Raw genomic sequence first — 55939 nt, 5'->3', positions numbered from 1 at the left:
GTCACCGGCGAAGCCTTCAGGTCGGAACCGGACACGGCATAACCCAGGTTCAGCAGCACTTCGGCAATCCCGCACATGCCCACACCGCCGATACCGACGAAGTGGATGCGACGGATGCGGCGCATTTCCGGTTGCGGCATGGCTTTCTGACTCTCAACCATGGGCCACCTCCAGGCAGCTATCGACCACGTTACGGGTGGCATCGGGTTTGGCCAGGCGGCGTGCCGCGGTAGCCATTTCGTTGAGTCGTTGTGGTTGCATCAGGACCTCTGTCAGGCGAGCGGCAAGATCCGCTGCGCCAGTCGTTCTTTGTGGCATCAGGAAGGCTGCGCCTTCACGGGCCAAATATTCGGCGTTGCGGGTCTGGTGATCGTCGATGGCATGAGGCAAAGGCACCAGCATCGAGGGCAGACCGGCGGCGGCCAGTTCACTGATGGTCAGCGCGCCTGCGCGACATACCACCAGGTCGGCCCAGCTGTAGGCTTGGGCCATGTCTTTGATGAAGGGCTGCACCTGCGCCTCGACGCCAGCCGCGCGATAACGCTCTGCAGTCACTTCATCGTGGTTTTTGCCGGCCTGATGGAACACTTCCGGACGCAAATCGGCAGCGACTTGCGACAGGGCTTCAGGCAGCAACTTGTTCAACGGTTCTGCGCCCAGACTTCCGCCCAGGATCAGCAAACGCGCCTTGCGACCGGCCAGGGCAGGTCGCGATGTCTCGAGGAACAGCTCGGTGCGCACCGGATTACCGGTGGTCCGGCGGCTGTCCGACAGGGTAAAGGTGTCGGGGAACGCTTCACAGACTCGGGCGGCCAACGGCACCAGCAACCGATTGGCGGTACCGGCCACGGCGTTCTGTTCGTGAACGATCACCGGCACACCGGCCAGTTTGGCCGCGACGCCGCCAGGACCGGTCACAAACCCACCAAAGCCAACGACGCAGACCGGCTGCAGACGGCGAATGATCGCCCGCGCCTGCCAGACCGACTTGAACAACATGAACGGTGCCTTTAGCAGGGACAATTTGCCCTTGCCGCGCAAACCGCTGGCATTGATCCGATGCAGTTCGATACCGGCCGCCGGCACCAGATCGTTCTCGATCCCACGCGGGGTGCCGAGCCAGTGCACGGTGTAGCCGCGCGCCTGGAATTCGCGGGCACAGGCCAGCGCCGGGAACACGTGGCCACCGGTACCGCCAGCCATGATCATGACGTTAGCGCCCATGGTTCGGCTCCTCGGCGAAGTCGCTCTCATGGAACTCCATCTCTTCGCTGCCCAGGTGGGTTCGACTTTCCCATTCGATGCGCAGCAACAAGCCGAGACAGGCGCAGCAAATCACCAACGAACTACCGCCATAACTGAGGAACGGCAGGGTCAGCCCCTTGGTCGGCAGCAGGCCGACATTCACGCCGATGTTGATCAGGAACTGGCCGATCCACAGGAACGACAGTCCGTATGCCACATAGGCTGCGAAAAACTGCTTGGCCTTTTCAGCCCACAAACCGATGTACATGCCACGAATACACACGAAGACAAACAGTGCCACGGTGCACAACGAACCCACCGCACCCAGCTCTTCGGCCAGGACCGAGAACACGAAGTCAGTGTGGGCTTCCGGCAGGTAGAACTGTTTCTGCACGCTGTTGCCCAGACCCACGCCCAGCCATTCGCCGCGACCGAAGGCGATCAATGCCTGGGACAACTGATAGCCAGCGCCGAACTGGTCGGCCCACGGGTCGGCAAAGTTGGTCAGACGCGCCATTCGATACGGCTGCATTTGAATCAACAGCACCACTGCGCCGACGGCCAGGACCACCATCAGGGAAAAGCGGAACAACCCGACGCCACCAAGGAACAGCATCGCCGCCGCCGCCCCCATCATCACGACGGTGGCACCGAAGTCAGGCTCCATCAGCAGCAGGCCCGCCATCGGCAGCAGCACGATGAACGGTTTGAAGAAGCCCATCCAGCTTTCACGCACTTCTTTCTGGCGACGCACCAGATAACCGGCGAGGTAGATCACCACGAACACCTTGGCGATCTCGGAAGGCTGGACGTTGAAGAAACTGAATCCGATCCAGCGCATCGAGCCGTTAACCTCACGGCCGATCCCCGGGATGATCACCATCACCAGCAGGCCGAACGCCCCCAGCAGCATCAGCCAGCCCAGGCGTTGCCAGGTGGCAATCGGGATCATCATGGTGACGATGCAGGCACCCAGGCCCAGCACCACGTAAATAAGGTGGCGAATCATGTAATACAGGGCGCTGCCCGACTGCACGGCCGCCACTTCGGTCGATGCCGAGGCGATCATGATCAGCCCCAGGCCGAGCAGCGTCAGGCAGCCGGCGAGCATCGGGAAGTCGAGGTCGATACCGCGCCCGGTGATGAGCGGCGATGGATACGGCTTGATGATGCCTTTGAGGCTCATGCCAGATCCTCCACGGCTTGGACGAACTGGTGACCACGGTCTTCGTAGTTCTTGAACATGTCGAAACTGGCGCAGGCAGGCGACAGCAGCACCACGTCGCCCGGTTGGGCTGCAGCGCGGCATTGCTCGACGGCTTCGACCAGGGAGCCGGCGCGGATCAGCGGTACGGCATCGCCGATGGCTTCACCGATCTTGTCGGAGTCACGCCCCATCAGGACCACGGCGCGGCAGTTGGCCGCCACCGGATCGCGCAGGTCCTTGAACTCGGCACCCTTGCCGTCGCCACCGGCGATCAGCACGATCTTGCCGTCGATGTCCGCGCCGAGGCCTTCGATGGCCGCCAGTGCGGCACCGACGTTGGTGGCCTTGGAATCGTTGTAGTAACCCACGCCGTCGAGGTCGCGGACCCATTGGCAGCGATGCTCGAGACCGGCGAAGGTGCGCAGGCTCGACAGCATGGCATCGAACGGCAGGCCGACAGCATGGCCCAGGGCCAAGGCTGCCAGGGCGTTGGACTGGTTGTGGGCGCCGCGAATCTTCAGTTCGCGCACTGGCATCAGGTTCTGGAATTCGAAGCCCAGGTATTTCTCGCCGTCTTCTTCACGAATACCGAAAGCCTTGAAATCGGGTTTGCTCAGGCCGAAGGTCCAGCATGGCTGCCCTTCGCCCATCAGCGGACGACTCAAAGCGTCCTGACGATTGACCACAAACTGCCTGGCGCCACGGAAGATCCGGTGCTTGGCCAGGTGGTAGGCCGGCAGACCGCTGTAACGGTCCATGTGGTCTTCGCTGATGTTGAGCACGGTCGCGACTTCGGCGTTGAGTTGGTCGGTGGTTTCCAGCTGGAAACTCGACAGCTCCATCACGTACAACTCGATATCGTCGCTGAGCAGGTCCAGCGCCGGGGTGCCGAGGTTGCCGCCGACGGCAACTCGCTTGCCAGCCGCAGCCGCCATTTCGCCGACCAGCGTGGTGACGGTGCTTTTCGCGTTGGAGCCGCTGATGGCCACGATCGGCGCCTTCGCGTTAAGCGCGAACAGCTCGATGTCACCGGACAATTTCACGCCACGGGCGGCGGCGGCCTGTAGGGCCGGGGTCGCCAGCGCCAGGCCGGGGCTCACGTAGAGCTCGTCGGCACGGCACAGGAACTCGACATCCAACTCGCCACAACGCACTTCCACGTGCGGATAGTCACGCTTGAGCGCGGCCAGTTCCGGTGGATTTTCCCGCGTATCGGCCACGGCAAACGCCACGCCCCGGTTCGCCAGGAAGCGAACCAGGGACATGCCGCTCTTGCCGAGGCCGACAACGATGCGGAAGTGGTCAGAAGCGATCAGAGACACTTGTTTCTACCTCAGCTTCAGGGTGGCAAGGCCGATCAGCACGAGAATCACGGTGATGATCCAGAAACGGACGATCACGCGCGGCTCGGGCCAGCCCTTGAGTTCAAAGTGGTGGTGAATGGGCGCCATGCGGAATACACGGCGACCGGTCAGTTTAAAAGAGGCGACCTGAATGACGACTGACAGGGTTTCCATCACGAACACGCCGCCCATGATGAACAGGACGATTTCCTGACGGACGATCACCGCGATGGTGCCCAGGGCCGCGCCCAGCGCCAGTGCGCCGACGTCACCCATGAAGACTTGTGCCGGATAGGTGTTGAACCACAGGAAGCCCAGGCCGGCTCCGATCAACGCGCCACAGAACACAATCAACTCGCCTGCGCCCGGTACGTAAGGAATCAGCAGGTATTCGGCGAACTTCACGTTACCCGACAGGTAGCAGAAAATGCCCAGGCCACCACCAACCATCACGGTCGGCATGATCGCCAGGCCGTCGAGGCCGTCGGTCAGGTTGACCGCGTTGCTCGAACCGACAATCACGAAATAGGTCAGCACGATGAAGCCGGCGCCCAGCGGAATGCTGTAGTCCTTGAGCATCGGCAGGATCAGCGTGGTTTCCACCGGCGTGGCGGCAGTCATATAAAGGAAGATCGCCGCGCCCAGACCGAACACCGATTGCCAGAAATATTTCCAGCGGCTCGGCAAGCCACGGGAGTTCTTCTCGATGACCTTGCGGTAGTCGTCGACCCAGCCGATGGCGCCGAACAGCAAGGTCACCAGCAGTACGACCCAGACGTAACGGTTGCTCAGGTCAGCCCACAGCAGGGTGCTGACACCGATGGACGACAGAATCAGCGCGCCGCCCATGGTCGGTGTACCCGACTTGGACAGGTGCGACTGCGGGCCGTCGTTGCGAACGGATTGACCGATCTGACGGCTCTGCAACGTGCGGATCATCCATGGGCCATAGCACAGCGACAAGACCAGCGCGGTCAGTACACCGAGAATCCCGCGCAGGGTCAGGTACTGGAAGACCGCGAAGCCTTTGTAGAACTGTTGCAGATACTCCGCTAGCAGCAGCAGCATTAATGTTTCTCCAGACTGGACCCGCACAAGGCGGCGACGATGTTTTCCATCGCAGCGCTGCGCGACCCCTTGATCAAAATGGTGGTGTTTGTGTCTTGCTCGGCACCCAGGGCCTTGATCAGTTCAGCCTGCGTGCTGAAGTGAAAAGCCTGTGGACCGAATGCGTTCACGGCGTGAGCCATCATTGGCCCGACGGCGTACAGCGCAGAAACCTTGCCACGGGCGTACGCGCCCACGTCGCGGTGCCCCTGCTCCGCCCATTCGCCCAACTCGCCGATATCCCCGAGCACCAGGACGGTGCGACCGGAAAAGCCGGCCAGTATATCAACGGCAGCGCACATGGAGGTGGGGTTGGCGTTGTAAGTGTCATCGATCACGCGCATGCCATTGGTGGCCAGTTGCGCGACGGTGCGCCCCTTGACCGGTTGCATCGCGCCAAGGCCGGTGGCGATACCGAACAGCGACACACCCAGGGCATGGGCGGCCGCGGCGGCGGCCATGGCATTGGCGACGTTATGGGTGCCGAGCAGGTTCAATTGAACGCGCTCCACGCCTTCAGGGCTGTGCAGGTTGAACGCCGGGCAGCCGCGGGCATCGGTAGTCAGGTCACTGGCGTAGAAATCGGCGCTGGCGTTGCTCAACGCAAACGTCAGCACTTTGCGATCACCGGCGCGTGCCTTCCAGATACCGAATGCCTTGTCGTCAAGATTGAGAACGGCGACGCCATCGGCATCCAGCCCTTCGATGATCTCGCCCTTGGCTTCGACGATTTTGTCCGGGCCGCCGAACTCGCCGACGTGGGCGGTCCCGGCATTGTTGAGAATGGCCACGTGCGGCCGGGTCAGGCCGACGGTGTAGGCAATTTCACCCAGGCGCGAGGCGCCCAGTTCGATCACGGCAGCGGTGTGTTCCGGTGCCAGTTCGAGCAAGGTCAGCGGCACGCCGAGGTCGTTGTTCAGGTTGCCACGGGTCGCCAGCACCGGACCACGGGTGCGCAGGATGCTCGCAAGCATCTCCTTGACCGTGGTCTTGCCGCTGGAACCGGTGACGGCCGCGACCGGATGGGTGTAGGCGGCGCGATTGAGCGCGCCCAACTGGCCGAGGGCCTGGCGAGTGTCGCTGACCAGTAACTGCGGCAGCGTGCTGCCAGCGACTTCACGCTCGACCAGCGCAGCCACGGCGCCCTTGGCGGCGACTTCATTCAGATAGTCATGACCGTCAAAACGCGGACCGGTCAGGGCAATAAACAGCTGGCCCGGCTTGATTGCACGGCTGTCGATGCTGACGCCGTCGAAGCTGGCATCGGCGGACACCAGGCGAGCACTCAGCGCACCGGTCAGTTCACTCAGTTTCAAGGCCTTAAGCATGGGCCACCTCCCACGCGGTCAAGGCATGATCAGCCTCGACCAGATCGGAAAAGGCATGGCGTTCGCCGTTGATTTCCTGATAGTCCTCGTGACCTTTCCCGGCCAGGACAATCACGTCATCCGCCGAGGCACTGGCGATCAACCGGGCAATCGCCTGACCACGACCGGCAACGAACTCCACTTTATCCACAGCCGTGAAACCGGCGCGGATGTCATCGAAAATCACTGCAGGGTCTTCAGTGCGCGGATTGTCATCGGTCACCAGCACGCCATCGGCCAGGCGCTCAACCACTTCGGCCATCAACGGACGCTTGCCGCGATCGCGATCGCCGCCACAGCCGAACAGGCACAGCAGCTGACCCTTGGCGTGTGGACGCAGAGCCAGCAGTACTTTTTCCAGGGCATCCGGGGTGTGGGCGTAATCGACCACCACCAGCGGCTGCGAGCCACCGCCCAAGCGCTGCATGCGCCCGGCAGGGCCTTCAAGCTTCGGCAGCACCTTGAGAATTTCGTCCAGGGCGTAATCCAGACCGAGCAACGCACCGACCGCCGCCAGGACATTGCTCAGGTTGAAGCGACCGAGCAAGGTGCTGCGCAAGTGGTGCTCGCCCTGTGGCGTGACCAGAGTGGCTCGCACGCCTTCGTCGTCGAATTGCGCCTGACGGCAATACAGGTAGGCGCCGGAGTCTTCCAGGCTGTAGGTGATCAACCGCGACTCGCGCTTGTCGGCGGCCAGTTGCCGGCCGAACTCGTCGTCGAGGTTGACCACGCGGCATTTCAAGTCATTCCAGTCAAACAGCCTGGCCTTGGCTTCGCCGTAGGCCTGCATGGTGCCGTGATAATCCAGGTGATCGCGGGACAGGTTGGTCATCACTGCCACATCGAACGCCAGGGCAGTCACGCGCCCCTGATCCAGGCCATGGGAAGAAACTTCCATCGCCACGGCCTTGGCCCCGGCCTTTTTCAGGTCCGCCAGGGTCGCCTGCACGGCAATCGGGTTCGGCGTGGTGTGCAGGCCGCTTTCCAGCGCCCCATAGAAACCCGAACCGAGCGTGCCGACCAGGCCGCAGTGCTGGCCGAGCAGGTCCAGCGCCTGGGCGACCAATTGAGTCACGCTGGTCTTGCCGTTGGTACCGGTCACGCCCACCAGGTTCAGGTGATGGCTTGGCTCGCCATAAAAACGCCCGGCGATGTCCGACAGCTGAGCCGCCAGACCTTTGACCGGAATCAACGGCACTTCAGTGATCGGCAGGACCGTGGCGCCTTCTACTTCATAGGCCACCGCGGCAGCACCACGCTGCAGGGCGTCAACCATATGCGCGCGCCCATCGAATTTACCGCCCGGCACAGCGAGGAACAGATCACCCGCACGCACATTGCGGCTGTCCAGGGCGAGTTCGCGAATCAGCAGATCGTGGCCGGCGTGAGGGAAAATCTTGTTCAGGCTCAGGGACATCAGCCGCGCCCTCCATTGGCTTTCAGCGGAACGACCGGTGTTGCGTTCGCTTGTTGAGTAGGTGGCAGGTTGTCCGGGGTAATGTTCATCAGGCGCAGGGTGCCCGACATCACACGGCTGAACACCGGTGCGGAAACCAGGCCGCCGAAGTAACCGGCCTTGGTCGGCTCGTCGATGACCACCACGATGGCGTAACGCGGATCGCTCATCGGGCCGAAACCGGCGAACAGCGAACGGTAGGAGTTCACGGCGTAACCCTTGGTGCCGACCGAGGTTTTACGCGCAGTACCCGACTTGCCGCCCACGTGATACGCCGGCACCTGCGCACGGAACACACCGCGCGGGGCTTCGATCACTTGTTGCAGCATGCCTTGCATGGTTTTTGCGACGGCCTCCGGCAGTACCTGGGTGGTTTGCGGCGCCTTGTCGGTCTTGATCAGGGTCAGCGGTGCGAGGCGACCGTTGTTGGCCAGGGCCGAGAAGGCGTGGACCAACTGGATCGCGGTCACGGAAACACCGTAGCCGTAGGACAGCGTGGCGGTTTCTGCCTTGCGCCATTCGCGGTAGTTCGGCAGATTGCCGACGCGCTCGCCCGGGAAGCCCAGGCCAGTGTCCTGGCCGAGGCCGACTTTCTGCGCCAGACGGAAAATGGTTTCGCCGCCGATATCGAACGCGACCTTGCTCATGCCGACGTTACTGGAATTGATCAGGATGCCGGTCAGGTCGAGCACCGGGCCTTCGGTCTTGGATACGTCCTTGATGGTGTACTTGCCAATCTGCAGGGAGCCCGGATACACCTCGACGGTATCGCTCGGTTTCCAGCGGCCGGTTTCGATGGCGGCGCTCATCGAGATCGCTTTCATGGTCGAGCCTGGCTCGAACACGTCGATCATCGCGCGGTTACGCATCATCGCCGGCTGCAGGTTGCGGCGGTTGTTCGGGTTGTAGGTTGGCTGGTTGACCATCGCGAGAATCTCGCCGGTCTTCACGTCCATGATCACCAGGCTGCCGGCCTTGGCGCCGTTCTCGATGATCGCGTTACGCAGTTCGCGGTTGGCCAGGTATTGCAGGCGCAGGTCAATGGACAACGCCAAGGGCTTGCCGGCCTTGGCGTTTTTGGTGACCTGGACATCCTTGATCAACCGGCCGCGCCGGTCCTTGATGACTTGTCGTTTACCCGGCACCCCGGCCAGCCATTCGTCATAGGCCAGCTCGATACCTTCCTTGCCATGGTCATCGATGTCGGTAAAGCCGACCATATGCGCGGTCACTTCACCGGCCGGATAGAAACGGCGGAACTCTTCGATGCCATAGACGCCAGGCACTTTGAGATCGAGCACCGCCTGGCCCTGCTCAGGCGTCAGCCCGCGCACCAGATAAATGAATTCCTTGTTGGCCTGCGCTTCAAGGCGCTCGGCCAGGGCTTTCGGGTCCTGCCCCAGGGCAGCCGCCAGTGCCGGCCACTTTTCTTTGGCCGTTTGCATTTCCTTGGCATTGGCCCAGAGGGTGGTGACCGGAGTACTCACGGCCAAAGGCTCGCCGTTACGGTCGGTGATCAGACCACGGTGAGCCGGAATCGGAATATGACGAACACTGCGGGCATCGCCCTGACCTTTAAGGAAGGCACGGTCGACCACTTGCAAATCGATGATGCGCCAGGCAATCGCGGCCACCATGATGCCGAGCAAACCCAGCACCACGCGGAACCGCCAAGGAAAGAGTGCACCTTCGAGTTTCATCATGGCGCCACCATCTTCACGTCAGCGGCACCGGGGATGTGCATTTTCAATTGTTCGGTGGCCAGCACTTCGATACGGCTGTGGGCGGTCCAGGTGCTCTGCTCCAGAATCAACCGGCCCCACTCCGCCTGCGCCTTGTCGCGCACGCTCAGTTCGTTGTACAGCGAATTCAATAGCTGACGGTTCCAGTGCGCGCTGTAAGACACGCCGATGGCCGACACGAGCACGCCGACAAACAGCAGCAGCATGAAGAAGCTTCCGCCGGGCAATGGCTTGGCGAAGAGCTTGCTCACCGCAGCTTCTCCGCCACACGCATGACAGCGCTACGGGAACGTGGGTTGGCTTTGAGTTCGGCGTCGGAGGCCGTCTGCGCTTTGCCATGGACTTTGATTTTCGGTTCGAAGGCGACATGCCGAACCGGCAGGTTGCGCGGCAGGTTGTCGGCTTCGCCTTTCACCAGTTTGCGCATGAACAGTTTGACGATACGGTCTTCCAGCGAATGGAAGCTGATCACCACCAGGCGACCGCCCACTTCCAGGCACTCCAGCGCGGCTTCGAGGCCGGTTTCCAGATCACCCAGTTCGTTGTTGACGTGGATACGCAACCCCTGGAACGCGCGGGTTGCGGGGTTCTTGCCCTTTTCCCAGGCTGGGTTGGCGACTTTCAGGACTTCTGCCAGGTCACCGGTGCGCTCGAATGGCTTGATGTCGCGACGTTCGGCCACAGCACGGGCCATGCGGCCGGAGAAACGCTCTTCGCCGTATTCCTTGAACACCCGGGCGATTTCTTCCACGGGCGCGGTGTTGACGAATTCGGCGGCGCTGATGCCACGGGACGGATCCATGCGCATGTCCAGCGGACCGTCGTTGAGGAAGCTGAAGCCGCGCTCAGGGTCGTCGAGCTGTGGCGAGGACACGCCAAGATCCAGCAACACGCCGCTGACCTTGCCGGCCAGACCGCGTTCGGCGACTTCCGAACCGAGCTCGGCAAAGCTGCGCTGCACAACGACAAAGCGGCCGTCTTCGGCCGCTAGCGTCTGCCCGGTGGCAATCGCTTGTGGATCTTTATCGAATCCGAGCAACCGACCATCGGGACCGAGCTGACTGAGGATCAACCGGCTGTGTCCGCCGCGTCCGAACGTGCCGTCCAGATAGCAGCCATCAGGACGTACGGCGAGAGCCTCGACGGCTTCGTCAAGCAGTACGGTGATGTGGTTAAAGCCGCTATCAATAGTCACAGGATCAAATCACGCAGTTCATCAGGCATCGCGCCCGGTTGTTGAATGGCAGCCAGGTCGGCGGCAGAAACCGCGTTCCAGGCATCCTCGTCCCACAATTGGAACTTGTTCAGTTGGCCTACCAACATCGCGCGCTTATCCAACTTGGCATATTCACGAAGACGCGGCGGAACCAGAAAACGACCACTGCCATCGAGCTCGAGGTCGACGGCATTACCAATCAGTAAACGTTGCAGGCGGCGGTTCTCTTCGCGAAGCGAAGGCAGTGCGCGCAGTTTGGTTTCAATAATTTCCCACTCATCGAGGGGGTAAACACACAAACAAGGATCAACGGCATCAATTGTCACGATCAATTGACCGGAACTGCGCGAATCGAGCTCGTCACGGTACCGGCTCGGCATTGCGAGACGGCCCTTTGCATCGAGACTGATAGCGTTGGCTCCGCGAAACACGTCTGCGCTTCTCCAAATTCTAGCGTTTTGAGTTCAAAAAACCCACTTCATGCCACTTTCCGCCACTTGCGCACACTATAGGAATGCGCCCACCACACCGTCAAGGCGCGGAGTAAAGGAAAACCCTTACAGAACTGAGATTTAGGATCATTAACGGAGGGACAACGAGAATCCGGCAGATGAAACTGATCGATAACTTGAATCAGCACAGAAGGCTGCGTTCGAAAGTTAAAGTAATTTATTAAGAGTAAGATTTTTTTGGTATTACAAAAGAGGTTCTGCGGATGAATGTGTAAGGAGGGAAATTGCTATCACCCAACCCCCTACTCAATGATTCAAGCAGAGGAAAGAAAAAGGTGGAGAGTCGATCTGTAAGCCGGGTTCTGTCTTGAACAGTCATTCGTCTACGATGGCCATCACTGGACATCTTTAGCAACCTACCCGGTCCCAGCGCGGGCCACGCCTTGGGACCCTATTTGGTCTTGCTCCAAGTGGGGTTTACCTAGCCACGAACTGTTGCCAGACGTGCGGTGCGCTCTTACCGCACCTTTTCACCCTTACCGGCGCCGAAGCGCTTAGGCGGTTATTTTCTGTGGCACTTTCCGTAGGCTCACGCCTCCCAGGCATTACCTGGCACTTCGCCCTATGGAGCCCGGACTTTCCTCCCCCCCCTAATTTTCATAGAGGGCAGCGACTGTCCGATCGACTCTCCGCCGCGAAGGTTACCGGCAGAGCGCCCGAAGAACAAGCACCAAGCGCCATTGGGCACGCCTGCGCGTCGGGTTTTACTCGCCCTTCTGCTGATCCAGCGCGATTTGGTACAGCACATTCTTTCGCTCGCCGGTGATTTGCGCCGCCAATGCCGCCGCACGCTTGAGCGGCATTTCTTCAAGCAACAGGTTGAGGATACGCATCGCTTCGCTGCTGACGGCACCTTCCTCTTCGGGCGCGGACCAGCCTGCCACCAGTACCACGCACTCACCGCGCTGCTGGTTGCTATCCGACTCGACGAACTCGCGCAGCTCAGCCAGAGGCAGCCCCTTGAGGGTCTCGAACGTCTTGGTCAGCTCGCGGGCAAGCAGCGCCGGGCGCTCTGGACCGAACACCAGTTCCATGTCTTGCAGACATTCGAGGATGCGATGCGGGGCCTCATAGAAGATCAATGTGCGAGGCTCTTCCTTTACCTGCTCGAGACGCGCACGTCGCCCCACAGCCTTTGCAGGCAGAAAACCTTCGAATATGAAGCGGTCGGAAGGCAGCCCTGCTGCCGACAGTGCTGCAATCAACGCGCAGGCACCCGGAACCGGCACTACATTAATGCCCGCTGCCCGGGCCTGCCGCACCAGGTGATAACCCGGATCGGAAATCAGCGGCGTCCCGGCATCCGAGATCAACGCAACGTTGTCACCGGCAAGCAGACGAGTGATAAAGCGACTACCTTCATCCCGCTCGTTGTGTTCATGGCAGGCCGCCAATGGCGTCGCAATGCCGAAGTGCTGCATCAAGCGCTGGGAATGACGGGTGTCTTCCGCGGCGATGAGGGCCACTTCACGCAGAATCTTCAGCGCCCGCGCACTGATGTCATCCAGGTTGCCGATGGGCGTCGCCACCACATAAAGCGAGCCAGCAGCGGAATTCAAAGCACCTGGAGCAGTCAAAGCGCACACCTCATGATCGGTAAAAGTCGCCATTGTAGCGCGTAGCGAGACTCACGATACCCGCAAGCAAACGAGGTATCGGTGACCGTTTGTGCGCTGGCGCAACATTTACACCAGCTAAATTGATTGATTCACGCCAGTAACATCGCACCCCGGCCAGTGCTTGGGTACAATTCCACGCTAATTTGATCGAGTATCAGGAACGCTTACATGATCGCTTGCCTGCGGCTGTTATCTGCCCTCTGCCTCGCTGCCTTGCTGACGGCTTGCGCCAGCTCGCCCTCCTCCAGCCTTGGCGAGCTTCCACGGACACCGGACGCCAGTATCGAGCAACTGCTTGAGAAGGCCTCCCAAAGCAAATCACCGGAAGATGCCGCCCTGCTGCGCCTGAGCGCCGCCGACCTGGCTTATCGCCAGGGCAATGCCGGCCAATCCGCGCAAATCCTGCAACAGGTTCCTGTCGAACAGCTCAAGCCGGGGCCACAGGTTTTCGCCAACACCCTGGCGGCGGAACTGGCCATGACGCGCAATCAGCCCAAGGCCGCGCTGGCCGCCTTGAGCCATCCGAGCCTGCAATACTTGAGCGAACTGCCCGAGGAACAACAGGTCCGCACCGGCACCATCCACGCCCGCGCACTTGAAGCCGATGGCCAGACCCTTGCCGCCGCTCGCCAGCGCATTTTCATCGCCCCGATGCTCGAAGGCGAAGCCGCGAGCAAAAACCACGAAGCCATCTGGACCCTGATCGCTTCGCTGCCGACCAATCAGTTGCAGCCAAGTGCCACCGACGATCTCGGCGGCTGGATGGCCCTGGCACTGGCAGTGAAATCCGCCGGCACCCTGGAGCAGCAACAGGCCGCCATCGACAACTGGCGCGCGCAGAATCCGAAGCACCCGGCAGCCATTCAATTGCCGCAGCCACTGACCCAACTCAAGGAACTGGCCAGCCAGCCCCTGAACAAGATCGCCCTGCTGCTGCCTCAGGACGGCCAACTGGCGGCGGTTGGCAAAGCGCTGCGCGACGGCTTCATGGCCGCTCACTACCAGGCCCAACAGGCCGGGCAGAAACCACCCGCCATCGAGTTTTATGACAGCTCGCGCCTGACTTCCATGGACGAGTTCTACCGCAAGGCCCAGGCCGATGGCGTGCAACTGGTCGTCGGCCCGCTGGAGAAGCCACTGGTCAAACAGCTGAGCACTCGCCCGCAGTTGCCGATCACCACCCTGGCACTGAATTACAGCGAGGGCGATCAAGGCCCGGCGCAGCTGTTCCAGTTCGGCCTTGCCGCTGAAGACGAAGCCCGCGAAGTGTCGCGCCGCGCTCGCGCCGACGGCCTGCATCGCGCAGCCATCATGGTGCCGAAAGGTGAATGGGGCGACCGCGTGCTCAAGGCGTTCAGCCAGGATTGGCAAGCCAATGGCGGCACCATCGTCGCCACCGAACGCGTCGACCAACCGGTCCAGTTGGCCCAGCAAATTGCCGACATGTTCCAGCTGCGTCAGAGCGAAGGTCGCGCCAAGAGCTTGCAAAGCACCGTTGGCTCGCAAGTGGCTGCCCAGCCATCGCGCCGCCAGGACATCGAGTTCATTTTCCTCGCCTCTACACCGCAACAGGCCCAGCAGATCAAACCGACCCTGAACTTCCAGTACGCAGGCGATGTTCCGGTCTATGCCACCTCCCACGTGTTCAGCGCCAACGGTGACGTCAACCAGTACAACGACATGAATGGCATTCGCTTCTGCGAGACGCCATGGTTGCTGGACGCCAATGATCCACTACGCCGCCAGGTCACTGCCCAGTGGCCACAAGCCGCCGGCAGCCTGGGGCGCCTGTATGCCATGGGCGTGGACGCCTATCGTCTGGCGCCACGCCTGGGCCAGCTCAAGTCACTGCCGGACAGCCGCATCGACGGTGAATCGGGCAGCCTTGGAATGTCCCAGAGCCAGCGGGTCGTGCGCCAGTTACCATGGGCCGAGTTCGCCAATGGCCAGATTCAGCGCCTGCCGGACACCGCTCGCTGATGCCTGACAGGTCACGCCAGCAAAGCGGCAAGGATGCCGAGCGCCATGCGCTCGAGCATCTTCAACAACAGGGTCTGCGCCTGCTGGCGCAGAACTGGTTGTGTAAACGCGGCGAGCTTGATCTGGTCATGCTAGATGGCGATACAGTAGTATTCGTTGAAGTCCGTTACAGAAAAAACACTCAATGGGGTGGCGCGCCCGATAGCATCGATGAGCGCAAACGGCAAAAACTGATTTTCGCCGCGCAATATTATCTTCAGCACGAGCCGCGCTGGGCCAATTCCCCTTGCCGCTTCGACGTGATTGCCATCGACAGCCACCTCGATCAGTTGAACTGGCTACAGAATGCCTTCGACGGCTGATCGCCGGCATTGCGAACCGGACACTATCACCCAACATTTTGCTCTTTGCTTTGCGGGCTGCACATTCACGTGCCGAACAGCCGCGCTACTTAAGGTCACACAGATGGACATGCAATCCCGAATTCGCCAGCTTTTTCAGGCCAGTATCGACACCAAGCAACAGGCGATGGAAGTACTTGCACCGCACATCGAGCAAGCCAGCCAGGTCATGGTCAACGCCCTGCTCAACGAAGGCAAAATGCTTTCCTGCGGCAATGGCGGCTCTGCCGGCGATGCCCAGCACTTCTCCTCCGAGCTGCTCAATCGCTTTGAGCGCGAACGCCCAAGCCTGCCGGCCATCGCCCTTACGACCGACAGCTCGACGATCACCTCGATTGCCAACGACTACAGCTACAACGAAATCTTCTCCAAGCAGATCCGTGCGCTTGGCCAACCGGGCGATGTGTTGCTGGCTATCTCCACCAGCGGCAACTCGGCCAACATAATTCAAGCGATTCAGGCCGCACATGATCGCGAAATGATTGTCGTAGCATTGACGGGACGCGATGGCGGCGGCATGGCGTCGCTACTGTTGCCCGAGGACGTCGAGATTCGCGTACCGGCCAACGTCACCGCTCGTATTCAAGAAGTCCACCTGCTGGCGATCCATTGCCTTTGCGACTTGATCGACAGCCAATTGTTCGGGAGTGAAGAATGACCCCTAATCGCCTTGGCCTACTGGCCTTGACCCTGTGCCTCAGCATCAGCGGTTGCACCTCGGTGGTGACTGCCAGCCGTGAAGCACCGATTGAAGATGACCGCGGCACTCGCACACTGGGCAGCAAGATCGACGATTCCCTGATCGACACCAAGGTTGGCGTGAACGTCGCCAAGGCCGACCCAGCCCTGGATAAGGATTCGCATATCGTCGTCACCAGCTTCAACGGTGTCGTACTGCTCGCCGGGCAAACGCCACGCGCAGACCTCAAGGCCAAGGCCGAACAGGCTGCCGCCGCTGTCCAGCGCGTGAAAAAGGTGCACAACGAACTGCAAGTCCTGCCACCCTCCTCGTTGCTGGCACGCCAGAACGACACCTGGCTGACCACCAAGATCAAGACCCAGATGCTCGCCGATGCGAACATCCCTGGCTCGCGCATCAAGGTAGTCACTGAAAACGGCATCGTCTACTTGCTGGGCCTGCTGACCAAGCAGGAAGCGGCACAGGCGACCAACCTGGTGCAAGGGGTTTCCGGTGTGCAGAAGATCGTGAAATTGTTCGAGTACATCGACTGACCCTGCAGGAGCGAGCTTGCTCGCGAAAAACGTTTGGCGAATGCGTTCATTCAGACTGCACGCGTCATCGTTCACGCCCATCGCGAGCAGGCTCGCTCCTACATCGTTTGAAGGCGGTGGAATAAAAAAGGGTGACCCTTGCGGATCACCCTTATTTTATTTCACCACCTTCAAACTCGGGCGACCGCTTGGACGCGGCGGCTCACTGTCGGGTGGTGGAAGATCGTCATCCGGCTCGATCTCGTCGTCCTCGCCCATGGGCGATTCCAGATCGAACACCATGCCCTGACCATTCTCCCGGGCGTAGATACCCAGGATCGAAGCAATTGGCACGTACAAGGTGTGCGGTACGCCACCAAAGCGCCCCTCGAAACTGACCGCCTCGTTATCCATGTGCAAGTGACGCACGGCTTGTGGCGATACGTTCAGGACGATCTGTCCGTCACTGGCAAACCCCTGAGGCACCTGCACCGACGGGTACTCGGAATTGACCAGCATATGCGGGGTGCAATCATTGTCCACAATCCACTCATAGAGCGCGCGGACCAGATAAGGTCGACTGGAGTTCATAACGGCTCCTTAAGCCTTAGCGCATGTCGCGTTCGACACCAGACAGACTCGCCTGGAAAGCCTCACGCGCAAACTGGCGCTCCATATAATCAAGCAGCGGCTTCGCCGGCCGCGGCAGTTCTATACCCAGAATCGGCAATCGCCAGAGTATTGGCAATAGGCAGCAATCCACCAGACTTTGTTCCTCACTGAGGAAAAACGGTTTGTCGGCAAACAGTGGCGACACACCCGTCAGGCTTTCGCGCAACTCTTTTCGAGCCACGGCACGAGCCGCTTCCTTGGTCCGCGAATCCAGAATCAGGTCCACCAGACCACACCAGTCTCGCTGAATGCGGTGCATCAGCAGGCGACTGTTGGCACGCGCCACGGGATAAACCGGCAGTAGCGGCGGGTGCGGGTAACGCTCATCCAGATATTCCATCACCACAGTCGACTCCCACAACGCCAGGTCGCGATCGACCAGCGTGGGCAAGCTGCCGTAAGGGTTCACCTCAATCAGTTTAGGTGGCTGGCGACCAGCCTCCACGTAAATGATCTCGGCGCTGACACCCTTCTCTGCCAGTACGATGCGCACTCGGTGGGAATAGTGGTCGGCGGGGTCGGAGTAACAGGCCAACCGATTGGTCACGCCCATGGCGATCCTCCTCGCTTGTAGAAATTATCGAAAGCGGAAAAACGAGCGCGCCCAGAGGGCGCCTCCCGTAACGACTGGATCACCAGTTTCGCTACATCTTCAGAGGCGCCCTTGGGCGCGCGCGATTAACAGCAATAGCTTGAAGCTTTATCAGTGCACGTCTTTCCAGTATTCGCGCTTGAGCAGGTAAGCGAAGACGAAGAAGAACGCCAGGTACAACAATACGTATGTACCGATGCGCTGATGTTGCAGCTTAACCGGGTTAGCCGAGTAAGCCAGGAAGGTTACCAGATTCTTGACCTTCTCATCGAACTGCTCTGCAGTCAGGGCACCGCTTTTCGGCACGATGGTCAATTGATCGCACGCTTCATGAGTCAGCGCCGTACCGGTCAGAGGATCATATTGCTTCTTGCCGTCTTCGACGATCTGAACCTGTTTGCAACCCACCACCTGGCGACCCTGCAAGCCGACCAGGACGTTAGGCATGCCCACGTTCGGGAAGACCTTGTTGTTCACACCCCATGGGCGCGAAGGATCTTCGTAGAACGACTTCAGGTAACCGTAGAGCCAGTCAGTGCCGCGAACACGGGCAACCAGGGTCAGGTCCGGTGGCGCTGCGCCAAACCAGGCCTTGGCGTCCGCTGGCTGCATGCCGATGCTCATGTGATCGCCGATCTTGGCGCCAGTGAACACCAGCTTCTCGAGCATCAACTCATGGGGAATGCCCAGGTCGTCGGCAACACGCTCATAGCGCTGGAACTTGGCACTGTGGCAACCCATGCAGTAGTTGGCGAAGGTACGCGCGCCGTCCTGCATGGCCGCTTTATCGGAAACGTCGATGTCGACTTTTTCCAGCTCGGGGCCACCGTGTTCAGCTGCGAAAGCAAACACTGGCAGTGCAGCAAGCATCAATACAGCAAATAGTTTTTTCATCAGCCAGTCACCCTTTCCGGAACCGGTTTGGTCTTCTCGAGCCTGGTGTAGAACGGCATCAGAATGAAGTAGGCGAAGTACAGGAAGGTACACACCTGCGACAACAGCGTACGGCCTGGAGTCGGAGCCAGAACACCCAACACACCCAGGATCACGAACGAAATGCAGAACACCCAGAGCCAGATCTTGCTCAGCCAGCCTTTGTAGCGCATCGACTTGACCGGACTGCGGTCGAGCCACGGCAGGACGAACAGCACGGCGATGGCCGCGCCCATGGCGATCACGCCCAGGAGCTTGTCCGGAACCGCACGCAAGATGGCGTAGAACGGAGTGAAGTACCAGACCGGAGCAATGTGCTCTGGGGTCTTGAAGGCGTTCGCCACTTCAAAGTTCGGCTTTTCGAGGAAGTAGCCGCCCATTTCCGGGAAGAAGAACACGATCGAGCAGAAGATGAACAGGAACACCACCACGCCGACGATATCTTTCACGGTGTAGTACGGGTGGAAGGCAATGCCGTCCAGCGGTATGCCGTTTTCGTCCTTGTGCTTCTTGATGTCCACGCCGTCCGGGTTGTTCGAACCGACTTCGTGCAACGCCAGGATGTGCAGCACCACCAGACCCAGGATAACGATCGGCAGGGCAACCACGTGCAGGGCGAAGAAGCGGTTCAGGGTAATACCGGAAATCAGGTAGTCACCACGAATCCACTGGGTCAGGTCGTTGCCGATGACCGGGATCGCACCGAACAGCGAGATGATCACCTGTGCACCCCAGTAGGACATCTGGCCCCACGGCAGCAGGTAGCCCATGAAGGCTTCGGCCATCAGCGCCAGGTAGATCAGCATGCCGAAGACCCACACCAGTTCACGCGGCTTCTGGTACGAACCGTAGAGCAGGCCACGGAACATGTGCAGATAGACCACGATGAAGAACGCCGAAGCGCCAGTGGAGTGCAGCAGACGCAGGATCGAGCCGTACTCGACGTCGCGCATGATGTATTCGACGGAAGCGAATGCCTCTTCCGCCGACGGGGTGTAGCTCATGGTCAGCCAGACACCGGTAACGATCTGGTTGACCAGAACGAGCAGCGCCAGGGAGCCAAAGAAGTAGAAGAAGTTGAAGTTCTTCGGAGCGTAATACTTGCTGAGATGGTCTTCCCACATTTTGGTGGCGGGAAAGCGCGCATCAACCCAATCCATGAACTTGCTCATCACGCTTTCTCCGTATCGACGCCAATGATAATAATTTCATCGGTCTCATAGGAATGCGGGGGAACTGGCAGGTTCAAAGGCGCAGGCTGCGACTTGTAGACGCGACCAGCCAGATCGTAGTGGGAACCGTGGCAAGGGCAGAAATAGCCGCCTACCCAGTCCTTACCCAGATCCGCAGGTGCCACTTCGGGACGGAAGGTCGGCGAGCAACCCAGGTGCGTGCAGATACCGATCAGCAGCAGGACCTCGGGCTTGATCGAACGGGTTTCCGGATCAACGTAAGTCGGTTGTGTCGAGTTCTTGGAGGCCGGGTCAGCGAGCTGGCCCTCGATCTTCTTAAGATTCCCCAGGATTTCCTGTGTACGGCGGACGATGAACACCGGCTGGCCGCGCCACTCAGCAATCATCTGCTGGCCTGGCTCGATTTTGCTGACATTCACTTTCACCGGTGCACCTGCGGCTTTCGCCTTGGCACTGGGAAACCATGACCCCACGAACGGGACCGCAGCCCCCACCGCTCCTGCAGCACCCACCACGGATGTGGCTGCTACCAAGAAGCGACGCCGGCCTGCATTCACGCCGTCATTGCTCATTCAGTCCTCTCCCATCAGCTTTGTGGCCTGTTAAATCAGGCATCTACTAAGTAAAACTATGTACTTATAAAAATTTTGCCGAATGGTAATGAAAAGCCCCAATTCTGACAAGGTAATTACCGGAACCCATCACCCCCAAGCCTTGTAGTATAGGGTGTCTGCGGATGTGGCAAGTTGTCACAGCGCAATTCTTTGATAAATCGCAGACATAAAAAAACGCCCAGCTCCGTGAGGAAACTGGGCGTTCTTTTTTGAACGTGAAAGCGAATTAACGCTTCGAGTACTGCGGACGCTTACGCGCTTTACGCAGACCGACTTTCTTACGTTCAACTTCACGAGCATCGCGGGTTACGAAGCCGGCTTTACGCAGGGCGCTGCGCAGAGTCTCGTCGTAGTCCATCAGAGCACGAGTGATGCCGTGGCGGATTGCGCCAGCCTGACCACTCACACCACCGCCGATCACGGTGACGTAGATGTCGAACTTCTCGACAGTCTCAGTCAGCTCCAGCGGCTGACGAACTACCATGCGGGCAGTTTCGCGGCCGAAGAAGTTATCCAGCGAACGGTTGTTGATGGAGATGTTACCAGTACCCGGACGCAGGAAAACGCGTGCGGTTGCGGTCTTGCGACGGCCAGTGCCGTAATTTTGAGTCGCCGACATAATGTACTATTCCGTTAAAACTTCAGTTCTTGGGGCTGCTGAGCAGTATGTGGGTGTGCAGCGCCCGCATAGACTTTCAGCTTACGGTACATGTCGCGACCCAGTGGGTTCTTAGGCAGCATGCCTTTAACCGCGGTCTCGATCACGCGCTCAGGGGCCTTGGCGATCAGCTTTTCAAAGTTGATCGACTTGATGCCGCCCGGGAAACCGGAGTGGGAGTAGTACATTTTGTCAGTGGTTTTAGCACCGGTAACACGAATCTGCTCAGCGTTGATTACGACGATGTAGTCGCCGGTGTCAACGTGAGGAGTGTACTCAGGCTTGTGCTTGCCACGCAGACGGCTCGCGATTTCGGTGGCCAGACGACCCAGGGTCTGACCAGCAGCGTCGACGACAAACCAGTCGCGCTTTACTGTTTCCGGTTTAGCAGTAAAAGTTTTCATTCTTTATAGCCTCAGGGGCCGCCCTGTAAATTAGACGGCGGATCTTACTGAATAGTGCGTACTTTGACAAGTCAAAGGCAGCCGGATACAGACGCTTTCGGGGGCTCGGGTCGGCGCGTCCGTTCAACGGCAAGATTCTTCGGCGGCGGCGCATCACTTCCACTGCAGAAAGAGGTGCGCAATTATGCAGATTGCGAAAAATAATTCAACCTGCTTTTATGATTGTTTTGCCCAAGGAGCACCCGATGGACTATCGCCAGCTAGGCCGAACCAATCTGAACGTGAGTGCCCTCTGCCTCGGGACCATGACCTGGGGCGAGCAAAACAGCGAGGCAGACGCCTTCGCCCAGATTGAGCGGGCCAAGAGTGCCGGGATCAACTTCATCGACACCGCCGAGATGTACCCGGTGCCACCCAAGGCCGAAACCTACGCCACCACCGAACGCTACATCGGCAATTATTTCAAAAGCCGCGGCGATCGCGCCGACTGGATCCTGGCCAGCAAGATCGCCGGCCCCGGCAACACCATCGACTACATCCGCGACAAAAACCTGCGCCACAACCGCCAGCACATCACCGAAGCGGTGGATGCCAGCCTCCAGCGCCTGCAAACCGATTACATCGACCTGTACCAACTGCACTGGCCGGAGCGCAGCACCAACTTCTTCGGGCAACTGGGCTACAAGCACAAGATCGAAGCCAACCTGACGCCTCTGGAGGACACCCTCGAAGCGCTGGACGAGCAGGTCCGCGCCGGCAAGATCCGCCACATCGGCCTGTCCAACGAGACGCCATGGGGCACCATGCGTTTCCTGGCCCTGGCCGAAGCCCGTGGCTGGCCGCGTGCCGTATCGATCCAGAACCCGTACAACCTGCTCAACCGCAGCTTCGAAGTCGGCCTGGCGGAAATTGCCATCCGCGAGCAATGCGGCCTGCTCGCCTATTCGCCGCTGGCGTTCGGCTTCCTGTCAGGCAAGTACGAAGGCGGCGCCCGCCCGCCAAAAGGTCGCCTGAGCCTCTACAGTCGCTTCAGCCGCTATTTCAACCCGCAGTCGGAAGCGGCATGCAGCCGTTACGTGGCCCTGGCTCGCGAGCACGGCCTTGACCCGGCGCAAATGGCCCTGGCGTTCGTGACGCAGCAGCCATTCGTGACCAGCAACATCATTGGCGCGACGACGATGGAGCAACTGGAGAGCAACATCGCCAGTTTCGACTTGAAGCTGTCGGAGGAAGTGCTGGAAGGGATCGAGACGATTCACAAGGATCATCCGAATCCTGCGCCTTGATTGATCTTTAAAACCAATCGCGGGCAAGCCCGCTCCCACAGGTTCGGTGATACCTGTGGGAGCGGGCTTGCCCGCGATGGCGTCCGCCCGGTCAGCGCAAATCAAAGCGACCGCGCAATAATCTCCTTCATGATCTCGTTCGTCCCGGCATAGATCCGCTGCACCCGTGCATCCGCCCATGCCCGCGCGATCGGGTACTCCCACATGAACCCGTAGCCACCGTGCAACTGCACACACTCGTCGAGCACCTTGCACTGCAGGTCGGTGCCCCAGTACTTGGCCATCGCCGCCGTCGGCACGTCGAGCTTGCCTTGCAGGTGCAGCTCCAGGCAGCGGTCGACGAAGACGCGGCCGATCTGGATTTCCGTGGCCATCTCCGCCAGTTTGAACCGGGTATTCTGGAAGTCGGCGATCGACTTGCCGAACGCCTTGCGCTCACGGGTGTAGTCCAGCGTCCATTGCAGCGCCGCTTCGGCTGAAGCAAGCCCGCCAATGGCCACCGTGAGGCGCTCCTGGGGCAACTCCTGCATCAGGTAGGCAAAGCCCATACCGGCCTGGCCCAGCAGGTTTTCCTTGGGCACCCGCACATCCTGGAAGAACAGCTCCGAGGTGTCCTGGGCTTTCATTCCGACCTTCTCCAGGCGCTTGCCCTTGTCGAAGCCCGGCGTATTGGCCTCCACCAGAAACAGACTCGTGCCCTTCGCGCCAGCCTTCGGATCGGTCTTGGCGACGACGATCACCAGATCGGCCAGGTAGCCGTTGGTGATAAAGGTCTTGGAGCCATTGATCACGTACTCATCGCCATCGAGCACGGCCGTGGTTTTCACCCCTTGCAGATCGGAACCGGCGCCCGGTTCAGTCATGGCGATCGCGGTAACCATCTCGCCGGACACCAGTTTCGGCAGGTATTTGTGCTTCAGCGTCTCACTGCCGTAATGCAGGATGTAGGGCGCCACGATGTCCGAGTGCAAGGAAAAACCGATGCCGGTCAGGCCAAGTCGCCCCACTTCTTCGATCACCACCGCACTGTAGAGAAAGTCCGCCCCCAGGCCGCCGTACTCTTCCGGCAAGTGCGAGCAAAGCATCCCCGCCTCCCCAGCCTTGTTCCAGAGTTTGCGGTCGATATAGCCTTGTTTTTCCCATTGCCCATGGAACGGCACCGCCTCTTTTTCGAGGAACGTCCGCACGCTGTCGCGGAAAAGCTCGTGCTCGGAACTGAACAGGGTTCTGGGGATCATGCGGCACCTTTATCTTTGTTTTTAGAAGGAGTTGACCTTCAGAGACTATGCCTCGCTTCCGATACAGGACACTGGACACATCCGACAAAAAATAAGACGATCCAGCCGTCTGGTGACCACTTCCCCCTATAAAAATAAAGTTGAATTATGTCTAACCAAGCCTCCACGCCCCTGCGGCGCGTCAGCATCCTGGCCATCGACCGGGTTTTCGCTTCCACCCTCATGCAAGCCAAGGATTTCTTCCATCTCGCCAGCCTGCGCTACGGCAAACAGCTGGGCCAGGGCCTGACACCGGCGTTCGAAACCCGCCTGGTCAGCCCCGATGGCAAGCCGGTCAACACCTTCAGCGATGTGATGATTCCGGTGGACGGCGGACTGGAAAACGCCGACATCATCGTTCTTCCCGCGTTCTGGGACGATTTCGACAACCTCAGCAAACGTTACCCGCAAATCCTGCCCTGGCTGCGCCAGCAACATGCACGCGGTGCCGTACTGTGCGGCGAGGCCACTGGTGTTTTCTGGCTGGCCGAAGCCGGGCTGCTCAATGGCAAGGAAGCGACCACTTACTGGCGCTTCTTCAATGCCTTCGCCGAACGCTTCCCCAAGGTCCAGCTCAATCAGGACAAACACCTGACCGATGCCGACAACCTGTACTGCGCCGGCGGCACCACCTCGGCATGCGACCTGTACATCTACCTGATCGAGCGCTTCTGCGGCGCCAACGTGTCCCAGGCCGTAGCCCGAGACATCCTCTATGAAGTGCAGCGCAGCTATTCACCGGGACGGATTGGATTCGGCGGGCAGAAGCTGCACCAGGACGTGATCATCCTGCAGATCCAGCACTGGCTCGAAGAACACTTCGCCGACAAGTTCCGTTTCGAGGACGTTGCCCGCGAACACGGCATGAGCATCCGCAACTTCATGCGCCGCTTTCAGACCGCCACCGGCGACAAGCCACTGCATTACCTGCAACGCCTGCGCATCGAAACCGCCAAGGGCTTGCTGTCCGGCAGCCGCAAGAGCATCAAGACCATCAGCTACGAGGTTGGCTATGACGATGCGAGCTTCTTTGCGCGGCTGTTCCGCCAGCACACGGAGTTGTCACCGAATCAGTATCGGCAGCAGTTTCAGCAGGCGGCGTAATCACAGACATACAAATGCCCCCCCCTGTGGGAGCGAGCTTGCTCGCGATAGCGGCGCATCAGTCACATCAATACTGAATGTGCCGCCGTCATCGCGAGCAAGCTCGCTCCCACACAGACTTTGTTGAGCCCAAAAGGGGTTCTTCGGTGCACAAAAAAGGCCTGCATTTGCAGGCCTTTTTTGTGCACCGAACTGTCTTACGGCTTGTGCGCCCTGGACAGGAATTCGTGGGATTGCATTTCCAGCAGTCGGCTGAGGGTACGCTGGAATTCGAAATTCAAGCGCCCGCCGGTGTAGAGATCCTTTAGCTCGACTTCAGCAGAAATGATCAGCTTCACGTTACGGTCGTAGAACTCGTCGACCATGTTGATGAAGCGTCGGGCGATGTCGTCGGTGGTGACACTCATCTGCTCGACATCGCTGAGCAGCACGGCGTGGAAGATCTTGCCCAGCTCGATGTAATCGTTCTGGCTGCGCGGGCCGTCGCACAGTTCGCGGAAGTCGAACCAGGCCACGTCATCGCAGGTGCGCAGGGCACGGATTTCGCGGTTTTCGATCATCAGCACGTCATTTTCGACCGCTGCCGTGCATTCCGGTGTCAGTGCACGGAAGCTCTTGCGCAGGCTTTCGTTGGCGGCTTCGTCGAGTGGGTAGTGGAACAGCTCGGCCTGTTCGAGGTGACGCAGACGATAGTCGACGCCGCTGTCGACGTTGACGATCTCGGTATTCTGCTTGATCAGCGCAATGGCCGGCAGGAAGCGCGCGCGTTGCAGGCCATCCTTGTACAGGCCATCCGGCACGATGTTCGAAGTCGCGACCAGGGTTACGCCGTTCTTGAACAGTTCTTCCATCAGGGTGCCAAGGATCATGGCGTCGGTGATGTCGGAAACGAAGAATTCATCGAAGCAGATGACCCGGGCTTCGGTGGCGAAGCGCTTGGCGATGATGGTCAGCGGGTTTTTCTCGCCGCCCAGGGTTTTCATCTCTTCGTGCACGCGCTTCATGAAGCGGTGGAAGTGGGTGCGGGACTTTTCCTTGAAGGGCAGCGCTTCGAAGAAGGTGTCCACCAGGTAAGTCTTGCCGCGACCTACGCCGCCCCAGAAATACAGGCCCTTGACCGGGGTCTGATCCTTCTTGCCAAACAACTTGCCCAGCAGGCCCGGCTTGTTTTGCTCGGCCGCGACCAGGTCGTCGTACAGGCGCTGCAAATGACGCACGGCAGTTTCCTGCGCGGCGTCATGGAAGAATTCCGGGCGTTTCAGATCAGCTTGATATCGTTCTAGGGGCGTCATAATTCGTTAGCAAGGCAACAAAAACGGGCCGACACTGTAGCGACGACCCCGAGGAATGGCAATCGGCCCTTGGTCGGGCCGAACCGTTGTTTATTCCTGAACCGGCGTCAGGGCAATGCGCAAGGCTTCGATGGCAGCATCACGGGCGGCGCTGTCGGCAAACGCCGGGCTGTCGGCAACGCACTCGCCTTCCAGCCAGACGCTGAAGCCCAGGTCTTCACTGCGCACGTCCAATGCCTGGCCCGCTTGCAGTTGCTTGGTCACCTGCCCGGCGGTTTTACCGTCGGCGAAGTTGCGCGACAGCAGCAGTTGTTCGCCATCCGCCGCCAGCAGACGGAAGCGGAAACTGCCGTCGTCTTCACGGAAGCTGACAAAACGTGCAGCCTTCACGGCTTTCTTCTTGGTGGTCGCCGCCACTTGAGTCTGGGCAACGAAGGAGCGCAGGCCCACCGCTTCACGCAGTTCGTTGAGGAAGGGTGTCGCTACCGCACGGGCCTTTTTCGCGCCGTGTTGCAGGATGTCCTCCAGATCCGCCGGGCGCTCGATCAGCTGGTTATAACGCTCGCGGGATTCGCCCAGTTCGTTGTCGAGCAACTGGAACAGACGATTCTTCGCCTCGCCCCAACCCAGGCCCTGCAACAGTTCGCTGCGGAACTCGTCGGCTTGCGCCGGGGTGGCAAACGCCTGGAACAGGGTGAACAGGTGCGAGTTGTCCGGATCCTTGGCTTCGCCCGGTGCGCGGGAGTCGGTGACGATCCGCGAAATCGCGTCCTTCATCTCTTTGGCACTGCTGAACAGCGGGATGGTGTTGTCGTAGCTCTTCGACATCTTGCGACCATCCAGGCCTGGCAACGTGGCGACGCTCTCTTCGATCAACGCCTCGGGCATGGTGAAGAACTCTTTGCCCTGGCCAAAAAGATGGTTGAAGCGCTGGCCGATGTCCCGCGCCATTTCCACGTGCTGGATCTGGTCACGACCGACCGGCACCTTGTGCGCATTGAACATCAGGATGTCCGCGGCCATCAGCACCGGGTAGCTGTAAAGGCCCATGGTGATGCCTGCATCCGGGTCCTCGCCGTTCTCGACGTTCTTGTCCACCGAAGCCTTGTAGGCGTGGGCGCGGTTGAGCAGGCCCTTGGCGGCGACGCAGGTCAGCAGCCAGGTCAGCTCGGGGATTTCCGGGATGTCGGACTGGCGGTAGAAGGTCACGCGGTCGACATTCAGGCCACCGGCCAGCCAGGTCGCAGCGATTTCCAGACGCGAGCGCTGGATGCGCAGCGGGTCATCGCACTTGATCAGGGCGTGGTAGTCCGCCAAAAAGTAGAACGAGTCGGCATTGCTGTCACGGCTGGCCAGGATCGCCGGGCGGATGGCACCGGCGTAGTTGCCCAGGTGCGGCGTGCCGGTGGTGGTGATGCCGGTGAGGATACGGGTACGAGTCGTCATGGGTAATCGCTTGTCAGACTGCAATCAATTCGAGAGACGCGGCAGGATCAGATCCTTGAGATCGGTCAGCTTGCCATGAAAAAAGTGTCCGCATTCTGCCACTTTCAGCAGCTCATGGGGACGTTCAAGCGTGTCGGACCATTGGTAAACCAACTGCGGATCGATCACTTCGTCGGTTTCCGGCTGGATCAGGGTCAGTTCGCCCTGCTGTGGCAGTGAGTCCTGAGCGCTCAGGCGCATGACCGCCGGTGCGACCATGAACAGATGTTTGAGCGGTTCGCCCTTCGCTTCCAGGCGTCCGCCAAGACTTGCTGCAACAAATCCACCGAAGGAGAAACCGAACAGGGTCAGTGGCAATTGCGGGTGTCTGGCGCGAAACCATTCGGCCACAGCCTGGGCATCATCGACTTCGCCGGTGCCCATATCATGTGTACCTTCACTGGCACCCACCCCGCGGTAGTTGAAACGCAAAGTAATCAAACCGGCATCACGCGCGGTGCGCTGCAGGGTCGAGACCACTTTGTTGAGCATGGTGCCGCCCTGCACCGGGTTCGGATGGCAGATCAGCGCCAGGCCACGCGCCTGCTCGTTGTCCAGGTACAGTGCTTCCAGTTGACCCACCGGGCCATCAATCACTACAGGGGTTTCACGCATAAGCAAGGAAGGAACTCCGTGACCTCGGATCAGGTCGACTCGTCTAGCAAATTGTCTGTGGCTGTCTATTGCGAGTGAATCGCGGTATACAGCGCAGGTTCGAGCCGTTAACGTAAAGCAAAGCCGTTTATAGAGGAAGGACTCGTGGAACACTCGCTCTTAGTTTGGTTGTTACCGACTCTTGCCCTGGTTGTGGGTGTCGCCATTGGGTTCCTGATCGCTCGCGTTGCACCGAACGCCGCGCCCAGCCGCACGCAGCGTCAGCTGGACGATATTCAGGAACGTTTCGACAGTTATCAGAACGAGGTGGTGACCCACTTCAACAGCACCGCGACACTGGTCAAGAAACTGACTCAGAGCTATCAGGAAGTGCAGGACCATCTCGCCGAGGGCGCCAACCGCCTGGCCCTGGACGAACAGACTCGCCAACGCCTGCTGGCTTCCCTGCACGCCGACGCGGCGCAGGCACCCCGTGAACGCCTGACGCCACCGCGCGATCAGGAGCCGCCTCGCGACTACGCACCGAAAGCCCCGAACTCGCCGGGCATGCTCGATGAGCATTATGGCCTGAAGAAGTAATCAGCTTTCGCGCCATACAAAAAGCCCCCGGACTTTCACTGGTCCGGGGGCTTTTTTGTTTCTGTCCGTTCCAGATTCCTGCTGCCTGGTCTGGCCTCTTCGCGGGCAAGCCCGCTCCCACAATGGTCGATGTCGTACACAAAATCTGCATCCAACACATGACCTGTGGGAGCGGGCTTGCCCGCGAAGGGGCCGGAACTGACGACAAAAAAGCCCACCCGATCCGTAGAAGATCGAGCGGGCTTTTCTACGCCTGGGGTTCAATCAGACGATCAAGGGTACTGCTGAACCTGACCTTGCTGCTGACCACCATACTCCTGGCCCGGAATCGCCTTGAGGTTGACCTCTACACGGCGGTTCTGCGCCCGGCCATTGGCGTCGCCGTTACTGGCAACCGGGCTATCCGGACCGGCGCCACGGGCGCTCAGATTGGCACCGCTGACACCTTGCGAGGTCAGGTAGGTTGCCACGCTCTGGGCGCGACGCTGGGACAGGTCCATGTTGTGCTGGCGGCTGCCGGTGCTGTCGGTATAGCCGACGATCTCGATCTGGTTCTGGTTGAACTCTTTGAGCGAGCCCGCCAGGTTGTTCAGCGGCTGATAGAAACTTGGGGCAATGTTCGCCGAATCGGTAGCGAACGTGATGTTGCCCGGCATGATCAGCTTGATCTGGTCGCCCTGGCGCTGCACTTCGACACCGGTGTTGGCCATGCTGGCGCGCAGCTTTTTCTCTTGCTGATCGGCGTAGTAGCCGTAACCGGCGGCGGAAGCACCGACCACCGCAGCACCGATCAGTGCGCCCTTGCCACGGTTATCGTGGTTGATCGCAGCACCGGCCAGCGCACCGGCCAGAGCGCCGAGGCCACCGTATTTCGCGGTCTTGCTCATGCCTTGGGAGCTGCCATCCGCCTGACCCTGCGGCTGACCGTCATAAGGGTTGGGCGAGGCACAGCCGGACAGTACGGCCACGGCAGTAGCGACAATCATCAAACGACGCATGGTGAACATGTAAAGCTCCTACTTTTTTTGCATTCTGTGGTGCAACGGACCAAGGCATCAGCCTTTGCGGGCGTTGGATCATGTTAACGGGTAAAAATTCCGAATGTTACAAATCAGCCCCGAACAAAGGGGTTTTCGCGCATTTCATCGCCCAGGCGGGTGTCCGGACCATGCCCGGTCACCACGGTTGCGTCTTCGTCGAGGGTGTACAGCCGCTGCTTGATCGAGCGCACGATGGCCGCCTGGTCGCCGCCCCACAAATCCGTGCGTCCGACGCCGCGACGAAACAGCGTATCACCGGCAATCAGCAGCTTGGCCTCGGAAAACCAGAAGCTCATGGAGCCCGGCGTATGACCTGGCGTGTGCAGCGCCACGCCGCAGCCGCAAGCCAGTTCTTCATCATCGGCCAGCCAGCGATCCGGGGATGGCACCGGGGTATAAGGAACGCCGAACATCTGGCACTGCATTTCCAGGTTGTCCCAGAGAAACTGGTCTTCCTTGTGCAGATGCAGCGTCGCGCCGGTTTTCTCCTTGAGTTGACCGGAAGCCAGGAAATGATCGAGGTGGGCGTGGGTGTGAATGATGCTGACCACTTTCAGCCCCAGGGCGTCGAGCCGCGCCAGGATCAGCTCATGATTGCCACCTGGATCGACGACGATGGCCTTTTTCGTTACCGGATCGCCGATGATCGTGCAGTTGCACTGCAATGGGCCGACGGGGAAGGTTTCGCGAATGAGGGTGGGTTGTTGGGACATCGGCGGGGCCTGCTCGATAAACGGGGGATGAGTGATTTTCTCACAATTGAGTATCCAGCCAATGGCCGCGATGTGTAACGTGAAAAATCCTTAACCCAGTACCCCCAATTCCTTGGCTCGCGCCACCGCCTGCGTACGCCGCTCGACCCCGAGTTTGCTATTGATATGGCTGGCGTGGGTCTTGACCGTGTGCAGGGAAATAAACAGCTGATCGCTGATTTCCTGGTTCGAACAGCCCTGGGCGATCAATCGCAGGACCGCCATTTCCCGGGCGCTGAGTTGCTCCGCGGCTGCACAGGACTCCAGCCCGGGACGGGCAGCCAATGCCGGCAGTTTTTCACTGAGGCTCAGGGAAACGGGGGTTGGCGGACAGCTTTGAAGCTGCCCACGCAGCCAGTCCGGGTGCTCGGCCAACAAGCCCTCGAAGGGTTGCAGCACCCCTCCGCCGGCGGCGTCCAGCGCCTGGGCCAGTGCCTTGCGTGCTTCCGGTTCCCGTCCGCTACCCAGCAACAACACCACTTTCTGGGTCAGCGCCATGGCGCTGAGCATCTGCCGACCGCTTTGCTGGCCATGTTCGAGCAGTGCATTCAAACGCCCTTCGGCCAGCATCGGTTGGCCCTGGATGACGTCGAGCAAGGCTTGTTGCAATTCGATATGCAGCGGCAATTGCGGATGGAACTCCGGTGGTGCCGCCGCGTTTTCGCCGTTATAGGTCTGTCCCAGGCGCGCCAGCCAGGCTTCGGCCAGGTCAGTGCGCCCCTGGGCCAGCCAGAGTTCACATTTGACCAGGGTGATCATGGCCAGGTAGTAGATCGGTGGCACATCCCAGATGTGCATGAGCCGTTCGGCTTCGGCAAGCTCGGCAAAGGCCTTGGCGAACTCGCCACTGCTGCCTTCCAGCCTGGCAATCACGCAGTGGCCGATCAGCACGCTGATGTCACGGCAGGCGCGCGCCTCGCTCAAACCGGCCTGCAATCGCACCCGCGCCAATTGCGGCTGCATGCGCAGGGCCAGCAAAAAGCCCTCGTACAAGGTCAGCCGGGCGCGAACCGCATACAGTCGTTGCGCAGGCAAGCTCTGCAGGCGCTGCATTCCCTGACGGACTTCTTCCAGCGCCCGACAGATTTCCCCTCGTGCTTGCAACACCCGGGCGCGGTCGTAGTGCGCCAGTGCTTCGAACAAGGGGTTGCCGACCCGTTGCGCCAACTCCAGCGATTCGCGGTTCAATCCCCGTGCCCGCCACAAATCGCCGTCGGCAATGGCGAGGTTGGACAGGGTCGAAAGGCACATCAGGCGCTGGCCGTAACGCTTGCACGGAAGACTTTCCAACGCTTCGCGGCAGTACCGCAGCGTCAGTTCGCGGTTGCCGCGTCCACGGGCAATGATGCCGCTCAACGCCAGCCATTGAGCGAGCATCGACTTCTGTGCGGTGGCCGACGGAGCAGGCAGGAAACGGCTCAAATGGCTGGCCAGCTCTTCGGCGGCATCCAGTTGGCAAGCCATCCCCAACGCCCAGCTATAGAGCACGATCAGCCGCGGCGTGCTGATCAGCAAGCTGTCGGGCAAGTCCATTTTCCAGCGCAGCAACATGCCGACATTCTGCTCGGCCAGCAGTTGCTCCTCGGAGAGGTTCTGCACCAGGTTCGCCGCGACGTCCAGGTGACCGGCGCGCAAGGCCTGTTCCACGGCCTCATCGAGCAGTCCCTGGGCATTGAACCAGCGGCAGGCACGCAGGTGCAGGCTGGCGGCCGGCACCATCGACTGGGAAGTCGGGCGCGTGCGCAACAGATCGGAAAACAGGTGATGGTAACGATACCAGTGGCCGTGCTCGTCCAGCGGCACCAGGAACACCTGGTGGGCGAGCAGGAAGCGCAGGATTTCGCCGCTGTCATGGGCGTCGCGAACGGCATCGCACAGTTCGCTGCAAAAACGCTCCTGGGGCGCCGTGTCGTAGAGGAACGACTGGACCTCGGCGGGCAGGCAATCGATGACCTCTTCGAGCAGGTAATCGCGGATCAGCCCTTCCCCGCCGTGCAACGATTGCGGCAGCGCGCCGTCGGTACCCGCCTCCGAGGCGGCCAGCAGCCAGAAACGCAACCCCGCGACCCAACCTTCGCTGCGCTGGATCAGGTTTTCCAGTGCTTCACCGCGCAAGGAACTGCTGTGCCGGTCGAGCAGGCTCAAGGCCTCGTCGTGGGTCAGGCGCAGATCCTGTTCATGCAATTCAAGCAGTTGTCGCGACAGCCGCAGCCGCGCCAGATGCCAGTCGGGACGTTGGCGACTGGTGACCATCACCAGCAAGCCATCCGGGAGATGATTGAGGAAAAATTGCAGGCAACGGTCCAGTACCGGCCCCTGGGCCAGATGGTAATCATCCAGCACCAGCAGCAATGGCGTCGCGGTGGACAAGTGCTCGGCCAATTCGTCGAGCAGGCCATCCAGCCATTCTTCGAATGCGAAAGGCTGATGGCGCTGGCGCATTTTCAACAGCCCGAGCGATTGCCTGCCCAGGTGCGGGAAGTAGTCCTGGAGGCCTTCCAGCAGGCGTTCGAGAAAACGTCCCGGGTCACTGTCTCGCGGGCTCAACCCCAGCCAGAGACTTTGCCAGTGCGCCGGCAACCCCTGACAAAACTCCACCGCCAACGAACTCTTGCCGAACCCTGCCGGTGCGCTGACCAGCAATAACCTGCCACCGAGCCCGGCACTCAGGCGCTCGCACAAACGTGGACGCAGCACATGGCCGTCGGGCAACGGCGGGCGGAAGAAGCGCCCGTCGAGTGTCGCGACAGCAACGTTTGCAGAACCTGGGGATGTAGACAAATCAGTCATAGCCGGCTCTTGTTTGAATTGCGGGTGGCGGCGTTGCAGATGTCCGCAGACTAGCCGTAAACGGATAGGGAATGAAGGTAATTGCTACAAATGGCTACAAAAAGTCTACAAGCAAAAAAAACGCCCCGAACCAGTCGGGGCGTTTTCAGAGGGTGCGGCCTCTACTCAGTTCACTTTAGCGAACACCATCCTGACGCAAGGCGGCCGGGGTGAAGTCGCTGGTGGTGGCAGTGAAGCCGAAGTCATAGGCCGACTTCTCTTCGTTCTTCATGCCCAGCGCCAGGTAACGACCCGATTGCAGGTCGTACAGGGTTTCAAGGGCATACCACGGTACTTGCTTGTCGTAGTAGTTCTCGGCATGGGCCTCGGCGACGCGCCACAGTTGACCGCGACCGTCGTAATGATCGATGACCGCTGCTTGCCAGGTGTCTTCGTCAATGTAGAAGTCACGCTTGGCGTAGATGTGACGCTGACCTTCCTTCAGGGTGGCAACTACATGCCACACACGACGCAACTCGTAACGAGCCAGGTCCTGGTTGATGTGACCGGCCTTGATGATGTCGGTGTACTTGAGCTTCGGATCGTCGAGCTTGTAGGCATCGGAGGCGATGTACATCTCTTTCTTGCCTTCGAGCTTCCAGTCGTAACGATCCGGTGCACCGTTGTACATGTCCAGGTTGTCGGAGGTACGCAGGCCATCGGCTGCGGTACCCGGGCCGTCATAGGACACTTGCGGCGCACGGCGCACACGACGCTGGCCGGCGTTGTAGACCCATGCCGAGCGCGGCTCCTTGACCTGGTCGAGGGTTTCGTGAACCAGCAGTACACCACCGGCCAGACGCGCCGGCGCGGTCACTTTCTGCTTGAAGTAGAACAGGATGTTGCCCGGGTTCGCCGGATCGTAGTCCTTCATCTTGTCGCGGAACACGAACTGGTCCTGGAAGTACACCAGGCTGAACGAGCCGTTCGGCTGTGGCGTGGCCTGGGTTACTAGGCGGGTCACGCTGCCCCCGCGATAGCGGGTGATGTGGTTCCAGATGACTTCAACGCCGCTTTTCGGGATCGGGAACGGAATGGCGGTTTCAAAGTTCTCCAGGCCGTTGCCGCCGGACACCAGTTTGGTGTTGGTGGCGTTCTTCTTGATGGAGGCGAACACCTCATCCGGCACGGTGGCACCGCGGTGGGATGGATAGACCGGCATCTTGAAGGTTTCCGGGTAGCGCTTGAACATCGCGTACTGACCCGGGGCAAGCTTTTCCTTGTACTGGTCGACGTTCTGCGCCGTGATGGTGAACAGCGGTTTTTCACCCGGGTACGGATCGGACAGGAAGCCCTTGCTGTCGACCGCTCCGGCATTCTTCGGCAACGGTTTCCAGGCCGGAATCGAACCGTCGGCGTTACCCGCCATTTCAGCGCCCATCGGGGTCAAGCTCTTGCCCAGTTTGTCGGCTTCGGCCTGGGGAACCGCTGCGATGACGCTGGTCGCCAGCAGTGAAAGGCCCAGAACACCGGCGTGGAACAGACTCTTTGTTATTTTCATATGTTCGTTCGTCCTGAAAATTCAGTGCTTAGAAGTTCACGCCGAGGCTGAGCGCAACGAAGTCGCGGTCATCCACGGTGGTGTACCTGCCGTCGAAGAAGTTGGTGTAGGCCAGGCTCGCGGTGTAGGTGTTCTGGTACTCGGCGTCGACACCCAGGCTCACCGCCTTGCGGCCTTCCTCGAAGTTGCCGCCAGGCCCAGGGGAGTAGCCTTCCACGTCATGAGACCAGGCTACGTTTGGCTTGAGGTTCACACCGGCAAACACGTCGTTGTATTCCCAGATGGCACGACCGCGGTAGCCCCATGAAGTCGCGGTGGTGAAGCCTTCGTCGGTGCAGTTGCGGCTGCGGTTGTTGGTCGGCGTACCCGGGCCGGCACCGCTGATGGTGCTGTTGTTGAGTGTCACGCAGGTATTGAGCGCGCCAGAGGCTGGCAATTCACCCGGACCGTAGACCGGATCGCGGCCATAACGAACGTCGGAAGTGCTTTCCAGGCCGCCAACGTGGGTCACGCCCACTTCGCCCACCAGGGTCAGACGGCTGGCGCCCATGACCTGATCGAAGAAGTGCGTCAGGGTGGTCTGGAACTGGGTGACTTCCTTGCGACGATACCCGTGCAGGTCCTGACCCGGCACGCCGGTAAGCAGCGATGCATTGGTCAACGGGTTGTTCGGGTTGTTATTGCCTATAGGACGAACACCGGAGAACAGGATGTCGGTGGAGTTGAGCTGCACCGGAGCGTTCGGACGGTAGCTGATCTCACCGCTCCACGCCGTACCGGTAGGCAGGGTGGTGGAGAAGCTCAGGCCGTAGAGGCGGATGTCTTCCGGGTATTCGATGAAGTACTGCGAATTACCCGCCACCAGCAATGGCGCCAGTGCGGCGAACGGGCCGCCCTGGAGGGCCGCTGCAGTGTTGTAGACCGACTGCGGCGCACCGGTAGCGCTGAAGATCGGCGCACGGCTGTGGTAATTCATGAAGTAGGCGCCGAACTCGGTGTCCAGCGGATCGAACATGTACTTGAGGGACGCGCCCCACTGGCCGCTGTCGCGGGCATCGCGATCGGGGCCACGACGCACCAGAACACCCTCATTGTTGACGTCGACGCCGTTGGCGGCCAAAGGCCCCAGGGCAATGGCCGGAATTTGCGAGCGCTTGGCCAGTACGCGCAGGTTGTCGTCGCAGCCGTCGGCAACGATGTCTGGCTGGGAGAAGAACGTGCCGCAGTTGTCGACAACGGTCTGGTCCCATTCAATTTGGTAGAACGCTTCGGCCGAGAGGTTTTCGGTCAGGCTCTGGGACACATAGAACATGTTGACCGGGATCAGGCCTTCCTTGATCTCGGCCCCCGGACGGCGGAACGCGGACACGTCGATCGGGTTGATCGAGTTGATGCCACCACCGATGAAGGTACTTTCACCCCAGCTCACGACCTGCTTGCCCAGACGCACGGAGCCTGGCTGATCGGCAATGGAGTAGTTGTGGTAGACGAAGGCGTCGAGGATCTGGCCGCCGGCAGACTTGGCGCCTTCCTTGCGGTTGTCGTCGCTGATGTCCTTGAACGGACGGCTTTCGTCCTTCAGTTCAAAGTCGTACCAGTATTTGCCACGGACGAAAACACCGGTATCGCCGTATTTCAGTTCAAGGTCATGGATGCCCTTGAAGATCTTCGAGAAAGTTTCCCCGCTCTTGAAGTTCAGGTGACCGTCATCAGAAGTCTGGGACAGACCCTTGCCGCCGTTGTTGACACCGATGAGGTTCTTGTTGGCACTTTCGGTAGACCAACTGGCACCGATCGACAGGGATGAGTCGAACTGACCTTCGATTTCACCGACGTTGAAACTGACGCCGAATGCTGGCCCGGCGAGCGTAGAGGCAAGACTGACAGCCAGGGGCAGTTTCGCCCGGCGCCAGAACTGGTTTGCTGATGTCATCGACGCTACTCCATGTGCATTTTATTTTTATGGCAAGAGCACTTCTAAAAACGCTGTGGATAACCGGGAGCCATGGCATCCCAAAGTCATTCCAAAGTTGCATCGCCCCGGTTCGTGCGGTTGCCCCGTTCTTAAAAATCCTTGAGTGGACTATAGCCAGCAGGTAGTAGCGCTTGATCCCTCTAAAGTGTGATTTGCAGCTGCCAGCCACTCTGGAACAGTCCTTTCGCCAGTCCGACACCCGTCGGCACGGCAAGGATGGCTGAAAATTTCGTTTTGACAAGCCAAGCGCTTGCTTGGTGGGGGCTGGCGTGCCCTTTCGAGCACGCCAGGTGACGCTTAAAGCGTCGAGAGGAAGGTGCTGTTGGTGGCTTGCCACTCGCTGATGTCGACGCGAATGCGCTTCTTGTCGAGCTTGCCGACACTGGTCTTGGGAATTTCAGTAACAAGAGCGATCTGGCTCGGAATCGCCCACTTGCTCAAGTGTCCCAGCTCCACAAACGGCTTGAGGTGTTCCTTGAGTTCCCGCGCCCCGATTGCATGCCCCTCACGGAGCACCAGCAGGGCAAACGGCCGCTCGCCCCACTGCGGATCGGGGATCCCCACCACTGCTACTTCACGTACCGCCGCATGACGACTGATCAGGTCTTCCAGGTCCAGGGAGGAGATCCACTCGCCACCGGTCTTGATCACGTCCTTGATCCGGTCACGAATGTCGATCACGCCCATGCTGTCCAGGGTCGCCACGTCACCGGTGTGCAGCCAGCCTCCGGCCCAGAGCTCGGCGCCCTTCTGCGGCTCATTGAAATACCCCTCGGTCAGCCACGGCGCGCGTAACACCAGTTCGCCCTGGGTCTCGCCATCGGCGGGCAGGAAGTTGCCCTCGGTGTCGACGATCGCCGCCTCCACCAGCGGCCCTGGTACGCCGGCCTTGATCCGGTAAGTGGTGCGTTCGTCTTCGGTACCCGCCATCAATTCATCGTTGAGGTGTGCGCACGAAACCAGTGGCCCGGTTTCCGACATGCCGTAGGCGGCGGTCAGCTGAATGCCTTTGGCCTTGGCCGCCTCGTACAACGTGCGGTTCAGGGCGCTGCCGCCGATGACGATTTTCCAGCCGCCGAAGTCGACGGTCTGCGCGGCCTTGGCATTGAGGACCATCTGCAAAATGGTCGGTACGCAATGGGAGAACGTGACCTTTTCCTTGCGCCACAACTCCACCAGGTACTCCGGGTCATAGCGGCCGGGATACACCTGCTTGAGCCCGAGCATGGTCGCCACATACGGCAAGCCCCAGGCGTGCACGTGGAACATCGGGGTGATCGGCATGTACACGTCGTTGGTGCCCAGCAGGCGCACGCTATCGATCGCGCCCATGATGGTCGACACGCCCATGGTGTGCAGCACCAGTTGCCGATGGGTGAAGTACACGCCCTTGGGGTTGCCGGTGGTGCCGGTGGTATAGAACGTGGTCGCGACCGAGTTTTCGTCGAAGTCCTCGAAGTCGTATTGCGGGCTCGCCGCGGCCAGCAGTTGTTCGTATTCGCCGACGAGATTCGGCAGGTCCGCGGTTTTTTCCGGCAGGTCAGTCAACAGCAGGGTTTTGTCGACCGTGGTCAGTTGCCCCTCGATGGCCTTGTAGAGACCGACGAACTCGCTGTTGACCAGCACAAAGCGGTCCTCGGCGTGGTTCATTGTGTAGAGGATCTGTTCCGGCGACAGGCGCACGTTGATGGTGTGGATCACCGCACCGATCATCGGGATGGCGAACATGCATTCCAGGTAACGATGGCTGTCCCAGTCCATCACACCCACGGCATCCCCGGGCTTGACTCCGGCCGCTGTCAGCACGTTGGCCAGGCGGGCTACCCGTTCGATCAGGGTCGGGTAGCTATAGCGCAACTTGTCGCGGTAGATGATCTCGCGGGTTTTCTCATAACGGGCACCGGACATCAGCAGCCGTTTGATCAACAGCGGGTACTGGTAAGCGCCTTCGGCCGGGGGGATAACGCGAGTCTGCAACATAATAATCCCTTTAATCTGACTGCACGGTCGTGACTGAAAGTACGCACTGTAGTGCCCTTGAACGTCAGCCAAATCAGCCAAAGGAATGATTTGCAGAACCCCACGAATGATAGCGTTACGCCATCATTTGCGAGGTTTGATCATCTGTAGGAGCGTCGACCGGCTGCTCCTACAAGGATAGATATCTGATCAATGCATCTCGGTAAAAGCGAGCTTCACGCCAATCGCGATCAGCACCGCGCCCATGGTCCGGTCGAACCAATGGCCCATGCGGGCGAAACCGGCGCGTACGCGCTGCTGGCTGAACAACATCGCCACCAGGCAAAACCAGATCGCTGTCGCCACCGCCAGGTAAACCCCGTACCCGGCCTGCACGGCCAGCGGCGTGTGCGGGTTGATCACCACGGTGAACAGCGAAAGGAAGAACAGCGTGGCTTTCGGATTGAGACCGTTGGTGACAAAACCCGAGGTGAAGGCACCACGGGCGGTGCGCTCGCCGGCCTCCTTGTGCAGGTCGTCCGCCACAGATTTGGCCGGTTGCGCGCGCAGCGCCTTGTAACCGATGTACAGCAGGTAAGCGGCGGCGGCCCATTTCAAAGCATTGAACAGCACGATCGACTGGGACACGATCAGGCCGATACCCAACAGCGAGTAACCCACGTGCAGGAAAATCGCCGTGCCCACGCCCAGCGCGGTCCAGGTACCCGCGCGACGACCGTGGGTAACACTCTCGCGCACCACCACGGCAAAGTCCGGGCCAGGGCTGGCCACGGCCAGCAGGTGAATCAGGGCAACGGTCAAGAACTCTGTCCAGTACATGGGGGCTCCTTCAGGCCAAGCGTAACTAGTTATTTCATCTGGTAGGCTCGGCAGATTACGCCTTCAGTTCATTGCACAAAAGGTACAGTTGATGACGAACACCCGCCGCGCCGTTTTCCTCGACCACCCGTCCCTGGACCTCGGCGACCTTGACCTCGACCCGCTGCGCAGTTGTTTCGGCGATTTGCAACTGTTCGCCCAGACCTTGCCCGATCAAGTCATCGAACACCTCAAGGGTGCGACCGTCGCCATCAGCAACAAGATCCTGATCGATGCCGCCGCCATGGCCGCCAGCCCTGATCTCAAGCTGATCCTGATCACCGCCACCGGCACCAACAATGTCGACCTCGCCGCCGCCCGCGCCCACGGGATTACCGTGTGCAACTGCCAGGGCTACGGCACACCGTCGGTGGCGCAGCACACGATCATGCTGCTGCTCAACCTGGCCACGCGCCTGGCCGATTATCAAAAAGCCGTCGGCGAAGGCCGCTGGCAGCAAGCCAAACAATTCTGTTTGCTGGATTACCCGATTGTCGAACTCGAAGGCAAAACCCTTGGTCTTTTGGGCCATGGCGAATTGGGCGGCGCGGTCGCACGGCTGGCTGAAGCCTTCGGTATGCGCGTTGTGCTGGGGCAAATTCCAGGGCGCCCTGCCCGGCCGGACCGCCTGCCACTGGATGAACTGCTACCGCAAGTCGATGCCCTGACCCTGCACTGCCCGCTCAACGAACACACCCGTCACTTCATCGGCGCCCGCGAACTGGCCGCGATGAAACCCGGCGCGTTCGTGGTCAACACCGCCCGCGGAGGCCTGATCGACGAACAGGCGCTGGCCAACGCCTTGCGCAACGGGCATCTGGGCGGCGCCGCCACTGACGTGCTGAGCGTCGAGCCTCCCGTCAACGGCAATCCGCTGCTGGCCCATGACATCCCGCGCCTGATCGTCACCCCGCACAACGCCTGGGGCAGCCGCGAAGCGCGCCAGCGAATCGTTGGCCAAGTGACCGAAAACGCACTGGGATACTTCAGCGGTAAGGCGCTGCGGGTCGTCAGTTGATAAACTGCGGCACTTTTTTTCACAGGAGCAGTTATGGATCCGCGCAGTGAAGTACTGCTTCGTCAGGCCGAGTTATTCCAGGGCTCGGTGTTGTTGGCCGGCTTGCCCGCCGACGACTTGCTGGGCCGTCTGCCCGAAGCTCATGGCTGGTGCTGGCACGCCGGCGATCAGGCCGCGCTGGACGCCCGCTTCGCCGAGCGCAGCCATTTTGGTGTGAATGCTCCTGAGCGCGAGTTCGATACAGCGGTGGTGTTTCTGCCCAAGGCCAAGGACCTGACCGACTACATTCTCAACGCCCTCGCGTCGCGGCTGGCTGGCCGCGAGCTGTACCTGGTCGGCGAGAAAAAAAGCGGCATCGAAGGCGCCGCCAAACAACTCAACCCGTTCGGCAAACCACGCAAACTCGACAGCGCGCGCCACTGCCAGCTCTGGCTGGTCACCGTGGCCAACGCACCTGAAGCCAAACCGCTGGAAAGCCTGGCGCAGACCTATGAATTGCCGCTGGCCGAAGGCCCGTTGAAGGTCATCAGCCTGCCGGGGGTGTTCAGCCATGGTCGCCTGGATCGCGGCAGCGCGCTGCTGCTGGAACATCTGGACAAACTGCCCAGCGGTCACTTGCTTGATTTCGGCTGCGGCGCAGGGGTCTTGGGCGCGGCAGTGAAACGTCGTTACCCGCATAACCAGGTCACGTTGCTGGATGTGGATGCCTTTGCCGCTGCCAGCAGTCGCCTGACCCTGGCGGCCAATGGTCTGGAAGCCGAGGTGATAACCGGTGACGGCATTGATGCCGCCCCGATGGGTTTGAGTGCGATCCTGAGCAATCCGCCGTTCCATGTCGGCGTGCACACCGACTATTTCGCAACGGAGAATTTGCTGCGAAAAGCGGCCAAACATCTGAAAAACGGTGGCGAACTTCGTCTGGTAGCGAACAGCTTCCTGAAGTATCAACCGTTGATCGAAGAGCATCTTGGTGTGTGCGCGATCAAGGCCGAAGGACAGGGCTTCCGGATCTACCGAGCCAAGCGCGGATAGAACTTCTTTGAAAAAGAAGGCTTGCCGAATGGGTTTTGCAAAGGCAGAATCCGCTCCGTCCTAGGGGAGTAGTCTCCCACGAGCGCCACGCTCGTCCGGCATGCGTCAACATACTTGGTCCTCAGACCATGGCGCATGCGACCCAAGCATCCACATCAGATGGATCGCAGGGTTTGACAAGACCTATGACACGAACACCTTACCCGGGGCGGGGAGGCTGTACGTGTCATAGCCGTGTCGACCCGCCCCTTAGGAAAACCCTGATGCTGGATTCACTACTCGTACCTACCGCAATCGTTGCCTTGGCCGAAATCGGCGACAAGACGCAACTGCTCGCGCTCATTCTCGCTGCCCGTTTCCGCAAGCCCTGGCCGATCATCGCCGGTATCGTCGCCGCGACCCTGGCCAACCATGCGGCCGCCGGTGCAGTGGGCGCCTGGGTCGGCAGTTTCTTCTCGGATACGATGTTGCACTGGATCCTCGCCGCGAGCTTCGCCGCCACGGCGCTGTGGACCCTGGTCCCGGACAAGATGGATGACGACGAAGCCAGCACCGCCCGCAAGTTCGGGCCGTTCCTGACCACGCTGATCGCGTTCTTCCTGGCGGAAATCGGCGACAAGACGCAGATCGCGACCGTGATGCTGGCTGCGCAGTATCCGGAGCTGTGGCTGGTGATCATCGGCACCACCCTCGGCATGCTGATTGCCAACGTGCCCGTGGTATTGGCCGGTAACTTCGCCGCGGACAAATTGCCGTTGACCCTGATCCGTCGACTGGCGGCATCGGCGTTCTTCATCCTGGCGATTGTCGCGGTGTACAAGGCGATGCAGAGCAGCGGGTGGGTTTGACGCGACAGGTCGTTAGACCGCGTTATCGTTCTTCGTCGGAACGCCGCCCGGAGCAAGCCCGCTCCCACATTGGGTCTCCAGTGCACACAAAGTTTGCAGTCAATGGAGATTTATTGTGGGAGCGGGCTTGCTCGCGAAGAGGCCAGCAGCCTCACCACATGACTATCAGGACTTCTTGGCTTGCTCGTAAAGCGGCATGACCTTCGGAATCGCAGCCTGCAACGCCGCAATACGACTCGACGACGCCGGGTGAGTGCTCAGGAACTCCGGTGGTGAACCTTCCGAGACCTTGCTCATCTTGTTCCACAGGGTGATCGCGGCATTCGGGTTGTAACCGGCGCGGGCGGCCAGTTCCAGGCCGATCAGGTCCGCTTCGTTTTCATTGGCACGGCTGTTGGGCAAGGTCATGCCGTAGTTGGCCACGGTATCGGCCAGGGCCAGGCTGTCCTGCCCCAACCCGAGCAAGGCACCCGCGCCCTGCTTGGCCATTTCGATGCCGTAAGCCTTGGACATCGCTTCACGACCGTGCTCACGCAGGGCGTGGGCGATTTCATGGCCCATGATCGCGGCGATCTCATCGTCGGTCAGTTGCAGTTTGTCGATCAACCCGGTGTAAAAAATGATCTTGCCGCCAGGGCCGCAGTTGGCGTTGAGCTCATCGCTCTTGATCAGGTTGACTTCCCACTTCCACTGGGCCGCGTCCGGACGGAAGTTCGGCGCCTGGGCAATCAGCCGGTCGGCAATCGCCTGAACCCGCCGGGCTTCATTGCTGGACTTGTCCAGCACACCCTTGCTGGACGCTTCGCCCACTGTCTTCTGATAGGACTGGGCGTACATCTGGTCGACCTCTTGCGCAGACAACATGCTGAACATGTACTGCTTGCGCTCAACGCCTACAGCGCCGCCACTGGTGGTATTGACCGACTGGCAGCCGGTGAGCAACAGTGCTGCGCTTAGTGCACTGACAGCCAAAATCTTGTTCATCAAAAAACTCTCTGAAAACATGCCGCTTATCCTAGGCGTGGAAATGTATCGACGCCAGATACAATGGACGTAAGACGCACAATTCGGACAAAGCTCTCATCGCCGTAGAAAAAATTCACATACGGCGACAACCCGCAGCCCATCACGCCGCTCATTGATTCAATTACGACATCCGGCACGCCAAAACGGTCCTTTCAACTGCCCACACTCATGCCCGCCCGTCACCCTGCCGATACACCTGGGCAGATGTCCTTTCGCGTGCGGAGCCCCCATGAAATTCAAGTCGATCCAGTTTTCCGTGGCGGCCCTTGCCGGCGCCATTGTCCTTAGTGTCGTGGCAGCGCTGGTTGTGTACGCACTGTTCTCCGGCGCCCGGACGCAAGACATGGTCCAGGAGCGGACCCAGGCCCAATTCGAGCAAGTCATCGAACAACGCCTGACGTCCCTGGCGCAAACCCAGGTCAGCCAGATCCAGCGCGAACTCGAAGCACCGCTGCTGATCGCCGGCGGACTGGTGCGGGTCAACGCCCTGATCGGCACACCGGGTGCCGATGGCCAGCCCGCCCTGAGCCGCGAGCAACTGATCGGCCTGATCAAGGAAAACGTGGTCAAGAACCCGAAAATCCTCGGCACCTACATCGGTTGGGAAAAAGACGCACTGGATCACAACGATGCGGCCTACGTCGGCACCCAGGTGGTCGGCATCGACGCCGCCAATGGGCGCTTCCTGCCCTGGTGGTTCCGCAACGACGACGGCACCCTGGGCCTGGACAAACTGGTGGACGTCGACGACCAGAAAACCCTGTCCACCGGCGTGCGCGCCAGCGAGTACTACCTGTGCTCGAAAGAAACCAAAAAATCCTGCGTGATCGACCCGGCGCCTTATAAGGTGGGCGACAAAATCGTCATGCTCGCCTCCTTTATTGAACCGATCATGCTCAACGGTGCCTTCCAGGGCATCGTCGGCGCCGACCTGTCGGTGAACTTCATCCAGGAAATGCTCCTGGGCGCCAACCAGAAGCTTTACAGCGGCGCCGGGGAAATGGCCCTGATCGGCGGCAATGGCCGGATCGTTGCCTACACCAAGGATCCGAGCAAATTCGGCGAGAAGGTCAGCGACATCCTCGACAGCAAACAGATCGCCAACATGGCCAATCTCAAGCGCGGCGAAGTCACCTATACCGTCGACAAGGCCCAGGGCCGGATCGAGTTGTACCTGCCGTTCGGCATCGGTCAGACCGACGCCCGCTGGACCCTGATGCTGCAGTTGCCGCTGAATGCGGTCATGGCCGACCTGCAAAAGCTCCAGGCCGACCTGGACGCGCAGCGCAAATCCGACACCTTCGGTATGGCGATGGTTGGCCTGGTGATTGCCGGTATCGGCTTGCTGGTGATCTGGCTGGTGGGCCACGGCATCGCCCGCCCGCTCAAGCAGATGGTGGCCATGCTCGACGATATCGCCCAGGGCGAAGGCGACCTGACCCGACGCCTGACCAGCGATCGCGCCGATGAACTGGGCTCGATCGCCAAAGGCTTCAACACTTTCCTGGCCAAGTTGCAGGCGATGATCACCCAAGTGGTGACTTCGGTACAGAGCGTCAGCGATTCGTCGGAACACACCGCCGACATCGCCATCCGCACCAACACCGGTGTGCACAAGCAAATGGCCGAGATCGATCAAGTGGCCACCGCCGTACAGGAAATGACCGCCACCGCCCAGGACGTCGCGCGCAATGCGACCCAGGCCGCACAGGCTGCCAGCCATGCCGATCAGGCCGCCAGCCAGGGCATGCAGATCGTGCGCGACACCTCGAACTCCATTGGTGCCCTCGCCGTGGAGATCGGCCGGGCCGTCGGCGTGGTGCAAACCCTGGCCAAGGACAGCGAAAACATCAACGCCATCCTCACCGCCATTCGCGGGATCGCCGAGCAGACCAACCTGCTGGCCCTGAACGCAGCCATCGAAGCCGCCCGTGCCGGTGAACAGGGCCGAGGTTTTGCCGTGGTGGCCGACGAGGTGCGTAACCTGGCGCAGAAGACGCAAAAGGCCACCGAAGAAATCCAGACCATGATCCAGCAACTGCAGCAAGGCACCCGGGATGTGGTGCGAGTCATGGAGGACAGCCAGAACCGCACGGACGAAAGCGTACTGCACGCATCGAAAGCCGCTGAAGCACTGGAAACCATTACTCAGGCAGTGTCGGTGATCAACGACATGAACACCCAGATTGCCAGCGCGGCCGAGGAGCAAAGCGCGGTGGCGGACGACATTAACCGCAACGTAATCAACATCGGCCAGGTGGCCAATGAAGTGGCTGGTGGGGCAGATGAGTCGAGTGCGGCCAGTGCGGACTTGACCAAACTGGCTGAGCAGCAGCGGCGGTTGATCAATCAGTTCAGGGTTTGACCTTCAGGCCCTCTTCGCGAGCAAGCCCGCTCCCACATTTGATCTTCAGTGAACACAGAATATGTGTACGACAGAGTTCCAGTGTGGGAGCGGGCTTGCTCGCGAAGGGGCCTGCACTGACACCAAAAAACTCAACCCGGGGTCAAACACTCAGGTCCATTGAGCTTCGGATCATTCACCATATTGGCCAGCACCCGTTCGCGCAATGCGGCAGGCTCACTGGCCAGCAAGGCTTGCAATGCATGCAAGGGCGTCTCGGGATCCAGCCACACGGCCTGCCCCGCCTCATCAAGAATCAACGGCCGCCGCTGGCTCGCCGCCGGCTGGGTAATCACGGCGGTACTCAGCCACACCTGCTCCTGCACCGGATACGCCTCCCAGATCGCCGCAAAAAATAATGACGAGCCCTCCCCCGGTGTCAGCCAATACGGGCGCTTGCGCGTCGTGCCGCGCCATTCGTAGAAACCATTGGCCGGCAACAGGCAGCGGCGCTCACGCAAGGCCTGGCGAAACATTGGCTGTTCGGCAACGGTTTCGGCGCGGGCGTGGGCCGGGGTGCGGGACAGATCGGTCAGCCAGGGTGGCGTCAGGCCCCAGCGGGCACGGGCCAGCGTGCGCTGGCCGTCTGGCTCGGCCCGTAGCATCAACACCGAATCATTGGGGGAAATGTTCCACTGCGCCTGCTGGTCGGCGGGAAAACCGGGCAGCGCCGCGAAGGCGGGGTTCCAGCGAAACAGGGCATAACGTCCACACATGGGGCAGCACGACTCTTGATCAAACGAACGCCAGCCTAACAGACCAGCGTGCCGGGGAAGCTGTCCGGCTCATCGCCGGACAGCGGCAGCGCGGCATTGTACGCGGTGATCAACTCGCGGGCGTATTCGGCCTGGTCGTTATCCACTGCCAAACCCAGCAAACCGAAAATCGGCAACTCACCGGTGGCTCCCACCAGATCGCGTCCCACCAGATGCGCCTCGATGCCCTCGCTGGCGAGCATGCCTTGCAGCAACTCGCCTTCCATCAGGTTTTCCGGGTCGTAGATGCGCTGCATACACGCTCCTCACTCGTTTTCGCTGAACACTTCGAGATGCCATTCCTCTTCATGAACCTGCAACACGAAGGTTATCGGCCGACAGCACACCTGGCAGTCTTCAATATAGGTCTGATCGCCACCGGACAAATCCAGCGTCGTCTCGACTTCCTCACCACAATACGGACATTCATACAGCGCAGTTTCCAGCATCGCGGTCTCCCAGGTGACTTGTGCGTATAATCGCCGGTCTATTTGCAGGGCTATTTTTGTCTGGCTACTTTTTCAGACCGTGCCCCGCCGGTTTTCGATCAAAACCTTTACTTACCCTAGCCGTTTCTAACAAGAGAGCATGATGGGCGAATTCGATGCCATCCGACCTTACGACGACAGCGAAGTCCCAGCGGTGCTGGACCGGCTGCTCGGCGACAAGGCGTTTCTAGATATCCTCACCCACTTCCGCTTCCCGCGTTTCGCCGGCGCTTTAGGCTGGGCACTCAAACCACTTATAGCCCATCGGCTGCGCCGTGAGTTTGCCGGCATTACCTCAGTGGCCACGCTGCAGGACAAAGTCGAGGTTTACGTCGACCATACCATTGAGCGTGCCACCGACGGTGTCACCTATACAGGGGTGGAGCAATTCAAGTCCGGCAGTGCCTATCTGTTCATCGCCAACCACCGCGACATCGTGATGGACCCGGCCTTCGTCAACTACGCCGTGTACCACGCCGGCCTGCCGACGCCACGCATCGCCATTGGCGATAACCTGCTGCAAAAGCCTTTCGTCAGCGACCTGATGCGCCTGAACAAGAGCTTCATCGTGCACCGCTCGATCAGCGGACGTCGGGAAAAAATGGCGGCTTATCAGCTGTTGTCGGCGTACATCAATCATTCGATCCGCAACGATTGCGCCTCGATCTGGATCGCCCAGGCCGAAGGACGAGCCAAGGACGGTGACGACCGTACCGAATCGGCAATCCTCAAGATGTTCCACATGAGCCGCAAGGACGAGCCGTTCGGCGAAGTCATTCAGTCGCTGAACCTGACCCCGGTGTCGATCAGCTACGAGTACGACCCGTGCGATCAGGCCAAGGCCCGCGAGCTTTACATCCGCGCCACCACCGGCAGCTACACCAAGGTGCCGGGCGAGGATGACGTGAGCATCGCCAAGGGCATCACCGGCTACAAGGGCCGGGTGCATGTGAACTTTGCCGCGCCGATCACCGAACTGTTCGAAGACACCAAGCAATTGGCGGTCGAGATGGACCGGCAAATCCTCAGCGGATACCGCTTGTTCCCCGTGCACTACCTGGCTTACGCGCAGTGGAAGGACACCGATCCGCAGTTGCAGGTGCCGAAAGCCGCCGACGTGTTCCCGGCCGAGGAACTGGCCAAGGCCCAGGAAGAATGGCAACGCCGCCTGGACGCCTGCCCTGAAGAGCATCGTCCATTCCTGGTGCTGCAATATGCGACGCCGGTGCGCAATCAGTACCGGGTGAAGGCAGGGTTGCCGCTGTAAGCGGTATCGGCCTGACGGCGCTTTTTGTGGCGAGGGGGCTTGCCCCCGTTGGGCTGCGAAGCGGCCCTAAAACCCAAGAAGGTTTTCCCTCTGACACAGCGTCCCTGTCGAGGTGACGACGGCTTCGCCGCCGAACGGGGGCAAGCCCCCTCGCCACAGGGTTTACTTCAGCCTCAGACCTGCGTACTGATCCACGACACCAGCAGTGCCATCCCCATGCAGGCAAAGCCGAAGATGTAGAAAAACCGGTTCTTGCGCAAGGTCGCCCAGTCCAGCGTGGGCTCTACGCTGGGGCTGCTCTGGCGCTGCGCCTGCAAACTGGCCATCGCGCGCAGTTCGCGACGACGGGTGGCGTGCAGCAACCAGCCGCCGGGCAAGGCAAAGAACAAGGCCAGCAGATTGATCAATTTGGCGGGATGGGCGGTAAACAGCGTCATCAAGTGCAGCGACATCACAAACCTCAAGTAAAACAGGTGGCAGGTGCCGGACCGGCGACCGCGGCGCGGATTCTACCGAAAGCCTGCGCGCCTGCCCTCTGTTTCCGACAAGTAACGAAGCTTTTGATCAATAGCTGTCCTGAGTCACGGCTTCGTCATCTGTATCGGCGAACATGCGCGCCTCGAAACCGACACGGATCACGTCATGCTCCACGCCGAAAACCAGGATCGTCTTTACCTCATCACCCCCAGCGAAGAACAACAAGCCCTCGTCGGCAGCCTCGCCTTCAACGTTCAGGACCGCCACTGGCTGGTGTATTGCGCACTCGGTGGCCACCAGCATGCGGATTTGCCGGAGGCGGATTTGCTGACGGGCGTGAGCGTGCTGGATTTTTACTCGCAAGCCGCCTGACACCACCATTCCCCCTGTGGGAGCGGGCTTGCTCGCGAAAGCGGTGTGTCAGTCAATATCAATGCTGCCTGACACTACGCCTTCGCGAGCAAGCCCGCTCCCACAATGGGTCGGTGTGCATCCGCAAAAAGTCAGCAGTCATGAAAAAGCCCGGGACCATCGCTGGCACCGGGCTTTTTCGCATCCAGCGAAGCTTACTCGCCGAGAATCTGACCCACGGTCGGGTCCTTGAACAGGCGGGTCAACGCATCGCTCAACACATCGCTGACCAGCTTGGTGTTGGTTTCCTGGTTCGGCGCCATACCGAAGCGCTGGTCCAGGGACGAGCCATAACGGCCGCTGTAGCGACGGTTGGCATTCTGTACATCTGAGCGGAAGGTCGCGCCGATGGTGGCTTCGGTCACGTACATGCCTTCCTTGGGCGACTGGTACTTCAACTCCGCCAGGGTCACGGTCAGTTGCGGGGCATTCATGGCGTTGTTCGTCGGGGTAAAGCCCAACAGACGCACGGCGGCTTCAGCCTGGGCCTGCAGCTTCGGCAGGATCTGCGCGCCCTGCACGGTGATCGCGCTGGTCTCCGGGTACAGACCACCACGGGTGCCCAGCGTCGGCGACGGGCGACCGTCCACTACACGCACCACGACGGGCTGGCCATGGCCGACCGGGGCCAACTGGGCGGTCAGCTTGGGTTCCGGGCTCAGTTGTTGCGGGCTGTGGGCGCAGCCAACCAGGGTCAAACTGGTCACAGTGATCAAACCGAACAACAGGCGTTGCAACATGCTCTTCTCTCCAGAATCAGGCACAAACAGGCCGGCAGTATAGCGGTGCGCCACTGCGGGTAACCAGCACCTCACAGTGTTTGATGAAATCTCTGACAAGCCCTTGGCAACGCGGTTCCTGTCATGCAGATGTCACCCCTCATACACTTGCACGTAATGGCCTGCAGGCAATCTTCTCGGCAGACACCCAAACGGTATATCGCCATGCGCCATCTGATCTCTCTGTTCGCGCCACGCCCACTGCATCGCTGCTTCGCCCTGCTCGACCGCAACGGCCGTTGCCAGGCCTTCAAACAGTGCAGCCTCCAGCCCATGGGCGATGGCTGGGTTGAAATCGAAGAGATCCGCTTGAACTGGCTGAATCAGCCGCTGCCTGCCGGTGCCCGCGTCGTTTCGCAGCAGCACCGGCCACGCTCGCGTGCACAGCAAATGATGACGACCTGACCAAACACCTAATAAAAGTCATTAAACACGACCATTTCCCTGCGTTTCTTAGATACAATCTCCCCCCGATTATAAGGACGTCTCCTGATCGGGCCTCGCAGCATCGTCAATGCGCTTGTATTGACACCCCCGCACCGCCCACAGAGAGCCGCCCACACAGATCGAGTGAAGCTGGCGCGCTTGCTGTTTTGTTGAGCAAAACCTCCACTTTTCGCGAATCTGCAGAGCTGTCATTACGCTCGGTCACTGAGCTGTTTGCCCGTTTTGCCTGCCCTGTATCCCATGGCGGCAATCCATCCGGGCACGGTGCCAGGCTGGGACAGCCCTTTTTGAGGTTCACGTCTTCAAAAGAGCGTGAAAAAAACGGGTTTTCACAACTTCACAAGAGTGTGGCGAGCAAATGAATAGTTTTGCGTCTGAACATGCACCATTAGCGTCTACAACAGCCCAACGACACAGGACCGAGTATTTCTCGAACACCGGAGCCTGAAGCCTGTCCGCTACGGATTTGGTTGCACAAACGGATGTATCGACCATAAGTCGAATTGCCTCCCGCGCGCTGAAATGAGTTCATATGGCTCATTAGGCCTGGCAGGTAGCGTCCGTCGAAGTTGCGATAAATTGCGAAGATTCGGACATGGCGATCCTGCCATGGGTACCTGGGGCAACACTGACACGCCCCGTCACTCCTGGCAGCCATGCCGACAATTTGGTGCTGCAGATTTTGGAGACGCGTTAAATGGCGCATAACGAAGCAGTCGACGTAGTACTGGTTGGGGCCGGCATCATGAGTGCCACCCTTGCAGTATTGCTCAAAGAGCTCGACCCCGCGATCAAGCTGGAAGTCGTCGAGCTGATGGATTCCGGTGCCGCGGAGAGTTCCAACCCGTGGAACAACGCCGGTACCGGTCACGCCGGGCTGTGTGAGCTCAACTACACGCCGCAGGCCGCCGATGGCGCCGTCGACATCAAGAAAGCCGTGCACATCAACACCCAGTTCGAGGTGTCGAAGCAATTCTGGTCGTACCTGACCAAAAAAGGCACGTTCGGCTCGTGCAAATCGTTTATCAGCCCGGTGCCACACCTGAGTTTCGTGCAGGGCGACAGCGGCGTGTCCTTCCTCAAGGAACGCTTCAAGGTGCTGAGCAAGCACCACGCCTTCGCCGACATGGAGTACACCGAAGACAAGGCCAAAATGGCCGAGTGGATGCCGCTGATGATGCCTGGCCGCGATCCTGGCGAAACCCTCGCCGCGACCCGCGTGATCAATGGCACCGACGTCAACTTCGGCGCCCTGACCAACCAGTTGCTCAAGCACCTGACCAGCGCACCCGATGCCCAGGTCAAGTACTGCAAGCGCGTGACCGGCCTCAAGCGCAGCAACGGCGGCTGGACTGTCAGCATCAAGGACGTCAACAGCGGCAACACCCGTGAAGTCGACGCCAAGTTCGTTTTCCTCGGCGCGGGCGGTGCGGCATTGCCGCTGCTGCAGGCCTCGGGCATCGAAGAGAGCAAAGGCTTCGGCGGCTTCCCGATCAGCGGCCAATGGCTGCGTTGCGACAACCCGGAAGTGGTCAAGCACCACCAGGCCAAGGTCTACAGCCAGGCTGCCGTGGGTTCGCCACCAATGTCCGTGCCGCACCTGGACACCCGCGTCGTTGAAGGCAAGAAATCCCTGCTGTTCGGACCGTACGCCGGCTTCACCACCAAGTTCCTCAAGCACGGCTCCTTCATGGACCTGCCGATGTCGGTTCGCGCCGGCAACATCGGGCCGATGCTGTCCGTGGCAAAAAACAACATGGACCTGACCAAGTACCTGGTCAGCGAAGTGATGCAGTCGATGGAGCAGCGCCTGGAGTCCCTGCGTCGCTTCTACCCTGAGGCGAAAGCTGAAGACTGGCGCCTGGAAGTGGCCGGCCAACGGGTGCAGATCATCAAGAAAGACCCGAAGAAAGGCGGCATCCTGCAATTCGGTACCGAACTGGTCGCGGCCAAGGACGGTTCCCTGGCGGCACTGCTCGGCGCTTCGCCAGGTGCCTCGGTGACCGTTTCGATCATGCTTGAGCTGATCGAAAAATGCTTCCCGGGCAAAGCCAAGGGCGAATGGGCCACCAAACTGGCCGAAATTTTCCCGGCCCGGGAAAAGGTCCTGGAAACCGACGCTGCGCTGTATCGCAAGATCAACACGCAGAACAACGTTGCCCTGGAACTGGTTGAAGCCAGCAGCGAGACCGAAAGCTACGCTTGATTCGGCCTTACAAAAAACGCCCCGTTCTCACTGAGAGCGGGGCGTTTTTTTATGGCTGAAATTTACTCAGCCGCGAGCTTTTTCGATCAGTTCAATGTAGTCCGGCGCGTTGCGCTGATCCTTGATCAGGGCGACGAAGTCATTGCCGTGCTCATCCTTGCCATTCACGTCGTAACCCGCTTCGACGAAGAACGTCAGGAAACGCTCGAAATCGTCGATGCGCAGGCCACGGTAGGCCTTGACCAGTTTGTGCAGGGACGGAGAAGTCGCGTCGACCGGTTCGAAATCGAGGAACAACTTGATCTGCTCATCGCCGATCTCGTCACCAATCACTTGTTTTTTATCTTTACGCATTGCCGACTCCAGCTCGCAGACATTTCACGGGGCGGGCAGTTTACCCCTGCGCGGGCTCAAGGCTCAACGCGGACGAGTGCTGCCGGTGTGCAGATCGGCCCAGACATGACCATTGGCGTAGCTGAGAAACTGGCAATACACCGTGTCGTTGCGCAACAAGTCGATCACCACCCGGTATTGAGCGAGCGGGTAATAGAGGGTCAGGGTTTTGCTCTTATCGTCGTAGACCGGCTTCTTCAGGCTTTTGCTTTCACCATCGAAGTTGACCAGCACCTGGCTGATGGTGGCGCCCTTGTTCAGGGATTTGCCCTTGAGCCGAATCATCAGCGGCGAAGTGACCGGAATCGGCTGTTGATTGGATTGACGCTGAGCGCCGACCACCACCGAATAATCGGTGACCTGCATCAGTTGCTGCTGCTCGGGATCGGCATCACGCAGCGTGAGATCGTCCGGCGGCAGGAATTGACTGTGCATGAGCGCCGGCGCGGCGGCCAGTGGCAGGCTGAGGGTCAGCAACAGGGCGGCGCAGCAGCGGATCAAAAGACTCATGACAGGCTCCGGAATCGGGGCTGAGCACTCTAGCATGGGTGTACAAAAATACGTCCGTGGACGCAGATCAATGTGGGAGCGGGCTTGCTCGCGAAGAGGGAGTGTCAGTCAACATCAATGCAACTGACACACCGCTTTCGCGAGCAAGCCCGCTCCCACAGGGTGGAGATCAGTCGAACTGCGCGCGCATCCAGGCCTGATACTCGGCAACACCCGGCTCGCCTTCGCGCGGCGCCCAATGCGCCAGCTCACCCTCTCCGACCGGGCGGTAAGGACCGGCCTTACATTCGAACATCATGCTGTCGGCCTCCAGCACCACCAAACCGTGGAACACACCGGTTGGCAGGTCCACGCCAACACAGTCCCCACCGGCCTGCAGCACGGTCTTGCTCAACACCACACCGGCCTCGTCAAAGATCAACACACCCAGCCGCCCCTTTAGGACCAACAGGGTTTCGGCCTTGTTGTCGCCCAAATGCCGATGAGGCGGGATATACGTGGACGGCTGCAGCCCCACCGCCATGCGATGACAGGCGTCTTCCATCTGATGGAAATTGTGGTGCTGGCGCCCACGAGGATTGGCCGCGGCTTTCCCGGCCAGCTCGGCGAACAAGGTCTGATCCAGAAAGCGAGGCGTATCCATGTCTTACATTCCTTTAACGGCGAAAATCCCGTTGGCGTTACGCCAGTAACCTTTGTAGTCCATGCCATAACCGAAGATGTAGCGGTCAACGCACGGCAAACCGACGAAATCGGCCTTGAGGTCCGGGCGGGCCTTGCGGTCGTGGTCTTTGTCGATCAGCACGGCGGTGTGCACTTTGCGGGCACCGGCGTGCTTGCAGAAGTCGATGATCGCGCCCAGGGTGTGACCTTCGTCGAGGATGTCGTCGATGATCAGTACGTCACGGTCGATGAAAGAAACTTCCGGCTTGGCTTTCCAGAACAGGTCGCCGCCGCTGGTTTCGTTGCGATAGCGGGTGGCGTGCAGGTAGGACGCTTCCAGCGGGAACTGCAGATAGGTCAGCAGCTTGCCGGAGAAAATCAGCCCGCCGTTCATCACGCAGAACACCACCGGATTGCTGTCGGCCATTTGTTCGTTGATTTGTGCACCGACGCGGGCGATGGCCGCCTCGACTTCAGCTTCGGTGTACAGGCAGTCAGCCTCTCGCATGATTTGACGGATATGCTCGAGATCAGCAGACATGGTGCTCTCCAAAGGGGTGGCGGAATCAGGAAAAGCGGGCAAAGGTACGCATCAAGCGAGGCCAGATCAAGCGTTTGTGGACTAACGTACTGTATGTCTATAGGACAACACCCTCGGATAGATTAATCTAGGCCGGTTTTTTTGCCCGCCGCCGGAGCCTTTCCCCATGCCCATCCATGAGATCCGCCACCCGCTGATCCGTCATAAACTTGGCCTTATGCGCCGCGCAGACATCAGCACCAAGAATTTCCGTGAGCTCGCTCAGGAAGTCGGCGCGCTGCTGACCTATGAAGCCACCAAAGACCTGCCGCTGGAATCCTACGATATCGAAGGCTGGTGCGGCACAGTGTCGGTCGAGAAAATCGCCGGCAAGAAGATAACCGTCGTACCGATCCTGCGCGCCGGCATCGGCATGCTTGAGGGCGTGCTCAGCCTGATCCCGGGCGCCAAGGTCAGCGCCGTGGGCGTTGCCCGCAACGAAGAAACCCTGCAGGCCCACACCTACCTGGAAAAACTGGTTCCGGAAATCGACGAACGCCTGGCGATGATCATCGACCCGATGCTCGCCACTGGCAGCTCCATGGTTGCCACCATCGACCTGCTGAAAAAGGCCGGCTGCCGGGACATC

General features: G+C 60.1%; 56 protein-coding genes, 1 other RNA gene, 1 pseudogene and 1 riboswitch (2 of these 59 cut by a window edge). Of the genes and pseudogenes, 17 read left to right on the top strand and 41 right to left on the bottom strand.

The window, feature by feature from the left end:
• The 13 genes from murC to rsmI form a co-directional block, all read right to left on the bottom strand.
• Positions 1-161, bottom strand: the 5' portion of a protein-coding gene (gene murC, locus KGB20_RS26280; RefSeq protein WP_007989894.1) for a UDP-N-acetylmuramate--L-alanine ligase. Its footprint begins 1300 nt before the window's first position; only the first 161 of its 1461 coding nucleotides appear in the window; the start codon lies at positions 159-161; its stop codon lies off the left edge, out of view.
• Positions 154-1224: an undecaprenyldiphospho-muramoylpentapeptide beta-N-acetylglucosaminyltransferase gene (gene murG / locus KGB20_RS26275; RefSeq protein WP_046041926.1), complete on the bottom strand. Its 1071-nt coding sequence runs from the start codon at positions 1222-1224 to the stop codon at positions 154-156. Before murG ends, murC begins: the two co-directional genes overlap by 8 nt.
• Positions 1214-2431 (bottom strand): putative lipid II flippase FtsW, encoded by a 1218-nt coding sequence (gene ftsW, locus KGB20_RS26270; protein WP_056726220.1) that lies wholly within the window; start codon positions 2429-2431, stop codon positions 1214-1216. Before ftsW ends, murG begins: the two co-directional genes overlap by 11 nt.
• Positions 2428-3774, bottom strand: coding sequence for a UDP-N-acetylmuramoyl-L-alanine--D-glutamate ligase (gene murD / locus KGB20_RS26265; RefSeq protein ID WP_154860497.1), 1347 nt, complete (start codon positions 3772-3774; stop codon positions 2428-2430). The genes ftsW and murD overlap by 4 nt, the downstream gene beginning before the upstream one ends.
• Before the next feature lie 6 nt (positions 3775-3780).
• Positions 3781-4863 (bottom strand): phospho-N-acetylmuramoyl-pentapeptide-transferase, encoded by a 1083-nt coding sequence (gene mraY / locus KGB20_RS26260; RefSeq protein WP_150814944.1) that lies wholly within the window; start codon positions 4861-4863, stop codon positions 3781-3783.
• A complete protein-coding gene (locus KGB20_RS26255) occupies positions 4863-6230 on the bottom strand; it encodes a UDP-N-acetylmuramoyl-tripeptide--D-alanyl-D-alanine ligase (RefSeq protein WP_154860498.1) in 1368 nt (455 codons plus the stop codon). Before KGB20_RS26255 ends, mraY begins: the two co-directional genes overlap by 1 nt.
• Positions 6223-7686: a UDP-N-acetylmuramoyl-L-alanyl-D-glutamate--2,6-diaminopimelate ligase gene (locus tag KGB20_RS26250; protein WP_154860499.1), complete on the bottom strand. Its 1464-nt coding sequence runs from the start codon at positions 7684-7686 to the stop codon at positions 6223-6225. Before KGB20_RS26250 ends, KGB20_RS26255 begins: the two co-directional genes overlap by 8 nt.
• The gene (locus tag KGB20_RS26245; protein WP_173677933.1) at positions 7686-9425 is read right to left on the bottom strand and encodes a peptidoglycan D,D-transpeptidase FtsI family protein; all 1740 of its coding nucleotides are present in this window, start codon (positions 9423-9425) and stop codon (positions 7686-7688) included. Before KGB20_RS26245 ends, KGB20_RS26250 begins: the two co-directional genes overlap by 1 nt.
• Positions 9425-9718 carry a cell division protein FtsL gene (gene ftsL / locus KGB20_RS26240; RefSeq protein WP_007998257.1) on the bottom strand — a complete coding sequence of 98 codons (294 nt, stop codon included), beginning with the start codon at positions 9716-9718 and terminating at the stop codon, positions 9425-9427. The genes KGB20_RS26245 and ftsL overlap by 1 nt, the downstream gene beginning before the upstream one ends.
• Positions 9715-10662: a 16S rRNA (cytosine(1402)-N(4))-methyltransferase RsmH gene (rsmH, locus tag KGB20_RS26235; protein ID WP_007972589.1), complete on the bottom strand. Its 948-nt coding sequence runs from the start codon at positions 10660-10662 to the stop codon at positions 9715-9717. Before rsmH ends, ftsL begins: the two co-directional genes overlap by 4 nt.
• Positions 10659-11114, bottom strand: coding sequence for a division/cell wall cluster transcriptional repressor MraZ (gene mraZ / locus KGB20_RS26230; RefSeq protein WP_007917012.1), 456 nt, complete (start codon positions 11112-11114; stop codon positions 10659-10661). Before mraZ ends, rsmH begins: the two co-directional genes overlap by 4 nt.
• A 356-nt stretch (positions 11115-11470) precedes the next feature.
• Positions 11471-11824: RNase P RNA component class A (rnpB, locus tag KGB20_RS26225), an RNA gene on the bottom strand.
• A gap of 75 nt (positions 11825-11899) precedes the next feature.
• A complete protein-coding gene (rsmI, locus tag KGB20_RS26220) occupies positions 11900-12805 on the bottom strand; it encodes a 16S rRNA (cytidine(1402)-2'-O)-methyltransferase (RefSeq protein WP_167362876.1) in 906 nt (301 codons plus the stop codon).
• A gap of 177 nt (positions 12806-12982) precedes the next feature.
• Between rsmI and KGB20_RS26215 the strand changes: the two genes are divergently transcribed.
• From KGB20_RS26215 to KGB20_RS26200, 4 genes are all read left to right on the top strand, one after another.
• Positions 12983-14794 carry a penicillin-binding protein activator gene (locus tag KGB20_RS26215; protein ID WP_102670991.1) on the top strand — a complete coding sequence of 604 codons (1812 nt, stop codon included), beginning with the start codon at positions 12983-12985 and terminating at the stop codon, positions 14792-14794.
• Positions 14794-15156, top strand: coding sequence for a YraN family protein (locus KGB20_RS26210; protein ID WP_154860500.1), 363 nt, complete (start codon positions 14794-14796; stop codon positions 15154-15156). The genes KGB20_RS26215 and KGB20_RS26210 overlap by 1 nt, the downstream gene beginning before the upstream one ends.
• A gap of 103 nt (positions 15157-15259) precedes the next feature.
• Entirely contained in the window at positions 15260-15853 is a 594-nt protein-coding gene (locus KGB20_RS26205) for a phosphoheptose isomerase (RefSeq protein ID WP_007972584.1), read from the top strand.
• Positions 15850-16428 (top strand): BON domain-containing protein, encoded by a 579-nt coding sequence (locus tag KGB20_RS26200; protein ID WP_057713355.1) that lies wholly within the window; start codon positions 15850-15852, stop codon positions 16426-16428. The genes KGB20_RS26205 and KGB20_RS26200 overlap by 4 nt, the downstream gene beginning before the upstream one ends.
• Positions 16429-16584: 156 nt before the next feature.
• On the opposite strand, the gene KGB20_RS26195 is transcribed toward KGB20_RS26200, so the two are convergent.
• The 7 genes from KGB20_RS26195 to rplM form a co-directional block, all read right to left on the bottom strand.
• On the bottom strand, positions 16585-16998 hold the full coding sequence (locus tag KGB20_RS26195; protein WP_007998247.1) for a ClpXP protease specificity-enhancing factor: 414 nt from the start codon (positions 16996-16998) through the stop codon (positions 16585-16587).
• A gap of 16 nt (positions 16999-17014) precedes the next feature.
• Positions 17015-17632, bottom strand: coding sequence for a glutathione S-transferase N-terminal domain-containing protein (locus KGB20_RS26190; protein ID WP_007989864.1), 618 nt, complete (start codon positions 17630-17632; stop codon positions 17015-17017).
• A gap of 150 nt (positions 17633-17782) precedes the next feature.
• The gene (locus KGB20_RS26185) at positions 17783-18565 is read right to left on the bottom strand and encodes a cytochrome c1 (protein WP_057713354.1); all 783 of its coding nucleotides are present in this window, start codon (positions 18563-18565) and stop codon (positions 17783-17785) included.
• Entirely contained in the window at positions 18565-19776 is a 1212-nt protein-coding gene (locus KGB20_RS26180) for a cytochrome b (protein WP_034149536.1), read from the bottom strand. Before KGB20_RS26180 ends, KGB20_RS26185 begins: the two co-directional genes overlap by 1 nt.
• Positions 19776-20369, bottom strand: a complete 594-nt coding sequence (gene petA / locus KGB20_RS26175) for a ubiquinol-cytochrome c reductase iron-sulfur subunit (protein ID WP_057713353.1) — start codon at positions 20367-20369, stop codon at positions 19776-19778. Before petA ends, KGB20_RS26180 begins: the two co-directional genes overlap by 1 nt.
• Positions 20370-20637: 268 nt before the next feature.
• The gene (gene rpsI / locus KGB20_RS26170; RefSeq protein WP_003228056.1) at positions 20638-21030 is read right to left on the bottom strand and encodes a 30S ribosomal protein S9; all 393 of its coding nucleotides are present in this window, start codon (positions 21028-21030) and stop codon (positions 20638-20640) included.
• Positions 21031-21044: 14 nt separating this feature from the next.
• Positions 21045-21473 (bottom strand): 50S ribosomal protein L13, encoded by a 429-nt coding sequence (gene rplM / locus KGB20_RS26165; RefSeq protein WP_007917032.1) that lies wholly within the window; start codon positions 21471-21473, stop codon positions 21045-21047.
• Positions 21474-21718: 245 nt separating this feature from the next.
• Between rplM and KGB20_RS26160 the strand changes: the two genes are divergently transcribed.
• Positions 21719-22759: an NADP(H)-dependent aldo-keto reductase gene (locus KGB20_RS26160; protein ID WP_154860501.1), complete on the top strand. Its 1041-nt coding sequence runs from the start codon at positions 21719-21721 to the stop codon at positions 22757-22759.
• A 101-nt stretch (positions 22760-22860) separates the two neighbouring features.
• Here KGB20_RS26160 and KGB20_RS26155 read toward each other — a convergent pair whose 3' ends face one another.
• Positions 22861-23997, bottom strand: coding sequence for an acyl-CoA dehydrogenase family protein (locus KGB20_RS26155; RefSeq protein WP_150814948.1), 1137 nt, complete (start codon positions 23995-23997; stop codon positions 22861-22863).
• A 222-nt stretch (positions 23998-24219) separates the two neighbouring features.
• Between KGB20_RS26155 and KGB20_RS26150 the strand changes: the two genes are divergently transcribed.
• Positions 24220-25140 carry a GlxA family transcriptional regulator gene (locus KGB20_RS26150; RefSeq protein ID WP_174245557.1) on the top strand — a complete coding sequence of 307 codons (921 nt, stop codon included), beginning with the start codon at positions 24220-24222 and terminating at the stop codon, positions 25138-25140.
• A 197-nt stretch (positions 25141-25337) separates the two neighbouring features.
• Here KGB20_RS26150 and zapE read toward each other — a convergent pair whose 3' ends face one another.
• The 3 genes from zapE to KGB20_RS26135 form a co-directional block, all read right to left on the bottom strand.
• Positions 25338-26432, bottom strand: a complete 1095-nt coding sequence (gene zapE, locus KGB20_RS26145; protein WP_103396227.1) for a cell division protein ZapE — start codon at positions 26430-26432, stop codon at positions 25338-25340.
• A gap of 90 nt (positions 26433-26522) precedes the next feature.
• Positions 26523-27878: a tryptophan--tRNA ligase gene (locus tag KGB20_RS26140; protein ID WP_150814949.1), complete on the bottom strand. Its 1356-nt coding sequence runs from the start codon at positions 27876-27878 to the stop codon at positions 26523-26525.
• A 24-nt stretch (positions 27879-27902) separates the two neighbouring features.
• Entirely contained in the window at positions 27903-28532 is a 630-nt protein-coding gene (locus tag KGB20_RS26135) for an alpha/beta hydrolase (protein ID WP_057713348.1), read from the bottom strand.
• Positions 28533-28676: 144 nt separating this feature from the next.
• On the opposite strand from KGB20_RS26135, the gene KGB20_RS26130 reads away from it, so the two are divergent.
• A complete protein-coding gene (locus tag KGB20_RS26130) occupies positions 28677-29111 on the top strand; it encodes a YhcB family protein (RefSeq protein WP_008045970.1) in 435 nt (144 codons plus the stop codon).
• A 272-nt stretch (positions 29112-29383) separates the two neighbouring features.
• On the opposite strand, the gene KGB20_RS26125 is transcribed toward KGB20_RS26130, so the two are convergent.
• From KGB20_RS26125 to KGB20_RS26095, 7 genes are all read right to left on the bottom strand, one after another.
• Complete coding sequence (locus tag KGB20_RS26125; RefSeq protein WP_102670980.1) at positions 29384-30118, bottom strand: OmpA family protein; 735 nt, start codon at positions 30116-30118, stop codon at positions 29384-29386.
• Positions 30119-30222: 104 nt separating this feature from the next.
• Complete coding sequence (locus KGB20_RS26120) at positions 30223-30864, bottom strand: MBL fold metallo-hydrolase (RefSeq protein WP_154860502.1); 642 nt, start codon at positions 30862-30864, stop codon at positions 30223-30225.
• A gap of 90 nt (positions 30865-30954) precedes the next feature.
• Positions 30955-33693: a LuxR C-terminal-related transcriptional regulator gene (locus tag KGB20_RS26115; protein ID WP_223533216.1), complete on the bottom strand. Its 2739-nt coding sequence runs from the start codon at positions 33691-33693 to the stop codon at positions 30955-30957.
• Positions 33694-33868: 175 nt separating this feature from the next.
• On the bottom strand, positions 33869-35233 hold the full coding sequence (locus tag KGB20_RS26110) for a DUF1329 domain-containing protein (RefSeq protein WP_150815203.1): 1365 nt from the start codon (positions 35231-35233) through the stop codon (positions 33869-33871).
• Positions 35234-35261: 28 nt separating this feature from the next.
• Complete coding sequence (locus KGB20_RS26105) at positions 35262-37166, bottom strand: DUF1302 domain-containing protein (RefSeq protein ID WP_057713343.1); 1905 nt, start codon at positions 37164-37166, stop codon at positions 35262-35264.
• Positions 37167-37505: 339 nt separating this feature from the next.
• A complete protein-coding gene (locus tag KGB20_RS26100; protein ID WP_150815204.1) occupies positions 37506-39188 on the bottom strand; it encodes a fatty acid--CoA ligase in 1683 nt (560 codons plus the stop codon).
• 189 nt (positions 39189-39377) lie between these two features.
• The gene (locus tag KGB20_RS26095) at positions 39378-40007 is read right to left on the bottom strand and encodes a LysE family translocator (RefSeq protein ID WP_150815205.1); all 630 of its coding nucleotides are present in this window, start codon (positions 40005-40007) and stop codon (positions 39378-39380) included.
• 91 nt (positions 40008-40098) lie between these two features.
• On the opposite strand from KGB20_RS26095, the gene KGB20_RS26090 reads away from it, so the two are divergent.
• From KGB20_RS26090 to KGB20_RS26080, 3 genes are all read left to right on the top strand, one after another.
• Entirely contained in the window at positions 40099-41064 is a 966-nt protein-coding gene (locus KGB20_RS26090; protein ID WP_057713340.1) for a 2-hydroxyacid dehydrogenase, read from the top strand.
• A gap of 33 nt (positions 41065-41097) precedes the next feature.
• Entirely contained in the window at positions 41098-42096 is a 999-nt protein-coding gene (locus KGB20_RS26085; RefSeq protein ID WP_008045980.1) for a class I SAM-dependent methyltransferase, read from the top strand.
• A gap of 51 nt (positions 42097-42147) precedes the next feature.
• Positions 42148-42270: riboswitch (yybP-ykoY riboswitch) on the top strand.
• Between the two features lie 89 nt (positions 42271-42359).
• A complete protein-coding gene (locus KGB20_RS26080; RefSeq protein ID WP_008016665.1) occupies positions 42360-42944 on the top strand; it encodes a TMEM165/GDT1 family protein in 585 nt (194 codons plus the stop codon).
• Between the two features lie 165 nt (positions 42945-43109).
• Here the strand turns inward: KGB20_RS26080 and KGB20_RS26075 are convergent, their stop codons facing one another.
• Positions 43110-43928 carry a M48 family metallopeptidase gene (locus KGB20_RS26075; RefSeq protein WP_154860504.1) on the bottom strand — a complete coding sequence of 273 codons (819 nt, stop codon included), beginning with the start codon at positions 43926-43928 and terminating at the stop codon, positions 43110-43112.
• Between the two features lie 271 nt (positions 43929-44199).
• Here KGB20_RS26075 and KGB20_RS29400 point away from each other — a divergent pair.
• Both KGB20_RS29400 and KGB20_RS29395 read left to right on the top strand, forming a co-directional pair.
• Positions 44200-45480: pseudogene (locus KGB20_RS29400) on the top strand (HAMP domain-containing protein); the annotation flags it as partial.
• Between the two features lie 12 nt (positions 45481-45492).
• Complete coding sequence (locus tag KGB20_RS29395; protein ID WP_371318439.1) at positions 45493-46335, top strand: methyl-accepting chemotaxis protein; 843 nt, start codon at positions 45493-45495, stop codon at positions 46333-46335.
• Positions 46336-46466: 131 nt separating this feature from the next.
• Here KGB20_RS29395 and KGB20_RS26065 read toward each other — a convergent pair whose 3' ends face one another.
• From KGB20_RS26065 to KGB20_RS26055, 3 genes are read right to left on the bottom strand one after another with little or no spacing between them, the layout of a single operon-like run.
• The gene (locus KGB20_RS26065; protein WP_154909519.1) at positions 46467-47090 is read right to left on the bottom strand and encodes an SOS response-associated peptidase; all 624 of its coding nucleotides are present in this window, start codon (positions 47088-47090) and stop codon (positions 46467-46469) included.
• 35 nt (positions 47091-47125) lie between these two features.
• The gene (locus tag KGB20_RS26060) at positions 47126-47386 is read right to left on the bottom strand and encodes a putative signal transducing protein (RefSeq protein ID WP_057713336.1); all 261 of its coding nucleotides are present in this window, start codon (positions 47384-47386) and stop codon (positions 47126-47128) included.
• 9 nt (positions 47387-47395) lie between these two features.
• On the bottom strand, positions 47396-47578 hold the full coding sequence (locus KGB20_RS26055) for a CPXCG motif-containing cysteine-rich protein (protein WP_102671697.1): 183 nt from the start codon (positions 47576-47578) through the stop codon (positions 47396-47398).
• 139 nt (positions 47579-47717) lie between these two features.
• Here KGB20_RS26055 and KGB20_RS26050 point away from each other — a divergent pair, with 139 nt between their 5' ends.
• Positions 47718-48884, top strand: a complete 1167-nt coding sequence (locus KGB20_RS26050; protein WP_154860507.1) for a 1-acyl-sn-glycerol-3-phosphate acyltransferase — start codon at positions 47718-47720, stop codon at positions 48882-48884.
• 173 nt (positions 48885-49057) lie between these two features.
• Here KGB20_RS26050 and KGB20_RS26045 read toward each other — a convergent pair whose 3' ends face one another.
• Complete coding sequence (locus tag KGB20_RS26045) at positions 49058-49336, bottom strand: hypothetical protein (protein WP_154860508.1); 279 nt, start codon at positions 49334-49336, stop codon at positions 49058-49060.
• A 190-nt stretch (positions 49337-49526) separates the two neighbouring features.
• Here KGB20_RS26045 and KGB20_RS26040 point away from each other — a divergent pair, with 190 nt between their 5' ends.
• Positions 49527-49733 (top strand): hypothetical protein, encoded by a 207-nt coding sequence (locus tag KGB20_RS26040; protein WP_033052291.1) that lies wholly within the window; start codon positions 49527-49529, stop codon positions 49731-49733.
• A gap of 194 nt (positions 49734-49927) precedes the next feature.
• On the opposite strand, the gene KGB20_RS26035 is transcribed toward KGB20_RS26040, so the two are convergent.
• Entirely contained in the window at positions 49928-50512 is a 585-nt protein-coding gene (locus KGB20_RS26035; protein WP_007973847.1) for a YajG family lipoprotein, read from the bottom strand.
• A 204-nt stretch (positions 50513-50716) separates the two neighbouring features.
• On the opposite strand from KGB20_RS26035, the gene KGB20_RS26030 reads away from it, so the two are divergent.
• Positions 50717-50956, top strand: a complete 240-nt coding sequence (locus KGB20_RS26030) for a hypothetical protein (protein WP_057713332.1) — start codon at positions 50717-50719, stop codon at positions 50954-50956.
• Between the two features lie 739 nt (positions 50957-51695).
• Entirely contained in the window at positions 51696-53204 is a 1509-nt protein-coding gene (mqo, locus tag KGB20_RS26025; RefSeq protein ID WP_154860509.1) for a malate dehydrogenase (quinone), read from the top strand.
• Between the two features lie 66 nt (positions 53205-53270).
• Here the strand turns inward: mqo and KGB20_RS26020 are convergent, their stop codons facing one another.
• The 4 genes from KGB20_RS26020 to KGB20_RS26005 form a co-directional block, all read right to left on the bottom strand.
• Entirely contained in the window at positions 53271-53558 is a 288-nt protein-coding gene (locus KGB20_RS26020; RefSeq protein ID WP_015096805.1) for a PA4642 family protein, read from the bottom strand.
• A gap of 63 nt (positions 53559-53621) precedes the next feature.
• Positions 53622-54107, bottom strand: coding sequence for a hypothetical protein (locus KGB20_RS26015; protein WP_154860510.1), 486 nt, complete (start codon positions 54105-54107; stop codon positions 53622-53624).
• A gap of 169 nt (positions 54108-54276) precedes the next feature.
• On the bottom strand, positions 54277-54750 hold the full coding sequence (locus KGB20_RS26010; protein WP_154860511.1) for a WbuC family cupin fold metalloprotein: 474 nt from the start codon (positions 54748-54750) through the stop codon (positions 54277-54279).
• A 3-nt stretch (positions 54751-54753) separates the two neighbouring features.
• A complete protein-coding gene (locus KGB20_RS26005) occupies positions 54754-55311 on the bottom strand; it encodes a hypoxanthine-guanine phosphoribosyltransferase (RefSeq protein WP_008016649.1) in 558 nt (185 codons plus the stop codon).
• A 166-nt stretch (positions 55312-55477) separates the two neighbouring features.
• On the opposite strand from KGB20_RS26005, the gene upp reads away from it, so the two are divergent.
• Positions 55478-55939, top strand: partial view of a uracil phosphoribosyltransferase gene (upp, locus tag KGB20_RS26000; protein ID WP_053159679.1) — the 5' portion only. It continues 177 nt past the right edge of the window; only the first 462 of its 639 coding nucleotides appear in the window; its start codon is at positions 55478-55480; its stop codon lies off the right edge, out of view.

The organism is Pseudomonas sp. BF-R-30, from assembly GCF_019956175.1.
GTDB classification, from domain to species: Bacteria; Pseudomonadota; Gammaproteobacteria; order Pseudomonadales; family Pseudomonadaceae; genus Aquipseudomonas; species Aquipseudomonas jessenii.
The sequence above is the reverse complement of the archived record's forward strand: the minus strand, read 5'-3'. Positions and strand labels throughout refer to the sequence as shown.

Excerpts from the sequence above, each read along its gene's own strand:
- KGB20_RS26205 (WP_007972584.1), top strand. The coding sequence starts at position 15,260 with ATGGACATGCAATCCCGAATTCGCCAGCTTTTTCAGGCCAGTATCGAC.
- KGB20_RS26045 (WP_154860508.1), bottom strand. The coding sequence starts at position 49,336 with ATGTCGCTGCACTTGATGACGCTGTTTACCGCCCATCCCGCCAAATTG.
- KGB20_RS26195 (WP_007998247.1), bottom strand. The coding sequence starts at position 16,998 with ATGAACTCCAGTCGACCTTATCTGGTCCGCGCGCTCTATGAGTGGATT.
- KGB20_RS26135 (WP_057713348.1), bottom strand. The coding sequence starts at position 28,532 with ATGCGTGAAACCCCTGTAGTGATTGATGGCCCGGTGGGTCAACTGGAA.
- KGB20_RS26020 (WP_015096805.1), bottom strand. The coding sequence starts at position 53,558 with ATGCGTAAAGATAAAAAACAAGTGATTGGTGACGAGATCGGCGATGAG.
- rpsI (WP_003228056.1), bottom strand. The coding sequence starts at position 21,030 with ATGTCGGCGACTCAAAATTACGGCACTGGCCGTCGCAAGACCGCAACC.
- KGB20_RS26090 (WP_057713340.1), top strand. The coding sequence starts at position 40,099 with ATGACGAACACCCGCCGCGCCGTTTTCCTCGACCACCCGTCCCTGGAC.
- KGB20_RS26060 (WP_057713336.1), bottom strand. The coding sequence starts at position 47,386 with ATGCAGCGCATCTACGACCCGGAAAACCTGATGGAAGGCGAGTTGCTG.
- KGB20_RS26140 (WP_150814949.1), bottom strand. The coding sequence starts at position 27,878 with ATGACGACTCGTACCCGTATCCTCACCGGCATCACCACCACCGGCACG.
- KGB20_RS26160 (WP_154860501.1), top strand. The coding sequence starts at position 21,719 with ATGGACTATCGCCAGCTAGGCCGAACCAATCTGAACGTGAGTGCCCTC.
- KGB20_RS26085 (WP_008045980.1), top strand. The coding sequence starts at position 41,098 with ATGGATCCGCGCAGTGAAGTACTGCTTCGTCAGGCCGAGTTATTCCAG.
- KGB20_RS26215 (WP_102670991.1), top strand. The coding sequence starts at position 12,983 with ATGATCGCTTGCCTGCGGCTGTTATCTGCCCTCTGCCTCGCTGCCTTG.
- KGB20_RS26065 (WP_154909519.1), bottom strand. The coding sequence starts at position 47,090 with ATGTGTGGACGTTATGCCCTGTTTCGCTGGAACCCCGCCTTCGCGGCG.
- KGB20_RS26005 (WP_008016649.1), bottom strand. The coding sequence starts at position 55,311 with ATGTCTGCTGATCTCGAGCATATCCGTCAAATCATGCGAGAGGCTGAC.
- KGB20_RS26055 (WP_102671697.1), bottom strand. The coding sequence starts at position 47,578 with ATGCTGGAAACTGCGCTGTATGAATGTCCGTATTGTGGTGAGGAAGTC.
- KGB20_RS26050 (WP_154860507.1), top strand. The coding sequence starts at position 47,718 with ATGATGGGCGAATTCGATGCCATCCGACCTTACGACGACAGCGAAGTC.
- KGB20_RS26075 (WP_154860504.1), bottom strand. The coding sequence starts at position 43,928 with ATGAACAAGATTTTGGCTGTCAGTGCACTAAGCGCAGCACTGTTGCTC.
- KGB20_RS26120 (WP_154860502.1), bottom strand. The coding sequence starts at position 30,864 with ATGTCCCAACAACCCACCCTCATTCGCGAAACCTTCCCCGTCGGCCCA.
- petA (WP_057713353.1), bottom strand. The coding sequence starts at position 20,369 with ATGAGCAATGACGGCGTGAATGCAGGCCGGCGTCGCTTCTTGGTAGCA.
- KGB20_RS26200 (WP_057713355.1), top strand. The coding sequence starts at position 15,850 with ATGACCCCTAATCGCCTTGGCCTACTGGCCTTGACCCTGTGCCTCAGC.
- mraY (WP_150814944.1), bottom strand. The coding sequence starts at position 4,863 with ATGCTGCTGCTGCTAGCGGAGTATCTGCAACAGTTCTACAAAGGCTTC.
- rsmI (WP_167362876.1), bottom strand. The coding sequence starts at position 12,805 with ATGGCGACTTTTACCGATCATGAGGTGTGCGCTTTGACTGCTCCAGGT.
- KGB20_RS26105 (WP_057713343.1), bottom strand. The coding sequence starts at position 37,166 with ATGACATCAGCAAACCAGTTCTGGCGCCGGGCGAAACTGCCCCTGGCT.
- KGB20_RS26190 (WP_007989864.1), bottom strand. The coding sequence starts at position 17,632 with ATGGGCGTGACCAATCGGTTGGCCTGTTACTCCGACCCCGCCGACCAC.
- KGB20_RS26180 (WP_034149536.1), bottom strand. The coding sequence starts at position 19,776 with ATGAGCAAGTTCATGGATTGGGTTGATGCGCGCTTTCCCGCCACCAAA.
- zapE (WP_103396227.1), bottom strand. The coding sequence starts at position 26,432 with ATGACGCCCCTAGAACGATATCAAGCTGATCTGAAACGCCCGGAATTC.
- KGB20_RS26150 (WP_174245557.1), top strand. The coding sequence starts at position 24,220 with ATGCAAGCCAAGGATTTCTTCCATCTCGCCAGCCTGCGCTACGGCAAA.
- KGB20_RS26115 (WP_223533216.1), bottom strand. The coding sequence starts at position 33,693 with ATGACTGATTTGTCTACATCCCCAGGTTCTGCAAACGTTGCTGTCGCG.
- rplM (WP_007917032.1), bottom strand. The coding sequence starts at position 21,473 with ATGAAAACTTTTACTGCTAAACCGGAAACAGTAAAGCGCGACTGGTTT.
- KGB20_RS26040 (WP_033052291.1), top strand. The coding sequence starts at position 49,527 with ATGCTCCACGCCGAAAACCAGGATCGTCTTTACCTCATCACCCCCAGC.
- KGB20_RS26210 (WP_154860500.1), top strand. The coding sequence starts at position 14,794 with ATGCCTGACAGGTCACGCCAGCAAAGCGGCAAGGATGCCGAGCGCCAT.
- KGB20_RS26015 (WP_154860510.1), bottom strand. The coding sequence starts at position 54,107 with ATGAGTCTTTTGATCCGCTGCTGCGCCGCCCTGTTGCTGACCCTCAGC.
- KGB20_RS26095 (WP_150815205.1), bottom strand. The coding sequence starts at position 40,007 with ATGTACTGGACAGAGTTCTTGACCGTTGCCCTGATTCACCTGCTGGCC.
- KGB20_RS26100 (WP_150815204.1), bottom strand. The coding sequence starts at position 39,188 with ATGTTGCAGACTCGCGTTATCCCCCCGGCCGAAGGCGCTTACCAGTAC.
- KGB20_RS26185 (WP_057713354.1), bottom strand. The coding sequence starts at position 18,565 with ATGAAAAAACTATTTGCTGTATTGATGCTTGCTGCACTGCCAGTGTTT.
- ftsW (WP_056726220.1), bottom strand. The coding sequence starts at position 2,431 with ATGAGCCTCAAAGGCATCATCAAGCCGTATCCATCGCCGCTCATCACC.
- KGB20_RS26080 (WP_008016665.1), top strand. The coding sequence starts at position 42,360 with ATGCTGGATTCACTACTCGTACCTACCGCAATCGTTGCCTTGGCCGAA.
- KGB20_RS26125 (WP_102670980.1), bottom strand. The coding sequence starts at position 30,118 with ATGTTCACCATGCGTCGTTTGATGATTGTCGCTACTGCCGTGGCCGTA.
- KGB20_RS26245 (WP_173677933.1), bottom strand. The coding sequence starts at position 9,425 with ATGAAACTCGAAGGTGCACTCTTTCCTTGGCGGTTCCGCGTGGTGCTG.
- mqo (WP_154860509.1), top strand. The coding sequence starts at position 51,696 with ATGGCGCATAACGAAGCAGTCGACGTAGTACTGGTTGGGGCCGGCATC.
- KGB20_RS26035 (WP_007973847.1), bottom strand. The coding sequence starts at position 50,512 with ATGTTGCAACGCCTGTTGTTCGGTTTGATCACTGTGACCAGTTTGACC.
- KGB20_RS26155 (WP_150814948.1), bottom strand. The coding sequence starts at position 23,997 with ATGATCCCCAGAACCCTGTTCAGTTCCGAGCACGAGCTTTTCCGCGAC.
- KGB20_RS26255 (WP_154860498.1), bottom strand. The coding sequence starts at position 6,230 with ATGCTTAAGGCCTTGAAACTGAGTGAACTGACCGGTGCGCTGAGTGCT.
- KGB20_RS26030 (WP_057713332.1), top strand. The coding sequence starts at position 50,717 with ATGCGCCATCTGATCTCTCTGTTCGCGCCACGCCCACTGCATCGCTGC.
- KGB20_RS26250 (WP_154860499.1), bottom strand. The coding sequence starts at position 7,686 with ATGTCCCTGAGCCTGAACAAGATTTTCCCTCACGCCGGCCACGATCTG.
- KGB20_RS29395 (WP_371318439.1), top strand. The coding sequence starts at position 45,493 with ATGATCACCCAAGTGGTGACTTCGGTACAGAGCGTCAGCGATTCGTCG.
- KGB20_RS26110 (WP_150815203.1), bottom strand. The coding sequence starts at position 35,233 with ATGAAAATAACAAAGAGTCTGTTCCACGCCGGTGTTCTGGGCCTTTCA.
- murG (WP_046041926.1), bottom strand. The coding sequence starts at position 1,224 with ATGGGCGCTAACGTCATGATCATGGCTGGCGGTACCGGTGGCCACGTG.
- KGB20_RS26010 (WP_154860511.1), bottom strand. The coding sequence starts at position 54,750 with ATGGATACGCCTCGCTTTCTGGATCAGACCTTGTTCGCCGAGCTGGCC.